Here is a 56,621-nt window from a genome sequence, read left to right as displayed (position 1 = left end):
GAAGAACGACGCGCCTTACATCCTGCCCGGCTTCATCGACCTGCATGTCCATGGCGGTGGCGGTGCCGACGTGATGGAAGGCGGCGACGCGATCGAGACGATCGCCCGCACGCACGCGCAATTCGGCACGACGAGCCTGCTCGCGACGACGATGACCGCGCCGCGAGACGAGCTGATGAAAGTCGTCGGCAACCTCGGCAGCGTCGCGCGCACCCGCACGCCGGGCGGCGCGCGCGTGCTCGGCGTGCACCTCGAAGGCCCGTACATCAACCCCGGCAAGCTCGGCGCGCAGCCCGACGCGGCCGTATCGGCCGTGCTCGACGAAGTGCTGAAGTACCTGTCGATCGCGCCGATCCGCGTCGTCACGCTCGCGCCGGAAATCGCCGGCCACATCGAGATCATCGGCGAGATGGCCGCACGCGGCGTACGCGTGCAGCTCGGCCACTCGCTCGCGACCTATGACGACGCAGTGGCCGCGCTCAAGCACGGCGCGTGCGGCTTCACGCACCTGTTCAACGCGATGTCGCCGCTGCATCACCGCAACCCCGGCCTGGTAGGCGCGGCGCTTGCTCATGCCGAATACGCGGAAATCATTCCCGATCTGCTGCACGTGCACCCGGGCGCGATTCGTGCTGCGCTGCGTGCGATCCCGCGCCTGTACGTCGTGACCGACAGCACGTCCGCAACGGGCATGCCCGACGGCGAATACCGGCTCGGCAGCCAGCACGTGACGAAGTGCCTCGGCGGCGTGCGGCTGGCCGACGGCACGCTCGCCGGCAGCACGCTGACGATGGACCAGGCGCTGCGCAACCTCGTGTCGCTCGGCCTGCCGATCGCCGACGTGTCGAACCGGATGTCGCGCTACGCGGCCGACTACCTCGGCGTCACCGATCGCGGCCGCCTCGAGCGCGGCGCATGGGCCGACCTCGCGGTGTTCGACCGCGACCTGAACCTCACCGCGACCTACGTCGAAGGAGAATCGATTGTCGAATATGCTTAAGGAAGCGCGCGAGTCCGCCCAGGTCGTCGCCGCGCAGATCGCCGACACCGCGCGCGTCGAAGCGCTCGCCGGCCAATTGCTCGATCACCCGCCGGCCGTCGCGCTGACGGTCGCGCGCGGCAGCTCGGATCACGCCGCGAGCTATTTCGCGAGCCTGACGATGAGCCGCCTCGGCGTGCCGGTCGCGTCGCTGCCGATGTCGGTCGCCACGCTGCAGCAGGCGCCGCTGAAGGTGCAGGACCAGCTCGCGATCGCCTTCTCCCAGTCGGGCAAGAGCCCCGACCTCGTCAACACGATGGCCGCGCTGCGCGAAGCCGGCGCGCGCACCGTCGCCGCCGTGAACGTGCTGCCGTCGCCGCTCGCCGATGCATGCGAGCACCAGTTGCCGCTGCTCGCCGGCCCCGAATTGTCGGTCGCCGCGACGAAGAGCTATATCGCGATGCTGTCGCTGTCCGCGCAGATCGTCGCCTACTGGCAGCGCGATGCTGCGCTGATGACCGCGCTGCGCGGCCTGCCCGACGTGCTCGCGCAGGCCGGCCAGCTCGACTGGTCGCAGGCCGTCGCCGCGCTGGCGGGTGTCGAGCGGATGATCGTGATCGGCCGCGGCCTGGGCCTCGCGATCGCACAGGAAGCCGCGCTGAAGCTGAAGGAAACGTCCGGTATCCAGGCCGAGGCGTTCTCGAGCGCCGAAGTCCGTCACGGCCCGATGGAGCTGATCGATCGCGACTATCCGCTGCTCGTGTTCGCCCCGCCGGGGCCCGAGCAGGCCGGCCTGTTGCAGCTCGCCGCAGACATGCGCGCACGCGGTGCCGCCGTGCTGCTCGCGGCGCCTGCCGGCACGCCCGGCCTGACCGGTACGGTGCTGCCGCTCGCGCAGTCCGCCCATTCGGCGCTCGACCCGATCGCCGCCATTCTTTCGTTCTACGTGATGGCGGCGGATCTCGCCGTCGCGCGCGGCCGCAATCCCGACACGCCGCGCCACCTGAACAAAGTCACCGAAACGCACTGATAGCCGAGACAGCCGATGAGACGCGCCGAGGAGTCCCAGTTGAAGAGCCCCACCCATGATCAGATCGTCCTGCTTAGCCCCTTGACCGGACCGATCGTCGCGCTGGCCGACGTGCCCGATCCGGTGTTCTCCGGCGGGATGTTCGGCGACGGCATCGGTATCGACCCGCTCGCGGGCAAGCTCGTCGCGCCGTGCGCGGGCGTCGTGTCGCATCTCGCGCGCACGGGCCATGCGGTGACGATCACGACGCCGCAAGGCGCGGAAGTGCTGCTGCACATCGGCATCGACACCGTTGAGCTGAACGGGCAGGGCTTCATCGCACACATCGAGGCCGGCGCACGTGTCGAGGCGGGCACGCTGCTGATCGAGTTCGACCAGGATGCGGTGGCGCGCAGCGCGCATTCGCTCGTGTCGGTGATCGCGATCGCAAACTCCGACGCGTTCGAGGTCGTCGATCGCGCGAGCGGTTTCGCGACGGCCGGCGAGACGCCGTTGCTCGCGCTGCGCGGCAAGGGCGAAGCGGCTGCGCAGGCGGCACAAACCGGCGCGGCGGCAATGAACGAAGTGCGCCGCGAGATCGTGCTCGCGCAGCCGGGCGGCCTGCATGCGCGGCCGGCCGCGCGTGCGCGTGAAGCCGTGCGCGGGTTCGACGCGAGCGTCGACGTGCTGTTCGACGGCCGCAAGGCGTCGATCGCGAGCGTCGTCGGCCTGCTCGGCCTCGGTGCCGGCGAAGGCGCGACGGTCGAACTGGTCGGTCGCGGTGCGCACGCGCAGCAGGCCGTCGATGCGGTCGAGCACGAGCTGCTGCGCGAAGCGCACGGCGAAGTCGAGGAAAAACCGGCGCGGCTGAGGTCGCCCGCGCCGCCGACGGTCGCGCGCAATGTCGGTGCGCCGATCGACCCCAACACGCTCGCGGGCGTATGCGCGGCGCCCGGCATCGCAGTCGGCACGCTGGTGCGTCTCGACGATGCGGAGATCGTGCCGCCTGAACAGGCGACCGGCACGCCCGCGTCGGAAAGCCGCCAGCTCGACCAGGCGCTGAAGGCAGTCGACGCCGAACTCGACGAAACGGTGCGCAACGCATCGGCGCGCGGGGCGGTTGGCGAAGCGGGCATCTTCGCGGTGCATCGCGTGCTGCTGGAAGACCCGACGCTGATCGACGCGGCGCGCGACCTGATCAGTCTCGGCAAGAGCGCGGGCTTTGCATGGCGCACGACGATCCGCACGCAGATCGACACGCTGTCGAAGCTCGACGACGCGCTGCTCGCCGAACGTGCGGCCGACCTGCGCGACATCGAGAAGCGCGTGCTGCGCGCGCTCGGCCACACGAACGGTGCCGCGCGTGCGCTGCCCGACGAAGCGGTACTCGCGGCCGAGGAATTCACGCCGTCGGACCTGTCGTCGCTCGATCGCCAGCGCGTGACCGCGCTCGTGATGGCGCGCGGCGGCGCGACGTCGCACGCGGCGATCATCGCGCGACAGCTCGGCATTCCGGCGCTGGTGGCGGTCGGCGATGCACTGTACGCGATTCCGGACGGCACGCAGGTCGTTGTCGATGCGAGCGCGGGCCGGCTCGAACATGCACCGACCGCGCTCGACGTCGAACGCGCGCGGCACGAGCGCCAGCGCCTGGACGGCGTGCGCGAGGCGAACCGGCAACTGGCAGGCGTTGCCGCCGAGACGGTCGACGGCCGCGCGATCGAGGTCGCCGCGAACATCGCGACGCTCGACGACGCGAACACCGCGGTCGACAACGGCGCCGACGCGGTCGGCCTGCTGCGTACCGAGCTGATGTTCATCCATCGCCAGGTCGCGCCGACGGTCGTCGAACACCAGCAGAGCTACCAGTCGATCGTCGACGCGCTGCAGGGTCGCACGGCGATCATCCGCACGCTCGACGTCGGCGCCGACAAGGAAGTCGATTACCTGACGCTGCCGCCCGAACCGAACCCGGCGCTCGGCCTGCGCGGCATCCGTCTCGCGCAGGTGCGCCCCGATCTGCTCGACGATCAACTGCAGGGCCTGCTCGCGGTGAAGCCGTTCGGCGCGGTGCGCATCCTGCTGCCGATGGTGACCGACGCGGGCGAACTCGTGCGCCTGAAAAAGCGCATCGACGAATTCGCGCGCGCACAGGGCCGCACCGAGCCGATCGAGGTCGGCGTGATGATCGAGGTGCCGTCGGCCGCGCTGCTGGCCGACCAACTCGCGCAGCACGCGGATTTCCTGTCGATCGGCACCAACGACCTGACGCAGTACACGCTCGCGATGGACCGCTGCCAGGCCGATCTGGCCGCGCAATCCGACGGCCTGCATCCGGCCGTGCTGCGCCTGATCGACATCGCGGTGCGCGGCGCCGCGAAGCACGGCAAGTGGGTCGGCGTGTGCGGCGCGCTCGGCGGCGATCCGCTCGCGGTGCCGATCCTGGTGGGCCTCGGCGTGACCGAGCTGTCGGTCGACCCCGTATCGGTGCCGGGCATCAAGGCGCGTGTGCGCCGTCTCGATTACCAGTTGTGCCGTCAGCGTGCGCAGGATCTGCTCGCGCTCGATTCGGCACAGGCGGTAAGGGCAGCAAGCCGCGAGGTCTGGCCGCTCGACTGAACGTCGGCGGCGGGCGCGTGGCCCGTTTCGGTACAAGAGCGTAATTAGGTCAACGACGATTAACGACGAGACAAGGATTGGAGGACTGAATGAACGGGAATCCGTTTCTGAAAATACAGGGCCTGGGCCGGGCGCTGATGCTGCCGATCGCGGTATTGCCGGTCGCCGGCATCCTGCTGCGACTCGGCCAGCCGGACGTGTTCAACATCAAGATGATCGCCGACGCCGGCGGCGCGATCTTCGACAACCTGCCGCTGCTGTTCGCGATCGGCGTGGCGGTCGGCTTCGCGAAGGACAATAACGGCGTGGCGGCACTCGCGGGCGCGATCGGTTACCTGATCGAAACCGCGATCATGAAGGACATCGATCCCAAGCTGAACATGGGCGTGCTGTCCGGGATCATCGCGGGCGTGGTCGCGGGCTTGCTGTACAACCGCTATAAAGACATCAAGCTGCCGGACTACCTCGCGTTCTTCGGCGGCAAACGGTTCGTGCCGATCATTACAGGCCTGGTCTGCGTGATACTCGGCATCGCGTTCGGGTACGTGTGGCAGCCAGTCCAGCATGCGATCGACGCGGCCGGCCAGTGGCTGACGACGGCGGGCGCGATCGGTGCGTTCGTGTTCGGCTTCCTGAACCGCCTGCTGCTCGTCACGGGCCTGCACCACATCATCAACTCGCTCGCGTGGTTCGTGTTCGGCAACTTCACGCCGCCCGCCGGCGGCGAGATCGTGCACGGCGACCTGCACCGCTTCTTCGCAGGCGACCCGACTGCGGGCACCTTCATGGCCGGCTTCTTCCCGATCATGATGTTCGGCCTGCCGGCCGCGTGTCTCGCGATGCTGCACGAGGCACCGAAGGAGCGCCGCGCGATGGTCGGCGGCCTGCTGTTCTCGATGGCGCTCACGTCGTTCCTGACCGGCGTGACCGAGCCGATCGAATTCAGCTTCATGTTCCTCGCACCGGTGCTGTACGTGATCCACGCGGTGCTGACGGGGCTGTCGCTTGCGATCTGCCAGATCCTCGACGTGAAGCTCGGCTTCACGTTCTCGGCCGGCGCGATCGACTATGTGCTGAACTACGGGCTGTCGACGAAGGGCTGGATCGCGATCCCGCTCGGCATCGCGTACGGCGCCGCGTACTACGGGCTGTTCCGCTTCTTCATCCGCAAGTTCAACATGGCCACGCCGGGCCGTGAGCCGGCATCGGCCGATGCGGCCGCGGAATCGTACGCATCGGGCGGCTTCGTCGCACCGGCCGCGGGTACCGCCGCGACGGCCGCCGCACCGCGCGCGCAGCGCTACATCGCCGCGCTCGGCGGGGCGGGCAACCTGTCGGTCGTCGACGCGTGCACGACGCGCCTGCGCCTGACCGTCGTCGATCCGGAGAAGGTCTCGGAGCCGGAACTGAAGTCGATCGGCGCGCGCGGTGTGCTCAAGCGCGGCGGCAACAGCGTGCAGGTGATCATCGGGCCCGAGGCAGACATCATTGCCGACGAGATGCGTGCCGCGATCGGCAGCGGCGCTACCGGTGCCACGTCGACGGCGACGGCTGCCGCGGTGCAGCCTGTCACGGGCGCGGCCGCTGGCCCGCTCGATCCGGAGCCGACGCGCTGGCTCGCGGTGTTCGGCGGCGCGACCAACGTCGTGTCGCTCGACGCGATCGCGACCACGCGCCTGCGTGTGGTCGTGCGCGATCCGTCGGCGGTCGATCGCGATCGTCTCGGTGCGCTCGACGTCGCGTGGGTGTCGCTCGACACGTTCCACATCGTCTGCGGCAACGCGGCGGCACGCTATGCCGAACAACTCGGCGCGCGCCTGCCGCCGTCGGGCAGCGGGGCGGCCGCGCAACCGGCCTGATGCGATGAAGCCGGCCTGACCTGCGATGCGGGTTCGGGCCGGCCGGCAAAACGAAAACGGCTTGCGACGTGTAGCGTCGCAAGCCGTTTTTCTTTGGTGCGGGCGATGGCGCGATGCATGCGTTTGCATCGCGCGTCGCCCGGGTGTTCAGCCGTTCACGGATTCGTCAGCGTGAAGGTCGGCTTCCGGTAGCCGATGCCGGCCCGGTCGAGCTTCGGCAGTTCGCGTTGCGTGAGCAGCGTCGCGAATCCGGCCCAGTCGCGCTGCAGCGCGGCCGTGTCGACGTGATGCGTGTCGCCGCGCTTGAAGCGCACGCCGGCCGCATACGGCAGCTCCCAGTCGGCCCGGTGCCACGCGCGCTCGGCGAGCGCGAGCAGCCGCGGATAGGCCATGTATTCGAGGAAGGTGTCGTTGCGCATCACCTCGCCCCACGCCTGCCCCTGCATGCCTTCGATGCGCGGCGCGGGGCCCGTTCCCGTGACCTCGAACGGGTTGCCGTCACGGTCGCCCATCACTTCGGCGTTCTGCGGCAGGTTCTCGGGCGCGAGCGAGAACACCTTGTACTCGTCCGTCGCGTGCGAGCCCCAGTAGTAACCGCGTTCGCGCGGGTTGAGCGTGTACGGGAAGTCGAAGTACAGGTAGTCGGGCAGCGCGAGCACCGTCAGGTAGCCCTTGCCGCTCAGGTCGCGTGCGCTGTCCGATGCGCCCCAGAAGATCGTGTCCCACAGCGACACCATCACGTGGCGCGTGCTGAAGTCCTGCGGCCCGTTCGCATGCTTGATGCCGTCCTGCCACGCGGCCATCGTGTCGATCCCGTTCGCGCTGACCGCCGCGCTCACCTGTTGCGCGAAACGCGTCGGCAGCTCGTCGATCGACTTGATCTCGCCGCGCTGGAGCAGCGCCGTGCACGCGGGCGAACGCGCCCACGGCTTGTCCTGCGCGGCGAGATCGATGCGCCCCTTGTTCGGATCGGTGCCGTTCAGCGGCTGGAAGCCCGCGCCGAGGAAGATGTTCTTCGCCTCGTCGCCGCCGTAATGCCAGATGTGCAGCGGCGCCTGTGCATCCGCATGCATTGCCGCGATCTCGCGGATCACCTTCGATGCGAAATTGAGCGCGCCCGGCACGCACGGGTTCAGGTCGCTGCGCCGGTCGTAGAACTGCACCGTCGTCAGGTTCGACGTGTCCTGCGGATCGAGCAGCCGGTATGCGTTCGCTTCCTGCTCGCGGCCGGCCGCATGCAGCCGCCGGTAACGTGCCTCCATCGTCACGACGGCCGCGCGCGCATGCGCGGGCATGTCGATCTCGGGGATGATCTCGACGAAATGCGCGGCCGCGTAGCGCACCAGTGACACGTAGTCGTCGCGGGTCAGGTAGCCGCCGCCGGAGCGGTTGTCCGGGCCGGAGCCGAGCTGCGGCAGCAGGCAGCGCGTCTCGCTCGGGTCGTGGCAGCGGCGCGAGCCGATCCCGGTCAGCTCGGGCAGCCCGGGGATCTCGATGCGCCAGCCCTCGTCGTCGGACAGATGCAGGTGCAGGCGATTGAGCTTGTACGCGCTCATCTGGTCGATCAGGCGGCGCAGCGTCGCCGGGTGCTTGAAGTTGCGTGCGAGGTCGACGTGCATCCCGCGATGCGTGAAGCGCGGTGCATCCTCGACGAGCATCGCCGGGATCGGGCCGCCGCCCACGGGGGCGAGCGAGTAGAGCGTCTGCACGCCGTAGTAGAGGCCGGCGCGATCGTAGCCTTCGATCAGCACGCCGCGCGGCCCGATCGCGAGCCGGTAGCCGCCCGGCGTCGCGATGTCGGCCGGCAGCCGGCGCGGCGCGACGGCGCCCCACACCGGCACGCGCGCGCCGTCGAGCCCGAGTGTCGTTGCGCGTTCGCGTAGCGCCGCGACCTGTGCGTCCGGCAGATCGGGCAGTGCGAGCTCGACACCGCGCAGGTCGAGCGTGCCGGGCAGCGGCTGCTCGCGCTTCACGCTCGGCAGCGCGCGGCTCGCGTCGGGCCGTGCGGCCACGGGCGGCGCATTGCCGGTCGAATTGTTCTGCGCGTCGGCCGGCAGCGATTCGACGTAGCGAAGCTCGTCGTCGGTGTCGTTGTAGCGGAGCACGGCGGGCGGCGCGCCATCGACCACCACGTACGGGCGCGGGATCACGTCGCTGTAGCGCAGCAGCCAGTATTCGGCGACGAACGGCAGTTCGATGCGTTCACCCGGCGCAAGCCGCACCGAGCCGGGTAGCGGTGTCAGTTCGTACAGGTCGCCGGTGAGCCGCCGCAGCGCGAAGCCGGGACGATCGATTCGCAGAAGGCGGCGGATGCTGTGCAGGTAGAGCTTCCAGCCGCCGTCGGCGATCGCCTGGTGGCCGCGGTTCTGCAGGATCAGGCGGCCCGTCGCGCAGGCCGCGCCGTCGGCGCCGAGTGAGGCGCACGGCACGCCGGCCGCGGCCGCGTGATTGTTGTCGACGGCGACACGCAGCGCGAGGCCGTTCGACAGCCGCGCCGCGAGATCGGCTGGCGGCACGGGTGGACGTACGGCACCGGCCGCCGCGACCGCAGCGCTTGGCGCTGGCAGCGCGCCGAGCGCGACCGGCGACAGTGCCGCGATCAGCAGGCCGGCAAACAGGGTAGACAAGGTTCTGTTCATGCGGACTCCTTAAAAAAGGGGGGGCGTAGCGGCGTCACGAAATGACGTCGCTGCGTGCGGGTCTTTCAACGGAGCTGCGGGGACAACAGGGTGCGCGGGCAATGCGGCTGCCTCGCGCGCAGTCGGCACGCGGGCGCGTGCGTTACGGAACGGGGGGCGGGCAGGCGTGCCGGTCGGATCGGCGCGGGCGGGTGCATGTCTTCATCGGCGGCGCACGGCGGCGGCTGCCGCTGATGTTGATGCGGTGGCGATGCGCCCGGCGGCAAAGGCGCACGCGCGACCTGCGCGGACGATGATGGCGCCGCTCGCCGACGAAGCGCAACCGGCCGCCGTGCGGCGACGGCGAGATGGCGCGCACGCGCGCGCCACATACGGGATTCGCATGTCTCCCCCACCCAGATGGATTCGGCCTGTCAGCGGCCGTGTCCAAAGATCTTATGAAACCTTTTATTGGTATTCAAGTGGTATCAATCTGGCGCTAAATTGGCATCGGCGTGTCGGGCCTGCCCGGCCGGCCTGAGCGAAAAAAAACCTCGCACGAGGCGAGGTTCCTTCCGGACGGCGGCCGCTAGTTCGGCCGTACGTGTCAGTCGCGGGGCACGCGTGCTTCCTGCGTCTTCTGCCGAGCTTCGAGCCACATCGCATTGACGATGCCGAACGACAGCGCGACGCCGATACCGAGAATCCAGCTGAAATACCACATGATCCGACTCCTTGCGAAACGGGGCGGCGGGGCGCCTGCGCGCCCCGGCCGGGTTCAATACATCGAATGCTTGTTCTCTTCGAGCACCTCGCGCGTGACCTTGCCGCGCATCACGCGATACACCCAGGCCGTGTAGAGCAGGATGAGCGGCAGGAACACGATCACCGCGAACAGCATCACCTGCAGCGTCATGTGGCTCGACGTCGAATCCCACACGGTCAGGCTGCTCTTCGGGTCGAGCGACGACGGCATGATGAACGGGAACATCGAGAAGCCGGCGGTCAGGATCACGCCGACGATCATCAGGCCCGTGCAGAAGAACGCCGTCTTTTCCTGCTTCGAACCGGCGAGCAGCAGCGCGAGCAGGCCGCCCGCGATCCCGACGACGGGCGCCGCGATCATCCACGGGAATTCGCTGTAGTTCGCGAGCCACAGGCCCGAGCCCGCGGCGACGTCCTTGAGCAGCGGGTTCGCGACCGTATCGGTCGGCGCGGCGTGCGTGATGTGGAAGCCGCCGATGGTCGACGCGATCAGTACGCCGGCCAGCACGAACAGCACGACCGCGAGGAACGACGCCACGCGCAGCGCGACCGACGCGCGGCGTGCGATCACGCCTTCCGTCTTCATCTTGATGAAGGCCGCACCGTGCGCGACGAGCATCGTGAGGCTGACGAGCCCGCAGAGCAGCGCGAACGGGTTCAGCAGCGCCCAGAAGCCGCCGTAGTAGGTCACGCGCAGGTCGCTGTCGAACTTGAACGGCACACCTTGCAGCAGGTTGCCGAACGCGACGCCGAACACGAGCGCCGGCACGAAACCGCCGACGAACAGGCCCCAGTCCCAGCCCGCGCGCCAGCGCGGGTCAGGGCGCTTGCTGCGGTAGTCGAAGCCCACCGGCCGGAAGAACAACGCGAACAGCACGAGCAGCATCGCGAAGTAGAAGCCGGAGAACGACGCCGCGTAGACGAGCGGCCAGGCCGCGAACATCGCGCCGCCCGCCGTGATCAGCCATACCTGGTTGCCTTCCCACGTCGCGCCGACGGTGTTGACGATGATGCGGCGTTCCTCGTCGGTCTTGCCGAGGAACGGCAGCAGCGCGGTCGCGCCCATGTCGAAGCCGTCGGTGACGGCGAAGCCGATCAGCAGCACGCCGACGAGCAGCCACCAGATCAGCTTGAGAGTTGCATAGTCCATAGCGATTCCTTGTTCCGTTTCGGGTGCGTGCTCAGGCCGGGGCGCGCTCGCTGGCGGCCGCGAGTTCGTGGTGATAGCGGCCGGTATGCAGCGACGACGGGCCGAGGCGCGCGTACTTGAACATCAGCTTGATCTCGATGACGAACAGCGCGGTATAGAACAGGATGAAGCCCGCGAGACTCAGGTACAGGTCGCTCGGCTGCAGGCTCGACGCGGACAGGTGCGTCGGCAGCACGCCCGCGATCGTCCACGGCTGGCGGCCGAGCTCGGCGACGATCCAGCCGAATTCGATCGCGATCCACGGCAGCGGGATCGCCCACACCGCATAGCGGAGGAACCAGCGGCGGTTGTCCTGCAGCAGTTCGCGGCGCGCGCAGAACCAGAACGCGGCGATGAACGTGGCAACGAACAGGAAGCCGAGGAACACCATGATCCGGAACGAGAAGAACACGGGCGCGACCGGCGGGATCGTCTTTTTCGCGGCGGCCTTGATCTGCTCCGGCGTCGCATCGACCACGTTCGGCGTGAACTGCTTGAGCATCAGCCCGTAGCCGAGGTACTGCTTGTGCTGGTCGAACAGCGCGCGGGTTGCGTCGCTCGTGTCGCCCTGCTTGATCTTCTGCAGTGCGCCGTACGCGACCATCCCGCTCTGGATGTGCTCCTCGCTGTGCTTCGCGAGATCGCGCAGGCCGATCACCGGTTCGTCGATCGAGCGTGTCGCGATCAGGCCGAGCGCATACGGGATCTTGATCGCGTAGTCGGTGCGCTGTTCTTCCTGGTTCGGAATGCCGATCAGCGTGAACGATGCGGGTGCCGGCTGCGTTTCCCATTCGGATTCGATCGCGGCGAGCTTCATCTTCTGCACTTCGCCGGTCGTATAGCCCGATTCGTCGCCGAGCACGATCACGCAGAGCGTCGCCGCGAGGCCGAAGCCGGCCGCGACCGCGAACGAGCGCAGTGCGAAGTCGACGTCGCGCTTCTTCAGCAGGTACCACGACGACACGCCGAGCACGAACATCGCCGCCGACACGTAGCCGGCCGACACCGTGTGCACGAACTTCACCTGCGCGACCGGGTTGAACAGCACGTCGAACAGGCTCGTCATCTCCATGCGCATCGTCTGGTAGTTGAACTCGGCGCCGACCGGGTTGTTCATCCAGCCGTTCGCGACGAGGATCCACAGCGCGGACAGGTTCGAGCCCAGCGCGACGAGGAACGTGACCATCAGGTGCTTGACCTTCGACAGGCGGTTCCAGCCGAAGAAGAACAGGCCGACGAACGTCGATTCGAGGAAGAACGCCATCAGGCCTTCGACCGCGAGCGGTACGCCGAAGATGTCGCCGACATAGTGCGAGTAGTACGACCAGTTCGTGCCGAACTGGAATTCGAGCGTGATGCCGGTGGTCACGCCCATCGCGAAGTTGATCCCGAACAGCTTGCCCCAGAACTGCGTCATGTCCTTGTAGACCTGTTTGCCGGTCATCACGTAGACGGCTTCCATGATGACGAGCAGCCAGGACAGGCCGAGCGTCAGCGGCACGAACAGGAAGTGGTAGAGCGCCGTGATGCCGAACTGCAGACGCGACAGATCGACGACTTCACTACTTATCATGGTGGTCTCCCTCGGTGGGTACAGGCGCCGGTACCGAGAGCAGCTTCTCGGCGACGGCGGCAGGCGGCAACGACATGTGCTCGGCCTGCGGATGATTGAAAAATGCGTATTTGAGCGACATCAGGAGGATCAGCTTGACGATCAGCACCAGGGTGATGTCGCGGGCGAGGGTTGGTCCGCGTGCCCACGCGGCGATGCGTGCGCGCCAGCCGATCGTACCGGCCGGCCGCGAGGGAGGCGGCGCAGGCTCTTTATTGACCGAGATCAAGGCGATTATCCTGAATCGATTTAGAACGGATTTGGGGCGACTTTACGTCGGATTTATGACGGCCGTGAAGCTGTTTTAATCCTTTTGCGCCTGACATGCCAATTTTAAAAGGACGGCTTTCCGATGCCGAGTGCTGCGCTGCGGCAGACCGTCGCGAAACACGGGCCGAAACTTGAGGCAGATCAAGGTTATGCGGAAGGGGCCCGCAAACTGCCTATTTCCTGACGAATCAGGTCAATTAATCGGCGCAGAAACGAGTGAGGAAAGTAGCGGCGAAGCGAATGAAAATCAGCGGAAAAGACGGACGAAAAAAAACCGCTGCCGGTCGGGCAGCGGTTTTCGATGACGCGCTCTAAATCGCCGGGATTTATGCGTATTCGGCGAGGGCAGTGCGCATCTTTTTCATCGCGCTCGCTTCGATCTGGCGGATGCGTTCCGCCGACACGCCGAACTCGGCGGCGAGATCGTGCAGCGTCGAGCCGCCCGAGCCGTCGTCGTCGACGTGCAGCCAGCGCGCCTCGATGATGCGGCGGCTGCGCGCGTCGAGCGCGTCGAGTGCCTGCGCGATGCCGTCCGTCTGCAGTGTGTCGCGCTGACGCGCGGCGAGCACGGCGGTCGGTTCGTTGTGCGAGTCGGCCAGGTAGGCGATCGGCGCGTACGACTCCTCGCCGTCTTCGACCTGCCCTTCGAGCGCGATATCGCCGCCCGACAGGCGCGTTTCCATTTCGGTCACGTCTTCGCGCTTGACGTTGAGTTCCTTCGCGAGGCCGTCGATTTCCTCGGGCGTCATCGCCTGCAGGCCCTTCTTGTGGCTGCGCAGGTTGAAGAACAGCTTGCGCTGCGCCTTCGTCGTCGCGACCTTCACCGTGCGCCAGTTGCGCAGGATGTACTCGTGAATCTCGGCCTTGATCCAGTGGATCGCGTACGACACGAGACGCACGTTCTGGGCCGGATCGAAGCGCTTCACGGCCTTCATCAGGCCGATGTTGCCTTCCTGGATCAGGTCGCCGTGCGGCAGGCCGTAGCCGAGATAGTTGCGCGCGATCGACACGACGAGCCGCAGGTGCGACAGCACGAGGCGGCGTGCCGAGTCGAGATTGTTGCCTTCACGGAATTCGGTCGCGTACTGGCGTTCCTCTTCGGGCGTCAGCAGCGGAATGCGATTCACGGCCTGGATATACGCGTCGATGTTGCCAAGCTGGCCCGGCAACATCGATTGGGCTGCGAGCGCCAGCGAGCCTGCCGATTCGGCCTTGGCCGGCGTCGGGCTCAGGGTGTTCGGGAGGGTCAGGGCGTTGCTCACTAAAAAACTCCTTTGGAATCAGGGACAAACCCCCGGTCTCGAATGAAATTCCGTGGGCCATCTTAGCACTCCCGCAAGCCGAGTGCTAATTCCTTAGAGCAAGCGTGGGCATCGGAGTTCCCACTTTTTCTATCGAGTTAGTCGAGTCGATAGTCTAATCTGCGACAAAGGAGGCAAGGCGAAGTTCCGTAAGACGTTGTTTCTGATGGTAATTAGTAGACGATTTTAATTTTTGTCGTTTTGGAAGGAAGCCATTTCGCTTTGTGATGCCGATCCGAAAAGTCCTTTACCATACCATTCAGTTCGCTCGAGCCGGCCGAAGCGGCAGGCTCCATTCAACCCACAAAGTTGGAGTGTCAGATGAACAATAAGAAGAATCGCCGGCCCCGCAGCCGGCTTGCGCTGCACGCGATGCTGGCGGCGTCCCTTCTGGGCGGATCGGGTGCGGCATGCGCGGATCGATGGGGGATTCAGGCGGGCGGCGGTTTTTCGGATCGCCACGGGGTCGACAAGGGCGATCTCGGCGTGGTGTGGGATCCGGGCTGGAGCTGGTGGGAAATCGGCGGCTGGCACTTCGCGTTCGTTGTGGAAGGGCACGCCGGCTACTGGCACACGGGCGGCAACGTTCACAGCAGCATCGGCGAATTCGGCGTGACGCCGATGTTCCGCTTCATCAAGAGCGCCGGGGAGATTCGCCCGTTCATCGAGGCCGGCGGCGGCGTCCGGCTGCTGACGCACCCGACGATCTCGGATCGGTTCTCGATGGGGACCGCGTTCCAGTTCGCGCCGACTGCCGGGGTGGGCGTGCAGTTCGGCCAACGGCAACAGTATCAGGTCGGCTACCGTTTTGAACATGTGTCTAACGCGGGTATCAAAGAGCCGAATCCTGGTATAAATTTCCACCAGTTCTACTTGCAGTACAACTTCTGATCCGCACGCCCGCGCACGGCGTGCGCGTTGCCGAGGAGTCAGGCGATGACGAAGGTGGTCGATGCGATCCGCGCGCTCGAGCGCGATCGGTTCCGGGCGATGGTGGACGGGGACGGCGAGGCGCTCGACGCGCTCTTGTCGGACAAGGTGTTCTTCGTGCACACCAACGGCAAACGCGAAACCAAGCAGCAGTTCATCGACGCCATCGTCGCCGGCCGCCGCCGCTATCGCCAGATCGAAATCCAGTCGCAGGACGTGCTGCCCGTCGGCGATGAAACCTGCGTCGTCACCGGGCGCGCGTTGATCGAGATGGAAACGAACAACGGCGGCCTGGTCTTTCCGATTGCGTATACCTCCGTCCATACCCACCAACAGGGCCGCTGGAGCCTGTTCGCGTGGCAGGCGACGCGGTGCGCAACCGAGACATGAGCGCGCGTGGCGCTCCTTTTCATGTCTCGACCGAAGCGGCCTTCTGGGCCGCTTTTTGTCGCCTCGTGCAGCGCGGATCGCGCGGCGCACGGGCGGTCACGCCTCGCTCGCTGACGTTTGAACCCTGAATCGGAACCTGGCCGTCAGGCCGCCGCACGCCGATCCGCGCAGTGCCAGGCCGAGCGGTTGATCGCGCTGACGAGCGCATCGAGCGCGGCGCCCGCCGCATCGGCGTGCACGCCGACACCGTGCCGCAGCGGCGCATCGCCGACCCGGCAGCCCACCGATACCGCGATCCGCCCGTCCGTCGTGCGCGCGTGTTCGCACGACGCGACGTCGATCGCGGCGCCGGCGGTCGCCGCGAATGCCGCGGCCAAACGTCGCACGACATCGTCTGGCGCCGTGTCCGCCGTGGGCGCCGCCGCGATCTCGCGGTTCTGCCAGCGTGCGCCGTTGCCGTGACGCGTGGCCGGCCCGTCGGTGTCGAAGAATTCGCGCGCGAACAGCGCGCAGATCGCGTCGCCCGTCACTTCCTCGCCGGACGCGTCGGCAAGCGTCTGTACCGCATGGCTGAATTCGATCTGCACGCGGCGCGTCGGCGTGAAGCCCATCCCGCGTTCGAGCAGGAATGTCGCGCCGCCCTTGCCGGACTGGCTGTTCACGCGGATCACCGCGTCGTAGCTGCGGCCGAGGTCGGCCGGGTCGATCGGCAGGTAAGGCACTTCCCAGGCCGCGTCGGGGCGCTGCTGCGCGAAGCCCTTGCGGATCGCGTCCTGGTGCGAGCCCGAGAACGCGGTGAACACGAGGTCGCCTGCGTACGGATGGCGCGGATGCACGGGAATCTGGTTGCAGCGTTCGACGACGCGGCGCACGGCGTCGATGTCGGAGAAATCGAGGCCCGGATCGATGCCCTGCGTGTAGAGATTCAGCGCGAGCGTGACGAGATCGACGTTGCCGGTACGCTCGCCGTTGCCGAACAGGCAACCCTCGATGCGATCGGCGCCCGCGAGCAGCGCAAGCTCGGCCGCCGCGACCGCGGTGCCGCGGTCGTTGTGCGGATGCACGGACAGCACGATGCTGTCGCGATACGCGAGGTTGCGGTCCATCCACTCGATCTGGTCGGCGAACACGTTCGGGCTCGCGGCTTCGACGGTGGCCGGCAGGTTGACGATCATCTTGTGGTCGCGGGTCGGGCGCCAGGTTTGCGCGACCGCGTCGCAGATCTCGCGCGCGAACGTCAGCTCGGTCATGCTGAAGGTTTCCGGCGAGTATTGGAAGGTCCACTGCGTGTCGGGGCGCGCGGCGGCGTGTTCCTTGATGATGCGCGTGCCGTCGACCGCGAGCGCCTTCACGTCGGCCTTCGACATCCCGAACACGATGCGGCGGAACGACGGGCAGACCGCGTTGTACAGGTGCACGATCGCGCGCGGCACGCCTTCGAGTGCGTCGAACGTGCGTGCGATCAGGTCTTCGCGCGCCTGCACGAGCACTTCGATCGTCACGTCGTCAGGAATCCGCTTGTCGTCGATCAGCTTGCGGACGAAATCGAAGTCGGTTTGCGACGCCGACGGAAAACCGACTTCGATCTCCTTGAACCCGATCGCGACCAGCATCTCGAAGAACTCGAGCTTCTGCTCGATGCTCATCGGCTCGATCAACGACTGGTTGCCGTCGCGCAGGTCGGTGCTCATCCAGACAGGCGCGCGCTCGATGGTGCGCGACGGCCATTTGCGGCCATTGAGGCGGACGGGCTCGAACGGACGGTACTTGTCTTGCGGATTGCGCTGCATCTTCTGGACCTCGGGTCTCAAGTCGCGAGCGAAGACGGGCGGCATGGGCGACGGTTGGCGCTGCCTCGCACCGCCGCGCGCAATTGCGCCGCGGATGCGGATGATCTTCGCGAATCGGCCGACGGATAGACGGACGAATGCTGACGACTTCGGTTGTAAAAACTACGAGAGGGGTACTGCGAGGAACTGCTGGGAGGGACCGTGCGGACAGCACACGGCGCTACGACAGCCTTAGGCTAGTCGTAGCGATAGCGGCCGCGCTAGGCGGCCGGAGGTAATTCGGAGGGTGTTCGGAAAGGAACGCATGAGAGCAACTCTATGCCAGGATGCGCTCGCGTGTCAAATGCACGGCATGCCGAGGCGGTTCGCGAGCGTGCCGTCAGCGCGCGATGCGGGCGATCTGCACGATCGTCGCGACCTGCCGTGCGACCGTGTCGGGCACCGGCACCTCGCCGCGCAATACGGCGTCCGTCCACGCGGCCGTCGTGGCCGCATCGCGCGATTCGGGCAGGGGGACGGGGGGCGCATCGGTCGACGAACGTTCGGCCTCGATCAGCGTGTCGCACACGCCGTCGTGCAGCCAGTCGACCTGCACCTGACGCCGCGTGTCGGCCACGGCTTCGCCCTCGGTGCCGCGTGCCAGCAGCGCGCCGCCGAGCGCGGCGTCCGGATGGTCGCGGAACAGCTGCGCGAGGCTGTCGCGGTATGGCGGGTGCGTGTAGTTGACGAGCCGCAGGCCGGCCGGCGCGAACGGCTGCAGGATCTTCACGAGCGTGTGCGTCGAATTGCGTACGCCGAGCACGCTGCGCATCGACAGCAGGTGGGCGATGCGCGGCGCCAGCACCTCGATCGACGCGAACGCGACGCGGCGCTCGGCAAGCGTGTCCTCGATCGCGTCGTGGGACGTCGACGGCGCGAGCGACAGCGCCGAGAAGATCTCCGCGCTCGTCACGCGGCCCGGATCCTGCGCGACACCATGCACGAGCACCGGCACGCCTTCGCGTGCGAGCAGCAGTGCGAGCAGCGGCACGAGGTTCGGCTGCTTGCGCGCGCCGTTGTAGCTCGGGATCGATACGGGGCGGAACGCCGCGTCCTGCACGTGCACCGGTTCGAATGACGCCTGCGCGGCGGCGAGCATCGCGGCCAGCTCGTCGGCGGATTCGCCCTTCAGCCGATAGGCGATCAGGATCGCGCCGAGTTCGACGTCCGACACGCGCGCGTCGAGCATCGCGCGATAGAGTTCGAACGTGTCCTCGGCGGACAGCGCGCGCGCGCCGTGCGGGCCACGGCCGATTTCCTTGATGAAGCGGGCGCACGGGAACGGAACGGCGGCGGGATCGTGGGAAGCGGTCATCGGGGCGTGGGGCGGGCGGCCGGCATCGGGCCGCGCTGTGAGCGGTAAGGAATGCCCCGAGTATCGCACGGGCGCGGGCGGCGCAAGCGAGGTCGCGCATCGCGGCGCGCTACACTCTGGTTCCCGGCGGTGCGCGCGCCGGCTGCGCCGCGCCTGTGCCGTTGCCGGCCGAATACGACTACGAGAGACAACCCATGAAGCTCTACAGCTATTTCCGCAGTTCCGCGTCGTACCGCGTGCGGATCGCCCTGAACCTGAAGCAGCTGCCGTTCGACTATGTTCCCGTGCACATGCTGCGCGACGGGGGGGAGCAACTGAAGGACGCGTACCGCGCGCTGAATCCGGACGCGGTCGTGCCGACGCTGATCGACGACGAGGCGACGCTGCAGCAGTCGCTCGCGATCATCGAATATCTCGAGGAAACCCATCCGGAACCGCCGCTGCTGCCGAAGCAGCCGGTCGATCGCGCGTACGTGCGCGCGGTCGCGCTGCAGATCGCGTGCGAAATCCATCCACTCAACAACCTGCGCGTGCTGAAGTACCTGAAGCACACGCTGAAGGTGCCCGAAGAGGCGAAGAACGCGTGGTACCGGCACTGGATCGAGGCGGGCTTCGAATCGCTCGAGACACGTCTCGCGAGCGATCCGCGCACCGGCAAGCTGTGCTTCGGCGACACGCCGACGCTCGCCGACGTGTGCCTCGTGCCGCAAGTGTTCAACGCGAACCGCTTCTCGATCGACACGACACGCTATCCGACGATCCAGCGGATCGTCGACCATGCGGCGACGCTCGATGCGTTCAAGGCCGCCGAGCCCGGCGCGCAGCCCGACGCCGAATGAGCGCGGTGTGCCCGGCATGCATGACCGGGCGCGCATGAAAAAAGGGCGCCCGAAGGCGCCCTGTGCGATGCGTGCCGGCGGTGTTCAGCCGAGCAGCGCGTCCGCGAATTCGACCGCGCTGAACGGCTGCAGGTCCTCGACCTTCTCGCCGACGCCGATGAAGTAGACCGGCACCGGGCGCTGCCGTGCGATCGCAGCGAGAATCCCGCCCTTCGCGGTGCCGTCGAGCTTCGTGACGATGAGGCCGGTGAGGCCGAGCGCGTCGTCGAATGCCTTGACCTGCGTAAGCGCGTTCTGGCCGGTGTTCGCGTCGATCACCAGCAGTACTTCATGCGGCGCGCCGTCGTGCGCCTTCGCGATCACGCGCTTCACCTTCTTCAGCTCTTCCATCAGGTGGAGCTGCGTCGGCAGGCGGCCGGCCGTGTCGGCCATCATCACGTCGATCTTGCGCGCACGCGCGGCGCTGACCGCGTCGAAGATCACCGCGGCCGGATCGCCGCTTTCCTGCTGCACGACCGTCACGTTGTTACGCTCGCCCCAGACCACGAGCTGCTCGCGTGCTGCCGCGCGGAACGTGTCGCCCGCGGCCAGCAGCACCGACTGGTCGAAGCTCTGCAGATGCTTCGCGAGCTTGCCGATGCTGGTCGTCTTGCCCGCGCCGTTCACGCCGGTGATCATCATCACGAGCGGTTGCGCGCGGCCGAGCATCAGCGATTTCTCGAGCGGCATCAGCAGTTCGACGAGCAGGTCGTGCAGCGCGGCCTTCACTTGCTGCGGGTCGGTCAGACGGCCCACGCGCACCTTTTCGCGCAGCGCGCCGAGCAGGTACTCGGTCGCGTCGACGCCCGCGTCGGACATCAGCAGCGCGGTTTCGAGCTCCTCGTACAGATCCTCGTCGATCTTCGTGTTGACGAAGACGCCGGTGATGCTCGTGCCCGTCTTGGCGAGCCCCGTTTTCAGGCGTGCGAGCCACGACTTCTTCGCGGTGGCGTCCTGCAGCGGCGGCGGAACGATTTCAACCGTCTCGACGACTTCGTCGCGGCCGTCGTTGGTCGGCGTGACCGTCATCACGACGGCCGGCGCGGCCGGTTGCGCCGGCGCTTGCGGCACTTCGGCCGCAGGCGGGGCTTCGACCGCGGGCCCATCGGACGGTTCGTCCGTTTGCTGCGCGTCGGCCGATTGCGATTCCGCCGGATCGGGCTCCTGCGTTTTCTTGAATCGTTTGAAGAAGCTGAACATGGTCTGACGTCGGGAAGAGGGCGGGCCGCCACCAGGGGCGGGGCACCGGACGGGCCGTCCTGCGTTCGCGCGGGCGCGGCGCACGGCGGCCGAAACCGTGCATTTTATCAGTGCGGCGAGGCGCTCGCGTCAGTGTGCGCCGCCGCTGTGGTAACGTGCGCCTGTTTAGCGGTGCGCCCCTGCGCGCGCCCGGTCCCTCCGTCGTCGATATTCCGTATGTCCCGTTCCTCTCCCGGCCGCCCGGCGGCCCCTTCCGGCCGCGGCAAGCCGCACACGATCCGCATCATCGGCGGTGACTGGAAACGCACGCCGCTCGCGGTGCTCGATCTCGACGGCCTGCGGCCGACGCCCGATCGTGTGCGCGAGACGCTGTTCAACTGGCTCGGCCAGGATCTCGAAGGCTGGCGTTGCCTCGACCTGTTCGCGGGCACCGGCGCGCTCGGTTTCGAGGCCGCGTCGCGCGGCGCGGCGAGCGTCGTGATGGTCGAGCGCCATCCGCGCGCGGCGCAGCAGCTGCGTGCGATCAAGGACAAGCTCGGCGCCCGCTCGGTCGAGGTTGCCGAAGCCGATGCGCTGCGGCTCGCGGGCGGGCTCACGCCGGGTGCGTTCGACGTCGTGTTTCTCGATCCGCCGTTCGGCGATTCCGCTGCGCTCGAGCGCGCGATCGCGCTGTCGGCGCCGCTCGTCGCGGAGAACGGTGCGCTGTACGTCGAGACGGGGGCGGAACTCGATCCGGCCGCACACGACGCGCTCGCGGGCTGGCAGGTCGTGAAGCACGGCAAGGCCGGTGCGGTTCACTATCATTTGCTGCGGCGCGAAAATGATGAATAATGCGCGTTCGATACGAGGCGGCGCGCCGCAAAGGCGACGCATGCCCATCTCGGCAGTGGCGTGCGCATCGCACGGCTGCCATCCCGTTTGCGTGATGACAGGAGGAGCGACATGGTAGTCGCCGTGTATCCCGGTACGTTCGATCCGCTGACGCGCGGGCACGAAGACCTCGTGCGGCGTGCGTCGAGCATTTTTGATACGCTGGTGGTCGGTGTGGCCGACAGCCGCGCGAAAAAGCCGTTTTTCTCGCTGGAAGAACGTCTGACGATTGCGAACGAGGTGCTCGGCCATTATCCGAACGTGAAGGTGATGAGTTTCACCGGCCTCCTGAAGGACTTCGTCCGCACCAACAACGCACGCGTGATCGTGCGCGGCCTGCGCGCCGTGTCCGATTTCGAGTATGAGTTCCAGATGGCGGGGATGAACCGTTACCTGTTGCCCGACGTCGAGACGATGTTCATGACGCCGTCCGATCAGTACCAGTTCATCTCGGGGACGATCGTGCGCGAAATCGCGCAGTTGGGCGGCGATGTCAGCAAGTTCGTGTTCCCGTCCGTCGAGAAGTGGCTGACCGAGAAAGTGACGGCGATGGGAGGCCCTGCCGCATGATGCGGCGCCGGCCGGTTTCGTTGCGAAGCCGGCCGCCGGCCTGAAGAAGTGAGATCAGTATGGCTTTGATGATTACCGACGAGTGCATCAATTGCGACGTGTGCGAGCCCGAGTGCCCGAACGGCGCGATTTCGATGGGCACGGACATCTACGTGATCGATCCGAACAAGTGCACCGAGTGCGTCGGCCATTTCGACGAACCGCAGTGCCAGCAGGTGTGTCCGGTCGAATGCATTCCGCGCGATCCGCAACATGACGAATCGCACGCGCAATTGATGGAGAAGTATCACGCGTTGATCGCCGTGAAGGGCGACGACGCGTCGTGACCCGTGCTGACGCGCGCGCTTGAGTTCTTCGGCGCGCACGTCACGCATCCGGATCGGCGCCGCCTGGCGCCGGTTCATTCGTGTCAGGCCAGCAGCTCGCGCAACGCTGCGACGAGCGCATCGCATTCGGCATCGGTGCCGACGGTGATGCGCAGGTGCTGGTCGATCCGCGGCAGCGCGAAGTGCCGCACGAAAATTTCCCGTTCCTTCAGTTTCGCCGCGATCGTGCCCGCATCGTGCGCGGGATGGCGTGCGAACACGAAATTCGCGGCCGACGGCACGATGTCGAAGCCGAGCGCGCCGAGCGCATGCGTGAGCCGCGTCCGGCTGTCGATCACGCGCCGGCAGGTCGCGTCGAAATAGTCGGTGTCTTCATAGGCTGCCTGCGCGGCGACCTGCGCGAGCCGGTCGAGCGGGTACGAATTGAAGCTGTCCTTCACGCGGTTCAGCGCGTCGATCAGCGCTGCATCGCCGAATGCGAAGCCGACGCGCATGCCCGCAAGCGAGCGCGCCTTCGACGTCGTGTGCACGACGAGCAGGTTCGGGTAGCGGTCGATCAGCGCAATCGCGGACTGCGCGCCGAAGTCGACATAGGCTTCGTCGATCACGACGACCGACGACGGATTCGCGGCCGCGATCCGTTCGACGTCCGCGAGCGGCAGTGCGCGCCCGGTCGGCGCGTTCGGGTTCGGAAACAGCACGCCGCCGGCATCGTCGAGATAGTCGTCGACACGGATCGAGAAGTCGTCCGCGAGCGGCACGATCGTCGTCTCGACGCCGTACAGGCGCGCATAGGTCGGATAGAAGCTGTACGTGATGTCAGGGAAGCGCAGCGGCCGGTCGTGCTTGAGCAGCGCCTGGAATGCATGCGCGAGCACTTCGTCGGAGCCGTTGCCGACAAACACCTGTTCGCGCTTGATACGGTGATGGGCCGCGACCGTCTCGCGCAGCGCGCGGGCAACCGGGTCGGGATAGCGGCGCAGCGTGTCGCCGGTCGCGCCGAGTTCGCGCGCGATCGCCGCGACGACGCGCGGTGACGGCGGATAGGGATTCTCGTTGGTGTTCAGCTTGACGGGGTGTGCGAGCGCGGGCTGCTCGCCCGGCACGTAAGGCACGAGTTGCTGAACGACGTCGCTCCAGTAACGGCTCACCGCTTGGCTCCTGTCGGGCAAAGCGACCAGATTACCGCATGTGCGCGCAGGGTGGGGCGGGCGGGGGCGCCCGGCGACGCCGGACGGCGCGATGCACCGTAGCGGTGCGCTGCGGTCAGTTGCGATGCAGCTGCATCGTCGCGCGGTCGAGTTCGCCCTTGACGACCATCGGCATCACGGCGAGCGCGCGTTCGATCGACGCGTCGATCACATCCTGCTCTTCGCGGCGCGGCGGCTTCAACACGAAGTTCGCGACATCGGGCTTCGCGCCGGCGCGGGCGCTTTCCGGAATCAGGTCGCGTGGATGGCCGATGCCGATCCGCAGCCGCCAGTACTGCTGCGACGACAGGTGCGCGGAGATGTCCTTTAGGCCATTGTGGCCGCCGCTGCCGCCGCCGAGCTTCAGCTTGACGGTGCCGGGCGGCAGGTCGAGCTCGTCGTGCGCGACGAGGATCTGGTCGGGCAGGATCTTGAAGAATTGCGCGAGCGCGACGACCGACTGGCCGGAGCGGTTCATGTAGGTTTGCGGCTCGAGCAGGTGGACTTCCTCGCCGTGCAGGCGCGCTTTCGCGTAGAAGCCATGGAAGCGGCGTTCGTCGCGCAGCGTCGTGCCTGCTTCGCGGGCGAGCTGGTCGATCAGCCAGAAGCCGGCATTGTGGCGCGTCGCGGTGTATTCCGCCCCGGGATTGCCGAGGCCGACGATCAGTTTGATCATGACGTTTCGAAGGCGGCAACGGCCGCCTGGGCGCAGAAAAAGAAAAACCCGCCGGGCAAGCCGCGGCGGGTTGCGTCGACCGTTTCGTGAAACGGATCGATGGGGCGCGTAGGCGGCCGCTTAGGCAGCCGGCGTTTCGCCGCCTGCGTCCGACACGGCACCAGCCGGGATCGTCGCCGATGCGACAACCGGGTTTTCTGCTTCGACGTGTGCAACCAGCGCGACGCCCTTCGGCAGCGTGATGTCCTTCGCGTGCAGCGATTGACCGGCTTCGATCTTCGACAGGTCGACTTCGAGGAACTCCGGCAGGTCAGCCGGCAGGCACTCGATTTCGATTTCCGTCGCGACGTGCGAAACGATCGCGCTCGACAGCTTCACGGCCGGGCTGACTTCTGCGTTCAGGAAGTGCAGCGGTGCCTTCGTGTGCAGCTTCTTCTTCGCATCAACGCGCTGGAAGTCCACGTGCAGCACCAGTTGCTTGAACGGGTGGTATTGCACGTCGCGCAGCAGAACCTGTTGCGACGCGCCAGCCACTTCGAGGTCGAGGATCGACGAGTGGAAAGCTTCCTTCTTCAGGGCGTGCCACAGGGCGTTGTGATCGAGTTCGATCTTTTGCGGGGCTGCTTCGCCACCGTAAACGATACCCGTGGTCTTGCCAGCGTTGCGCAGGCGGCGGCTCGCACCCGTACCTTGCTCTTGGCGCTCGAAAGCGACGACTTTCATGTAATTCTCCAATAGCTGCCCGCGACCAGGCAGTAAAACGGGGCCGTCAAACGGCGGCCCCTGATGAAACGGCCGGGGTTTCGTCTATCCCGTCCGATTGTGCAAAAAGCGAAGCGTTGCCGCTTCGCTTTCTGCGCATGCTTTGTTCAGTCGATTCGCGATCAGGATTCCGCGAACAGCGACATCACCGAATCGCCGCGGCGGATCCGCGAGAACGTCTCGGCCAGCAGGCTCGCGCTCGTCAGCGCACGGATCTTCGAGCAGCCGAGTGATTCGGCGGACAGCGGGATCGTGTCGGTGACAACCAGCTCGTCGAGTGCCGACGCGGCGATGCGATCACCTGCGCCACCCGACAGCACCGGGTGCGTCGCGTATGCGAATACCTGCTTCGCGCCGCGCTCCTTCAGCACTTGCGCGGCCTTGCAGAGCGTGCCTGCCGTATCGACCATGTCGTCCATGATCACGCAGGTGCGGCCTTCGACTTCACCGATGATGTTCATCACTTCGGAGACGTTCGCCTTCGGGCGACGCTTGTCGATGATCGCGAGATCGCAGTTGAGCTGCTTCGCGAGTGCCCGGGCACGCACCACGCCGCCGACGTCCGGCGACACGACGAGCAGATCCGAGTAGTTCTGCTTGCGCAGGTCACCCAGCAGGATCGGCGTTGCGTAGATGTTGTCGACCGGGATGTCGAAGAAGCCCTGAATCTGGTCGGCGTGCAGATCCATCGTGATGATCCGCTCGACGCCGGCGATTTCCAGCATGTTCGCGACGACCTTCGCCGAGATCGCGACGCGCGCCGAACGCGGGCGGCGATCCTGACGGGCGTAGCCGAAGTAGGGGATGGCTGCAGTGATCCGGCCGGCGGATGCGCGCTTGAGCGCATCGACCATGATCATCAGTTCCATCAGGTTGTCGTTCGTCGGTGCGCACGTGGATTGCAGGACGAAGACGTCCTTGCCACGCACGTTTTCCTGGATCTCGACCTGGATCTCGCCGTCGGAGAAACGGCTGACCATTGCTTTGCCGAGGGGGATTCCAAGAATATTGACGACTTCCTGGGCGAGCGCGGGATTCGCGTTGCCAGTAAAAACCATCAGGCCGTCATGGCTGCTCATCGTGCACCTGCTTCGGGCTTAGGCGGGAAATGCGGGAAAATTTTTGGCAGGGGAGGAAGGACTCGAACCCTCGCATGCCGGAATCAAAATCCGGTGCCTTGACCAACTTGGCGACTCCCCTACACTTAACTGATAACTTCACCGGACTCGTGTAGGCCATCCGGCAAAGTAAAACTTCATGACGCGAAAGCGAAGAGCGGATGCTCGTTCAGGCTCTCGGCAACTGCACCGTTCCAACCGGTGGGCAGCTTGGCTTGCGCCGCTTCTGCCTCATGTTTGCTGCGAAACGCTGCAAACACGCTTGCTCCGGAGCCGGTCATCCTCGCGGGGGTCACATCATACAACCATTTGACCACCTGCGCAACTTCCGCGTACTTACTTGTCACAACTTGCTGCATATCGTTCCGACCGAAGCTATCTGGCCATCCCGCGTCGCTGCTTTGCTGTGCAAGAAAGTCCGTAATTGTGACGCGCTTCGAATCTCTTGTCAACAACTCATCTGAAAATATTTCAGCGGTCGGGACATGAACGCGTGGCGTCACAACCAAGAACCAGCGAGTCGGCAATTGTACCTCAGCTAATTCCTCTCCGATACCCTCTGCGAACGCATTTTTTCCAAAAATAAAAAACGGAACGTCTGCGCCGAGTTTTACCGCGAGCGACTGAAGCTCGGCGCGCGGCAGGCCGAGTTGCCACAGGCGGTTCAGCGCGAGCAGTGTCGTCGCCGCGTCGGAGCTGCCGCCGCCGAGGCCTGCCCCCATCGGCAGGCACTTGTCGATCTCGATGTCGACGCCGTGTGCGGTGCCCGTATGCGCTTTCAGCAGGTTGGCCGCACGCACGACGAGGTCGCTTTCCTCGGGCACGCCGGGCACGTCAGTGACGCGCGCAACGCGACCGTCGTCGCGCAGCGTGAAGTGCAACGTGTCACCCCAGTTCAGCAACTGGAACACACTCTGCAGATCGTGATAGCCGTTCGGACGGCGGCCGGTGATGTGCAGGAACAGGTTGAGTTTCGCGGGCGCGAGGCAATTGCGCAGCGAGCGGGTCGAATCGGTCATGCGTATGTCTGGGCTGGGCCGGTGCTCACTGATCGAGCACGAGCTTGATGTCGAGCGGCGGTGTCGCGCGCACGAGGTTGACGCGTTTGACGCCCGTGGCCGGGGCATCCGCGTAGGCGAGGTAGTCGATCGTCCAGCCGTCCTGGCGGATCTGCTTGACGCGCGTGCCGTCGGCCGGATCGCGCACCGTCTCCGCGGGCGTCGCGGGTGCGGGCGTAGGCTGCAGCCAGTAGCGCAGGCCCGCGAGAGGCAGTTCGAAGCCGAGCGTTTTCTGCATCAGGTCGCCGACGTCCGGCGCATATTGCGTCGGACGGTTCGGCAATTCGAGCGATGCCGCCTGCGGCGTCGATTTCACGACCGCGAGCGTCTGGCCGAGCGGGCTGCGCAGCTCGAGCGACACGTCGTCGCCGTGCTCCTGCCAGTCGAAGTTGCCGTACACGTTCTGCTGCTTGCCGAGACGATCGTCGTACTGGACTGCGAAGCGGCCGTGGTAGGCGTGCGTTGCGGCGGTCTGCAGTGCCGCACCCGTCGGCGCGCTTGCTGACGGCGGCGTGCTCGCGCAGCCAGCGAGCGCGAGCGCCGCGCCGGCTGCGGCCAGCGTGCGCTGCGCGCGGGAGGACAGGGAAAACGTCGGGAACATCTGCATCAGAGACCGTTGACCTGCAGGCGTTTCAGCGTCTGCACGAGCGTGTCGTTGTCCGGCTCGAGCTTCTGCGCGGCACGCCACGCGGAACGTGCGTCGTCCTGCGCGCCGCTCTTCCACAGCACTTCGCCGAGATGCGCGCCGATCTCGGCGTTCGGCTGCAGTTCGTACGCACGCCGCAGCACCGTCGCCGCGCCGGCCGTATCGCCCATCCGGTACTTCACCCAGCCGAGGCTGTCCATGATGTAGGCGTCGTTCGGCGCGAGCGTCATCGCCTTGTCGATCAGCTTGCTGGCTTCGGGCAGCCGCTGGTTACGGTCGGCGAGCGAATAGCCGAGCGCGTTGTACGCCTGCGGATTGTCGGGTTGCGTGCGGATCAACTCGCGCAACTGCTTTTCCATCGTCGTGTAGTGGCCGGTTTTTTCGGCCGCCATCGCGTAGTCGTAGCGCAGGTCGGGATCGTCCGGGAAGTCCTGGACCGCCTGCCCGAGCCGCGCCTCGGCTTCGGGATAGCGCTTCGCGGTGAACAGGATCGACGCGTCGGTGCGTGCGACCACGGCCGCATCGCGCGGATCCGTGATCGGCAGGTCGTCGAGCACCTTGCGCGCCTCGTCGGTCTTGCCCTGTTTCTGCAGCAGTTGCGCGCGCGTGATCTGCGCGGGGAGGTAGTGCTGGCTCGTCTGGTCGACCTTGTCGAGCCATTGCGACGCCTGCGCGTCGTTGTCCTGGTCGATCGCGATCTGCGCGAGGTAGATGTAACCCTGGCCGACGTCGAGGTTCGGCTGCTTGTCGCCGAGCTGTACGTACTGCTTCAGGTAGGCGGTCGCTTCGTCGAGCTTCTTCTGCTGGATCTTGATCAGCGCGAGCGCCATCAGCGGCGTCGGATCCTTCGAGTCGAGCTTGCGCATCGTCTCGAACTGCTTCTGCGCGTCGTCGAGGCGATCGTCGGCGAGATAGAGCTGCGACAGCGCGAGCCGCGCATCGCGCGACTTCGGATTCTGCTGAACATACTTCTCGAACGACGCGATGCCCGCCGCGCGTTCCGCAGGCCCCATCTGCGACAGCATCAGCGCCGCCGGCAGGTAGTCGGGGCGCAGCGCCAGCGCCTGCTTCAGCGACTGCGCGGCGCCGTCCTTGTCGTCGACCGCAAGCTGCTGGCGCGCGATCGCGAGCTGTGCCTCGGGCCGGTTCAGATCGCTCTTCAGCATGTCCTTCAGCACCGCGAGGCCGCCGACGCGGTCGGGGCCGCGCACGAGCAGTGCCTGCAGCGCGAGGATCGCCGGGCCGCGCGTCTCGCCGGTTGCCCGGGCCAGCTCGCGCGCGAGCATCGGCTGTGCGTCAGCCGGCTTGCCGGCGAGCACCAGCAGCGCGGCGTCGACCTGCGACGCCCGGTTCGAATCGGGTGCGTACTGGCGCCACAGGTTCGCGGCGGACAGTGCGTCGGCGGGGCTTTGCGCGCCGAGCGCGATCTCGGTCGCGCGCTGCGCCATGCGCGGATCGCGCGTGTCGCGGGCGAGCGCGAGGTAGGTCTGGTAGGCCGGCGCCGGTTGGTTGCGCTGGAGCGCGACCTCGGCGGCGAGCACCTGGTAGACGATCTGGCTCGTCAGCGGCACACCGGGGAGATTCTTCTGCTCGTCCGGTATCACATGCTCGAACGCGCCCTGCGGCTCCGCGTCGTCCGATGCCGGATCCTGCGCATGGGCCGGGAAGGCGGTGAGGGTCCAGGCGGCAAACAACGCGGCGCCGAGTGCACGGCGGACCGGGAAGGCGCGCGCGCCGCGCACGGCGGCGGGGCGCTTCTGAAGCAGCTTCGAGGGCAGGGTCATGGAAATCCGTTCGATGTTTCAACCGATTGTAACGCGCTCGCTACAATACACGCACGATCGTGAATCCAGTCTCAGACCCGCAAACAATGCCAGAGTTGCCAGAAGTCGAAGTCACGCGCCGGGGCATCGAGCCCTTTGTCGCGGGCCGCCGTGTCGAGCGTGTCGACGTCCGTACCGCGATGTTGCGCTGGCCCGTGCCGGCAGGGCTCGCCGAGCAGTTGCGCGCGCGCGAGGTGCTCGCCGTCGAGCGTCGCGGCAAGTACCTGCTGTTCGAGGTCGATGCGGGCTGGTTCATCGTCCATCTGGGCATGACGGGCACGCTGCGCGTGCTGCCCGCCGATGGCGTACCGGTCGCCGCGAAGCATGACCACATCGACTGGATCTTCGACGAATTCGTGCTGCGGTTCCGCGATCCACGCCGCTTCGGCGCGGTGCTGTGGCACCCGCGCGAAGCGGGCGACGTGCATGCGCATCCGCTCCTCGCGAGCCTCGGCGTCGAGCCGTTCTCGCCGGCGTTTACCGGCGCGCTGCTGCACGCGCGCACGCGCGGCCGCACCGTGTCGGTCAAGCAGGCGCTGCTTGCGGGCGACATGGTCGTCGGCGTCGGCAACATCTATGCGTCGGAGAGCCTGTTTCGCGCCGGCATCCGGCCGACGACGGCCGCCGGCAAGGTCTCGCTGCCGCGCTACGAGCGGCTGGCCGATGCGGTGCGCGCGACGCTCGCCGACGCGATCGAGCGTGGTGGCAGCACGTTGCGCGATTTTGTCGGCAGCAACGGCGAAAGCGGCTATTTCCAGCTCGACTGCTTTGTCTACGACCGTGCGGGCCAGCCATGCCGCGTATGCGGCACGCCGATTCGCCAGATCGTGCAGGGCCAACGGTCGACTTATTTCTGCCCGACCTGCCAGCGTTGAAACCTTTTTCCAAGATCAGATAACTTGAAGCCGCCCCGCATCGCCCCCGCTCCGTTCCCCGTCACGCCGCTGCACCGCACGTTCGCCACACGCCTGGTCGCGTGGCAGCGCGAGCATGGCCGCCACGATCTGCCGTGGCAGAACACTCGCGATCCGTACCGGATCTGGCTGTCGGAAATCATGCTGCAGCAGACGCAGGTATCGACCGTCATCCCGTACTACACGCGCTTTCTCGAACGCTACCCGGACGTCGCCGCACTCGCGGCCGCGCCGACCGACGACGTGATGGCGCTGTGGGCGGGGCTCGGTTACTACTCGCGCGCGCGCAACCTGCACCGCTGCGCGCAGGTCGTCGTCGCCGAGCATGGCGGCGCATTTCCTGCAACGCCCGACGCATTGGCCGAACTGCCGGGCATCGGCCGCTCGACGGCCGCCGCGATCGCGTCGTTCGCCTACGGCGCGCGCGCGACGATCCTCGACGGCAACGTGAAGCGCGTGCTTGCGCGCGTGTTCGGCGTCGAAGGGTTTCCGGGCGAGAAGCGGGTCGAGAACGACATGTGGGCGCTCGCCGAATCGCTGTTGCCCGACGCCGCGAATGCGGCCGACGTGAGCGCGTATACGCAGGGGCTGATGGATCTCGGCGCGACGCTGTGCATGCGCGGCAAGCCCGATTGTGTGCGTTGCCCGTTCGCGGGCGACTGCGTCGCGCAATCGACGGGCCGCCAGCGCGAACTGCCGGCCGCGCGGCCGAAGAAGGCCGTGCCGACGCGCAAGACCTGGATGCTCGTGCTGCGCGACGGTGACGCCGTGCTGCTCGAGCGGCGGCCGCCGACCGGCATCTGGGGCGGGCTGTGGAGCCTGCCGCAAGCGGACGGCGACGCCGCGCTCGCGGAACTCGCGCGGGGCTTCGGCGGCGGCGGCACGGTGCCGCTCGCGCCGCTCACGCACACGTTTACGCATTTCCGGCTCGAGATCGAGCCGCGGCTGAGCGACATGGCCGATGGTGATGGCCTGCCGTCGGGTGCGCGGGATGCGGACACTGCCTGGGTTCCGCTGAGCCGGCTCGACGCGTACGGCGTGCCGGCGCCCGTGCGCAAGCTGCTCGATGCGCTGAGCGGGCCGCTGCTGTAACGAAGGGGGAGGGGCGCGCTTTCAAGGAAACGCGGGGCCGCCCGATGTTTTCCGCGCCGAAGGAAGTCCGTTCGGAGGCCTGGCACGACGTGGCGGTCTTGGGGGCGCTCAAGACAACGCCGGCCACCGTCGGTTTTCCATCCCGAAGGAAGTCCCTTGAGGGACGTCCCCCGAAGTTTCGTGCGAAGCGACAGGTCCGGGGCGCGCTATAGCCAGCCGTGCCGGTCGAGCACGTGGTGCACGGCATCGATGCGCGCGCCGACGTCCGGAAACTCCATCAGCTTCTGCCGCGCGCGCAGGTCGAGCGGCAGCAGCTCCGCGAGGCGGTTCGACACCCAGCTTGGATCGTCGAGGCGGAACGGTTCGCCGAACGGCATTTTCTCCGGATCGGACTTCTTCAGCGCGTTGATGATGCGCTCGAGCACTTCGGCGCACGAGCCGAATTGAGCGAGCGTCTGCTCGCCTTCGAGCGGGATGTCGTCAGGCAGCGGCTCCGCGATGCCGACCAGCAGCCCGTTGCCTTCGACGCGATACGACAGCAGCTCGAAACGCTGCGTGCCGATTGCCTGCAGATAGAGCATGCCGAATTCGCCGGTATCGCACTCGGTGATGCGCGCCATGCAGCCGATGGTCTCGGGCACGGACACCGCACCGTCCTGCGCGACTTCGGGCCCGCTCTTCAGCAGGCACACGCCGAACGGCGCGTCGTCGCGCAGGCACGCGCGGGACATGTCGAGATAGCGCGCCTCGAACACCTTGAGCGGGAGCAGGCCCCCCGGAAACAGCACCGTGTGCAGCGGAAACAGCGGCAGGTCGATCAGGGTGGTCGATAGGGAGGACATGGCGCGCGGGCGTTGGGGCGTGCGTCTCTAGGGTCGGTCGACCTCGGAGACGAGCCGCGACGACGCGTCGACATCCACTGGCGCGTCACGATGCCGCACGATCACGTTCGCCTCGCGCGCAAGGCGCGCGGCGAGCGTTTCCGCGATGAACACCGAACGATGCTGCCCGCCCGTGCAGCCGATGGCGACGGTCAGGTAGCTGCGGTTGTCATCGCGGAAGTGCGGCAGCCATTTCATCAGGAACGCATGGATGTCGTCGATCATCTGGTGGACGATCGGCAGTGCGTCGAGAAAGGCGATGACCGGTTGGTCGAGCCCGGTGAGCGGGCGCAACTCGTGGTCGTAGTACGGATTCGGCAGCGCGCGCACGTCGAACATCAGGTCGGCGTCGAGCGGCACGCCGCGCTTGAAGCCGAACGATTCGAACATCACCATCAGGTCGTTGTTCTTCTGCTCGATGAAGCGCTTGACCCACGTACGCAGCGCGTTCGCGCGCAGCGTGCTCGTGTCGATCTGGTGGCCGAATTCGGCAAGCGGCGCGACGAGGTCGCGTTCGCGCTCGATCGCTTCCTCGAGCGACGACAGCAGGCCGACGTCCGCATCGTGCGACAGCGAGCCGGACAGCGGATGGCGGCGGCGCGTTTCGGAGAAGCGCTGGATCAGCGACTGGGTGCTCGCGTTGAGGAACAGCACGCGCACGTCGTGCTCGCGCGACAGCTCGCGGATCAGGCCGGGCATTTCGTCGAGCGAGGCGCTCGAGCGCGCGTCGATCGCGACCGCGAGCCGGTGCTGGCCATCCTCGGCGAGGTAGCGGGCAAGTTCGGGGAGCACGTGCGGCGGCAGGTTGTCGACGCAGTAATAGCCTGCGTCTTCGAGCGCGTTCAGCGCGACGGACTTGCCTGAGCCGGAGATGCCGGTGATGAGGACGATGCGCATGGGAAGCAGAGAATCCTGACGTTTCATCATAGCACCGGCTCGACGCGTCGGCGTTGCGTGGCCGGCGCGTGCGGGTTACACGAGTTTGCCGGGGAATTGACTGTCGGGGTCTTGCATCGCGAGTCGTTGCCGATCCATGAAATCGCGCAACGTGTCGATTCCGCGCAACTGCAGGATCGTGTTCCGGACGGCCGCCTCGACGAGTACCGCGAGGTTGCGGCCGGCCGCAACCTGGATCGTGACCTTGCTGATCGGCAAACCGAGCACGTCGACGGTCTGGCTTTCGAGCGGCAGGCGCTGGAATTCGCCGTCGGGGCGCCGCACGAGCTGGACGATCAGCTTCAGCTTCATTTTTCGCCGCACGGCGGTTTCGCCGAAGATGGTCTTGATGTCGAGCAGGCCGAGTCCGCGCACTTCGAGCAGGTTCTGCAGCAGCGGCGGGCAGCGCCCTTCGACGAAATCGGGGCCAAGTCGGACGAAATCGACCGCGTCGTCGGCGACGAGGCCGTGGCCGCGGCTGATCAGCTCGAGGCCGAGTTCGCTCTTGCCGAGGCCCGAATCGCCGGTCAGCAGCACGCCCATCCCGAGGATGTCGATGAACACGCCGTGCAGCGTCGCGCGCGGCGCGAGGATCCGCGACATGTAGAGCCGCAGGCTGTCGATCACCGCGGCGGCCGACATCGGCGTCGTGAACAGCGGGGTCGACGAGCGCGTGCAGCGCAGCACGAGTTCGGGCGGGGCGGCAGCGCCGCCGGCGACGACGAGGAACGGCGGTTCGAGGGCGATCAGCTCGGCCATGTGGCGCGAGCGGTCTTCGTCGGTCTGGCGCTGGTAGTAGTCGATTTCGGCTTCGCCGAGCACCTGGATCCGGTTCGGGTGGATCAGGTTCAGGTGGCCGACGAGGTCGGCGCTCGAGGTTGCATTGCCGACGGTGTCGGCCGAAAAGCCGCGTTCCCAGCCTTCATGCCCCGTCAGCCAGCTCAGTTTCAGCGTGGCCGCGTTGTCGTCGAAGATGCTCTGGGCGTTGATGCTGGACGTATCCATGACTACTCCGTCACTCCAATGGGCCGGTGCATGCGCGCGGCGACGGACGTCGCCATGCCGGGCCGGCGCCGGGCGGCCCTGGACGGCGGCGTGCGCCGCCTCGTAAGGGAAAATAATCCGCCCGGATCAACTCAAGGTTGCCACTGAGTGAGCAGGCGATGCAACTCGGCGATATCCGTTTCGTTGTGCAGACGCTCGCGCGCGTCGCGATCGGACAGCAGTTGCGCGATTTCCGACAGGATCTCGAGGTGCTGCTGGGTGGCTTGCTCGGGCACGAGCAGGAAAATCAGGAGGCCGACCGGCTGGCCGTCGGGGGCTTCGAACGGGATTGCATCGGCGAGCCGGACGAACGCGGCGAGCGGGTGCTTGAGACCCTTGATGCGCCCGTGCGGAATCGCGACACCTTCGCCGAGCCCGGTCGAGCCGAGGCGCTCGCGCGCGAACAGGTTGTCCGTGACGGTGCTGCGGGCGATGCCGTTCTGATTCTCGAACATCAGCCCGGCTTGTTCGAACACGCGTTTCTTGCTGGTTACTGAGAGGTCGATGACGACGTTCTCTATGGGCAGGATTTTGGCTAGGCGATTCATGTTGGCAGGCGATTGGGCGGCCTGGGGTCTCCTTGCGGCGGCAGACTGATTATCCATGTTCCGCGATATCAAGGCGTTCGGCATCGGCAACCTGCAAGGCAGCTACCGCATCCAGCGCCCCCCCCGGCGATAACCGGAACATTATAGAGCACAGCCGCGTGCGTGGCGCAGTGCGGACGGACCGGTTGCACCACGGGCGCGGAGTCGCAAAAAAAACGCCCGGCGAACCGGGCGACGTGTGTGTTGCGGTGAAGGTTACTGCGGCGGCAGTTCGATCTGGTCGATCGACGGTTGAAGCTTGATCGGGTCGTGCGCGTGCGTTTGCAGGCGCTCCATGTGCTTGACGACCTGGCGATCCAGCTTGTCGATCAGCAAATCGATCGCGGCGTACAGGTTGCCGTTCGCGCTTTCGACGAAGATGTCCTTGCCCTTCAGGTGCAGGTTGATTTCCGCGCGCTGCTGCTTGTCCTTTTCCTTGTGATTGTCGACCGAGAGGATCACAGTGCCATCGATCACCTGATCGCTATGCCGTAGCACCCGGTCCAGCTTGGTGATCACGTATTCGCGAATTGCAGGCGTGACTTCGAGATGATGTCCACTGATCTTCAGGTTCATAGTGCTTCTCCAAGCGAGTGACCACCCGGCCGCATCGAGGCGGCGCTCCGGTCGACTTGCCCGTGCCGCACGTGGCGGCGTATCGCTGACAAGTCGCCCGGCCTGTTCCCCGTGTGCGCGGTGGCCGGAACACGCCTGCCGCCGGGCAGGCAGCAGGCCTAAAGAGACTTTCGCAGATTGACTGCCGGGATCTTGAGGGCTTCGCGATATTTCGCAACCGTGCGGCGCGCGACCACGAACCCCTGTTCTGCCAGCAGCTCGGCAATGCGGCTATCCGAAAGTGGCGATTTTGGGTCTTCAGCTCCTATCAGTTGCTTGATCAGGGCTCGGATGGCGGTCGACGAGGCGGCGCCACCGGTGTCGGTCGAGACGTGAGATCCGAAGAAGTACTTAAATTCAAGCGTCCCGAACGGGGTCAGCATGTACTTCCCGGTTGTCACACGGCTGACAGTCGACTCGTGTAGGCCCAGCGTATCAGCTATTTCCCGCAAAACCAAGGGGCGCATGGCAATTTCACCGTGCGCAAAGAAGTTCTTTTGACGCTCGACAATAGCCTGCGCGACACGCAGGATCGTGTCGAATCGCTGCTGGATGTTTTTGATCAGCCAGCGTGCTTCCTGGAGCTGCTGCTTGAGCGAACCGGCCGACGGATCGCCGCGGCTGTTGCGCAGGATGTTCGCGTAGAGGTTGTTGATCCGCAGGCGCGGCACGACCTCCGGATTGAGTTCCGCGAGCCATCCCTGGCCGGCCTTCTTCACCATGATGTCGGGCACGACGTAGTCGGCCTCGGCCCTGCCGTATGCGGCGCCGGGGAACGGCTCCAGCGAGCGGATCAGCGTGTGTGCGTCGCGCAGCGCGTCGTCGCTCGCCTTCAGGTGCTTGCGCAACCGCGTGAAGTCGCGGGCGGCGAGCAGTTCGAGATGCTGCGACACGATCTCGAGCGCGAGCGTGCGCGTCGGGGACGGATCGAGGCGCAGCAACTGCAGCTTCAGGCATTCGGATGCGGAGCGGGCGCCGACCCCGGCCGGGTCGAAGCTGTGCAGCAGCGCGAGCGCCGCGTTCAGTTCGTCGCAGTCGATCTCCAGCTCGGGCGGCAGGTCGGCGAGCACTTCGTCGAGCGTGGCGGTCAGATAGCCGTCGTCGTCGAGCGATTCGATCAGGAACATCACGAGCGCGCGATCGCGCGGGCCGGCCTGCGTGACGCGCAACTGCGCGGACAGGTGGTCGCGCAGCGACGTCGCCGCTTCCTGCACCTGCAGCGGCGGGAGATCGTCGTCGTCGGACGCGCCGCTCGAGCGGCCGAATTCGTCGAGGTTCCACTGCGGGCCGTCGTTGCCGTCGCCGGATGCATAACCGTCGTATTCGTCCGCGCCGGCCGGCTCGTCACGTTCGGCGCGATCGCTCGACGAACTGCTGCTTGTCGAAGTGGGCTCGGTGTTCTGGGCGGGAGGCGTCTGCGCGATCAACGATCCGTCCGCTGCGACACGCAGCGGGCTCGCGATCCATTCGTCGTCGTTCTCGAGCAGCGGGTTCTGCGCGACGGCCATCGCGACTTCCTGCTGCAATTCGAGCGTCGACAACTGCAGGAGCCGGATCGACTGCTGTAGCTGGGGTGTCAGCGCCAGATGTTGCGACAGGCGGAGTTGAAGGCTGGCTTTCATGGCGAGGAGGGAGTCATACCGGCAGTTTGCCACGACCCAGGCGCGTTGAGCCATCCGCGATTACGCGCGGCGCGCCGCCCGGCCGCGGGCATGGCCGCGAAGCAGGGCGCGGCCCCGCGCGGCGACGCCGGGCGGGGTGCAGCCAGCCACGAGGAGGGAGTTACATCCGGAAGTGCTCGCCGAGGTACACGCGGCGCACGCTTTCGTTTTCGATGATTTCGCTCGGCGCACCGGCGGCGAGCACCGAGCCGTCGCTGATGATGTAGGCGTGATCGCAGATGCCGAGCGTTTCGCGGACGTTGTGATCGGTAATCAGCACGCCGATGTTGCGCTGCTTCAGGAACTTGACGATCTTCTGGATCTCGAGCACCGCGATCGGGTCGACGCCGGCGAACGGTTCGTCGAGCAGGATGAAGTTCGGGTTGGTCGCGAGCGCGCGCGCGATTTCGACCCGACGCCGCTCGCCGCCCGACAGCGACAGCGCGGGGTTCTCGCGCAGGTGGCCGATCTGCAACTCGTCGAGCAGCGCTTCGGTGCGCGACGAGATCGCGTCCTTCGACAGCCGCTTGCCGTCTTCGCCGTGCTGCAGCTCGAGCACCGCGCGGATGTTTTCCTCGACGGTCAGCTTGCGGAACACGGACGCTTCCTGCGGCAGGTACGACAGGCCGAGCGACGCGCGCTTGTGGATCGGCAGCAGGCTGATCGAGCTGCCGTTCAGCGAGATCTCGCCCGCGTCGAGCGGCACGAGGCCGACGATCATGTAGAACGACGTGGTCTTGCCGGCGCCGTTCGGGCCGAGCAGGCCGACGACTTCGCCGCTCTTCACGTCGAGCGACACGTCCTTGACGACCGTGCGCGTGCCGTAGCGCTTCTTCAGGTTGCGGACCACGAGCGAGCTCGTGGTGCCGGCCGGCTGACGGTTCGGTAGCGCGTTCATTGGCCCGGCGCTCCCTGGATCGTGGTCGACGGCGACAGCTTCGCCGGCGCGCCGTTCAGCGGCGCGGGGCCGCCGTTCTTCGGCGACAGCATCGCGCGCACGCGGCCGTTCGGGTTGCCCGGTGCGGCGACATCCTTGCCGCCCTTCGCGGTGTAGAAGTCGCGCTGGCCGTCGTACGTGATCACGCTGCCGTGCACGGTATCGGCGATAGTCGACGTGCCCTGCAGGCGGCGCACGGTCGCGGCGGTGGTCAGGGTGGTGAGATCCTGCTTGCCGTCGTAGTCGATGCGCTCGGCGTCGCCGTCGATGTATTCGTCGAGGCCTTCGCGCTTCTGGCGGAACGTCGCGTGCTTCTTGCCGCTGCCGAACGAAGTGGCGTACTGATAGCCTTCCGGATCCTGGCGCACTTCGACGCGATCGCCCTTGATGATGATCGTGCCCTTCGTGATCACGACGTTGCCGGTCGCGACCGTGACCTGCTTCAGGTCGTCATAGGTCAGGTTGTCTGCCTCGACGTTGATCGGCTTGCTCTGGTCGGCCTTCTCGGCATGGGCGAGCGGCGCCAGCCCGACCAGCGGGAGCGCCACGAGCGTCGCGGCGAGCGCGGCGCGGACGGCGCGCGCAGCGCCGCCGGAAATCTGTCGAGGGAACGGTTCGTTCATGCAGTCACGTGAGGGATGCGTCACTTGGGTTGACCTTTCGAGCCGCCGGACGTGTCCGCGGCGGCGATCGTGCCGCGCACGTTGCCGTAAAGCTCGATGACCCGGGTGACGTTGTTGTACTTCATGCCGTCGGTCGCATTGACGAGCGACAGGCCGCGCTGAAGTTTAACCGGCTTTTCGGTCTGGATCACATCGTCATTGACGAAGATCCGGAAATGCTGGGAATCGGCCTGCATCTGCGGATCGCCGCCGCCGGCCGCACGGAGGATGCGCGCATTGTCGTACAAATCGACGATCGACACGTCGCCGTTGACGGTGCCGCGCTTCGCGGTGGTCGTCACGACGGGCTTGCCGGGCTGGAACGCGCGCATGGCCGGATCGGTCAGGTCGCTGTCTTCAGTGTCTTCGTAATGGATCAGCTTCGCGGCCGTCAGCCGATACTGGGTCGAGCCGGACTGGTCGAGCTCGGTGACCGAGAAGTTGTCCGCGAAATAGTCGGGCGTGTGGCGCTTCGGCTGCACGGTGCCTTCGCCGGGCGGCGGCAGCGTGGCCTGCAGCAGCCACCACGTGATGCCCGCGAGCGCGGCGACCGCGACGAGCGGCAGCAGCTGGGTCCAGCGGAAATGCGTGTTCATCCGTCAGGCTCCGCAGGCGGCCGCGAGCAGCGCGTCGTAGCGGCGCTGCGCGCGCAGGATCGCGTCGCAGACTTCGCGCACGGCGCCCTGGCCGCCACGGGCCTCGGCCACCCAGTGCGCGCGGGCGATCACCTCGGGGTGCGCATTCGCGGGGGCCGTCGCGAAGCCGCAGCGCAGCATCACGGGCAGGTCGGGCCAGTCGTCGCCCATGTAGCCGCACTGGTCGGCGGTAAGGCCGAGCGATGCGATCAGGTCGGTGAATACGGTGAGCTTGTTCTCGACGCCCTGGAACAGGTGCGCGATCTTCATTTCCTTCGCGCGTGCCGCGACGATTTCCGAGCGGCGGCCCGTGATGATCGCGGTTGCGATGCCGGCTTCGCCGAGCAGCTTCACGCCGTGGCCGTCGAGCGAATTGAACGACTTCATCGTGTCGCCGGCCGCTGTAAACAGCAGGCCGCCGTCGGTCAGCACGCCGTCGACGTCGAAAATCATCAGCTTCACGCGGCTCGCGCGTTCGGCCGCAGTCAGCGCTGCGCTCATCAGATCACCTTCTTCGAAAACAGGTCGTGCATGTTCAGCGCGCCGATCAGCGCGCCGTCGGCATCGACCACCAGCATCTGGTTGATCCGATAGCGCTCCATCAGTTCCACGGCCTCGACTGCCAGGTGATCCGGTGCGATCGTGCGCGGGTCGCGCGTCATCACGTCGGTGATCGACAACGTGCGGAAGTCGTCGTCGCGCGCGAGCACGCGGCGCAGGTCGCCGTCCGTGAAGATACCGACGACCTTGCCGCCGGCGTCGACCACGGCGGTCATGCCGAGGCGCTTCGCGGTGATCTGGAACAGCGCATCCGACAGCGTTGCGTCGAGCCCGACGGACGGGACGTCGTCGCCCGAGCGCATCACGTCGCGCACGTAGGTGAGCAGGCGCCGGCCGAGTGCGCCGCCCGGGTGCGAGCGCGCGAAATCTTCCGAACCGAAGCCGCGTGCATCGAGCACGGCAACGGCGAGCGCGTCGCCGAGCGCGAGCGCGGCGGTCGTGCTCGCGGTGGGCGCAAGGTTCAGCGGGCAGGCCTCTTTCGAGACCGCAGCGTTCAGGTTCACGTCGGCGAGCGTGCCGAGGCTCGACTCCGCGCGGCCCGTGATCGCGATCAGCTTCGCGCCGATCCGCTTCACGAGCGGCAGGATCGCGACGAGTTCTTCGGATTCGCCGGAATAGGAGATGCCGATGAAGACGTCGTCGGAGGTGACCATCCCGAGGTCGCCGTGGCTGGCCTCGGCAGGGTGGACGAAGAAGGCCGGCGTGCCGGTGCTCGCCAGCGTTGCTGCGATCTTGCGGGCGATATGCCCCGATTTGCCGATTCCGGAAACCACCACGCGGCCGCGGCAGCCGAGCAGCAGCGCGACGGCCTGGACGAAGTCGCCGTCGAGCTGGTCGCGCAGCGCGCGCACGGCGTCGGCCTCGATGTCGAGCACGTCGCGGGCGAGCGCGAGCGCGCGGTTGTCATTGATTTTCGCTATCATGCGCGGAGTATAGCAAAGGCGTTTGTTCGCCGCGCCGGGCCTTCGGACTCGTCCGAAGTTGCCTATCCCACGCTACGCCACCGTGCCCGCTTTGCGGTGGCCCCGACGAACGAGGACGCTTTGCCCGTGATTTCCCCGCTCGAAATGACGCTCATGCTGCTGCTGGCTTCAGTGGTGGGCGTCGTCGTGTTCCGTTCGCTGAACCTCCCGCCGATGCTCGGCTACCTGACCGTTGGCATCCTGGTCGGCCCGCATGCGCTCGGCATCGCGGCGGATCTCGAACGCGCCGAGCACCTCGCGGAATTCGGCGTCGTGTTCCTGATGTTCTCGATCGGCCTCGAATTCTCCCTTGCGAAGCTGAGGTCGATGCAGCGGCTCGTGTTCGGGCTCGGGTTGCTGCAGGTCGTCGCGACGCTGGTGCTCGCGCTCGTGCTCGGCATGCTGTTCGAGCACTGGGTGCACATCACGTGGCAGGGCAGTATCGCGCTCGGCGGCGCGCTCGCGATGTCGTCGACGGCGATCGTGTCGAAGATGCTCGCCGAGCGGCTCGAAATCGAGACCGAGCATGGCCGCAACATCTTCGGGGTACTGCTGTTCCAGGATCTCGCGGTGGTGCCGCTCTTGATCGTGATCGCTGCGTTCGGCGCCGAATCGTCGAAGGACCTCGCGATCACGCTCGGCTTCGCGGCCGTGAAGATCGTGATCGCGCTCACGCTGCTGCTGGTCATCGGGCAGCGCTTCATGACGCGCTGGCTCAACGTCGTCGCGCGGCGCCGCTCGCAGGAGCTGTTCGTGCTGAACCTGCTGCTCGTCACGCTCGGCGCCGCGTTCATCACCGACAAGTTCGGCCTGTCGCTCGCGCTCGGCGCGTTCATCGCGGGGATGCTGATCTCCGAGACGCCGTTCCGCCACCAGGTGGAGGAGGACATCAAGCCGTTTCGCGACGTGCTGCTCGGCCTGTTCTTCGTGACGACCGGGATGCTGCTCGATCCGCGCGTGATCTGGGAGCATCCGTTGCTCGTGCTCGGCTTCTTCGTCGGCCAGGTGCTGTTCAAGGCCACGATGATCACCGGGCTCGCGCGGCTGTTCGGCGCGACGCCGGGCGTCGCGATGCGCACCGGCATCGGCCTTGCGCAGGCCGGCGAATTCGGTTTCGTGCTGCTGAACCTGATCCTCGACCGGCATCTCGTCGATTCGACGCTGCTGCAGGCGATCCTCGCGTCGATGCTGTTGTCGATGCTCGCCGCGCCGTTCCTGATCCAGAACGCCGACCGGATCGTGATGCGGCTGTCCTCGACCGAATGGATGCAGCAGTCGCTGCAGATGACGCGGATCGCGACGCAGAGCCTCAAGCAGCGTGGCCACGTGATCATCTGCGGCTACGGCCGCGCGGGCCAGAACCTGGCACGAATGCTCGAACAGGAAGGCATTTCGTATGTCGCGCTCGACCTCGACCCCGATCGCGTGAGCGCGGCCGCGACCGCCGGCGAATCGGTCGTGTTCGGCGACGCGGCGCGCCGCGAGTCGCTGCTCGCGGCCGGTATCCACCGTGCGGCGGCCGTCGCGATCACCTATGCGAACACGCCGTCCGCGCTGCGCGTGCTGCATCACGTACACGAACTCGAGCCGACGCTGCCCGCGATCGTACGCACCGTCGACGATGCCGATCTCGAGAAGCTGCTCGCGGCCGGCGCGACCGAGGTGATCCCGGAGATCGTCGAGGGCAGCCTGATGCTTGCGTCGCACACGCTGGTGCTGGTGGGCGTGCCGATGCGCAAGGTCGTGCGGCGCGTCGAGGAAATGCGCGACGCGCGCTACAGCTTGCTGCGCGGCTATTTCCGCGGCGCGGACGACACGGACGACGACGACCACGAGCAGGTGCGGCTACAATCGGTGCCGGTCGATGCGCGCGCGGACGCGGTCGGGCGTTCGCTGGAAGAACTCGGGCTGTATGCGCTCGGGCTCGAAGTCACGGCGATCCGCCGGCACGGCATCCGCGGCGTCGAACCCGATCCGCAGACCAAGCTGCGCGCGAGCGACATCGTCGTGCTGCGCGGGCTGCCTGAGGCGCTCGCGCTCGCGGAGGAGCGGCTGTCGCGCCATCGGCGCGATCCGCCTGCCGCGGCTGCCTGAGCCGGGCTTGGATTGATAACCTGACCCGTATTTATTCGAAACGGTGCCCGATCTTCGCGCACCGTTTTTTTCGGAGAGTTTCATGCCGCATTCGTCGTCGGGCGCACCGCTCGATCCGGTCGCCTTCATCCACAGCCAGATCCGCACGGTGCCCGACTGGCCGCAGCCGGGCGTGATGTTCCGCGACATTACGACGCTGCTGCAGAGCCCGAAGGCGCTGCGCATCCTCGTCGACCTGTTCGTCGAGCGCTATGTCGATGCGAAGCTCGACTATGTCGCGGGCCTCGACGCGCGCGGCTTCATCATCGCGCCGATCGTCGCGTACGAGCTGAGCGTCGGCTTCGTGCCGATCCGCAAGGTGGGCAAGCTGCCGTACAAGACGCGCTCGGAATCGTACGACCTCGAATACGGCAGCGCGACGGTCGAGATCCATGAAGATGCGTGCCGCCCCGGCGACCGCGTGATCATCATGGACGACCTGATCGCGACCGGCGGCACGATGATGGCGGGGCGCAACCTGCTGCAGCGGCTCGGCGCGGAGGTCGTCGAAGGTGCGGCGATCATCGACCTGCCCGATCTCGGCGGCTCGGCGCTGCTGCGCAATGCGGGATTGCCGGTCTACACCGTCACCGAATTCGCCGGCCACTGAACGCCGGCCCGCCTGAATCCACGTTACACAGCGAGGTCACGATGCCCAACTTCATGCTGTTTCTCGCCACGTCGATCGCGATCACGTTCGCGCCGGGTCCCGACAACCTGCAGGTGCTCGCTCGCGGCATCTCGCAGGGCCGCGCGGCCGGTTTCGTCGCCGCGCTCGGCTTCACCGCCGGGATCCTGTTCCACACGACGCTCGCGGCGCTCGGCGTCGCGGCCGTGCTGCGTTCGTCGCCGGTCGCGTTCGAGATCCTGAAGCTCGCGGGCGCCGCGTACCTCGTGTGGATCGGCATCAAGGCGCTGCGCAGCCAGGGCCTCGCGAATGCGCATGAGCGTCCGCCGCAGCCGCTCGGCACGATCTTCCGGCAGAGCGTGGTCGGCAACCTGATGAACCCGAAGGTCACGCTGTTCTTCGTCGTGTTCCTGCCGCAGTTCGTCGATCCGCACGGCGGCCAGAGCGTGACGCTGCAGATGTTCGAACTCGGCGCGCTGTTCATGTTGCAGACGGCCGCGGTCTTTTCGCTGTTCGGCGTCGGCGCGGGCATGATCGGCGCGTGGCTCAAGCGCCGCCCGAAGGCCGGCGTGTGGCTCGACCGGATCGCCGGTGTGACGTTCATCGCGATCGGCATCCGCGTGGCGCTGAAGGACTGATGGCGATGACGTTTCCGTGCATTGCGGCCGCGCGCCGTTTCGATCCGGCCGCGCACCTGCGTTTCGAGATTGCCGGCCAGGCGGTCGGCTGGGTGCGCCGCCAGGACGTCGCGATGCTCGCCCGCTGGCCCGACGTGTTCGAGCTGACCGATGAGCGCGTCGTGCTGTCGGCGCGCTACGACTCGGTCGACGCGCGCAGCATGGCACTGGCGAGCGCGATCGGCGCGCTCGCGGCCGAAGGCGCGATTCCCGGCTGGCGCGACGAGATCTACGCGATCCGCAACCGCTTCGACGATCCGCCGCTCGCGTACATCGAGCGCGCCGCGTCGCGCTTCTTTGGCACGCAGACTTACGCGGTGCATCTGAACGGCATCGTAGAATATGCGGTTGCGCCGGGCGAGCCGCCCGCCGCGGCCGCCCCGCAGATGTGGCTCGGCCGCCGCAGCGAGACCAAGGCAACCGACCCCGGCATGCTCGACAACGTCGTCGCGGGCGGGATCGGCTGGGGCCTGGGCGTTCACGAGACGCTCGCGAAGGAATGCTGGGAAGAAGCCGGCATTCCCGCCGAACTGGCCGCGCGCGCGATCGCGGGCCGCGCGGTGCAGGTACTGTGCTCGCTGCCGGAAGGCACGCAGTCCGAACTGATCTTCGTGTACGACCTGCCGCTGCCGCGCGACTTCGCGCCGCGCAACCAGGACGGCGAAGTGGCCGAGCACCTGCTGGCCGGCGTGCCCGAGGTGATCGGCTGGCTGCGCGCCGGCCGCGCGACGATGGATGCGAGCCTCGCGACACTCGATACGCTGCTGCGCCACCGCTGGATCCCGGCGGCCGACGCGGCCGGCATCGACGCACTGTTCGCACCGGCCGCGTGACGCGTGCCGCGCATGCAGTCCGGCGGCGCGAACGGGCAATTTGACGAATACGGAAACAAAGGGAGTAGCGGTCATGCCGACCGATCACAGCTTTATCTTGAAACTGTCGTGCCCCGACCGGCACGGCATCGTCCATGCGGTCTCGGGCTTCCTGTTCGAGCGCAGCAACAACATCCTCGATTCGGCGCAGTTCGGCGACAGCCGCACCAGCGAGTTCTTCATGCGCGTGCACTTCGAGCAGGACGGTGGCGGTGCGGATGCCGCGACGGCGCTCGACACGCTTCGCAAGGAATTCGCTCCGCTCGCCGAGCAGTTTTCGATGCGCTGGGAACTGCATGACGCGGCCGTGAAGCCGCGCGTCGTGATCATGGTGTCGAAGATCGGCCACTGCCTGAACGACCTGCTGTTCCGCTATCGCACCGGCCAGCTGCCGATCGAGATCCCGGCGATCGTGTCGAACCACAAGGAGTTCTACCAGCTCGCCGCGAGCTACAACATCCCGTTCCATCACTTCCCGCTGATCGGCGGTTCGACCGATGCCGCGAAGGCCGCGCAGGAAGCGCGCGTGCTGGAAGTGATCGACGAGCACCAGGCCGATCTCGTCGTGCTCGCGCGCTACATGCAGATCCTGTCGCCGAACATGTGCGAGCAGCTCACCGGGCGCGCGATCAACATCCACCATTCGTTCCTGCCGAGCTTCAAGGGCGCGAAGCCCTACTACCAGGCGTTCGACCGCGGCGTGAAGCTGATCGGTGCGACCGCGCACTATGTGACGACCGATCTCGACGAAGGCCCGATCATCGAGCAGGAAGTCGAGCGCGTCGATCACAGCATGACGCCCGACCAACTGACCGCGATCGGCCGCGACGTCGAATGCGTGACGCTTGCGCGTGCGGTGAAGTGGCACGTCGAGCACCGGATCGTGCTGAACGGGACGAAGACGGTCGTGTTCCGCTGATTCGTCCGCGGGGCACCGCGATCCGGCCGCCGGATCGCCGGCCCCCACAAACAAAAACGCCGCGCCCTTCACGGGACGCGGCGTTTTTTTCGCTTTCGACGCGCGGACTGCTTCAGATCAGCCGCAGCAGGTACAACTCGCGCTTCAGGTACGCATAGAAGATCGGCGCGGCGATTACGCCCGGCAGCCCGAACGCGGCTTCCATGATCAGCATCGCGAGCAGCAGTTCCCACGCGCGCGACTCGATCTGGCCGCCGATGATCTTCGCGTTCAGGAAGTATTCGAGCTTGTGGATGATCACGAGGAACGCAAGCGACGCGATCGCGGTGCCCATGCTGACCGACAGCGACACGGCGACGATCAGCGTGTTCGAAATCAGGTTGCCGATCACGGGCAGCAGGCCGACGATGAACGTGACGAGCACGAGCGTTTTCGACAACGGCAGCCGCTGGTGGAAGATCGGCAGTGCGACGAGCAGGTAGATGCCCGTGAACACCGCGTTGATTGCCGAGATCTTGATCTGCGCGAACACGATCCGGCGGAATGAGTCGGCGAAGCGCGACACGCGCGTGACGAGCGCGGTCGACAGCGGCCGGCGCACCTTGCCGTGCTCGACGCCGATCGCGATCATCGCGCCGATGATCATCCCGAACAGCACGTGGCCGAAGCCGCGCGCGACGCTCTTGCCGCTTTGCTGGAGCTGGTCCATGTGCGAGTGCATCAGCACGGCGGCCTTCGTCTTCATCTGCTCGACGTCGACGGGCAGCAGGTTCGCGATCCAGGCCGGCGTGCGTGCGCGGGTCTGCTCGACGATCTGCATCAGCTGGTCGAGCAGGCTTTGCAGGTTCGGTACCGTGCGCTCGAAGTGTTCGATGATGCCGATCGTCAGGCCCGTCAGCGCGCCGACGATCACGATGGCCAGCAGCACGACGGCGACCCAGCGCGCGCGCATGCTCGTGGTGTGACGTTCGATCACGGGGGCGATCGTGTGGATCAGCTGGTAGACGAGCAGGCCGGCCAGCAGCCCGCCGAGCAGCTTGAGCTCGATCACGAGCCACATGGCGACGATCGCAAACACATAGCTGCCGATCTCGAGTGCCGACAGCTTCGGCAGGCTGAAGTCGCTCGTCAGCCGCACGCTGCGCAGGTGCGGTTCGCGATTCTGCGCATCGCGAGACGAGTCTGGTTGCTTCTCCATCGTGGATTCCTGTCGTTCGTGTGTCATGCCGCGGAATGCGCGGCAGAGCCGTGTTCGCCCGACGCCGCACCGGATTGGTGCGTACGGCGAACCTTACGACCGTAAAGTATAGCCGCCATTATGGTCCGCAACGGGGCCGTTTGGCGCATGGTGTAAACGCAGAAGGGAAAACGAGAAGAGGCCGGTTGCGCGGTGCAAAGGGACGCGCGCGGCCGGGCGGCCGCGCGCGGGAGGGGAGGGACGGCGGAAGCGTCAGCCCGCCGCGACCTTGCGGGTCGCGCGCTTGAGCAGCGGCGCGAGGTACTTGCCGGTAAAGCTCGCCTTCGTCTTCGCGACCTGCTCGGGCGTGCCCTGCGCGATGATCTGGCCGCCGCCGGCGCCGCCTTCGGGGCCGAGGTCGATCACCCAGTCGGCCGTCTTGATCACGTCGAGGTTGTGCTCGATGATCACGACGGTGTTGCCCTGGTCGCGCAGCCGGTGGATCACTTCCAGCAGCAGCGCGATATCGTGGAAGTGCAGGCCGGTGGTCGGCTCGTCGAGGATGTACAGCGTACGGCCGGTGTCGCGCTTGGAGAGTTCGAGCGACAGCTTCACGCGCTGTGCCTCGCCGCCCGACAGCGTCGTGGCCGACTGGCCGAGGCGGATGTAGCCGAGGCCGACGTCGAGCAGCGTCTTCAGCTTGCGCGCAATGACCGGCACCGCGCTGAAGAACGCGTACGCGTGCTCGACGGTCATGTCGAGCACTTCGCTGATGTTCTTGCCCTTGTACTGCACTTCGAGCGTTTCGCGGTTGTAGCGCTTGCCGTGGCACACGTCGCACGGCACGTAGACGTCCGGCAGGAAGTGCATCTCGACCTTCAGCACGCCGTCGCCCTGGCACGATTCGCAGCGGCCGCCCTTCACGTTGAACGAGAAGCGGCCCGGATCGTAGCCGCGCTCCTTCGACGTCGGCACGCCCGAGAACAGCTCGCGGATCGGCGTGAACAGGCCCGTGTAGGTGGCCGGGTTCGAGCGCGGCGTGCGACCGATCGGCGACTGGTCGACGTTGATCACCTTGTCGAAGTGCTCGAGGCCCTCGATCGCCTCGTGCGGCGCCGGCTCGGCCGACGAGCCGTACAGGTGGCGCGCGACCGCGTGATACAGCGTGTCGTTGATCAGCGTCGACTTGCCGGAGCCCGACACGCCGGTGATGCAGGTCAGGAGGCCGACCGGCAGTTCGAGATCGACGTGCTTCAGGTTGTTGCCGTACGCGTCGACGATGCGCAGCATCCGCTCGGGATCGGGCGCGAGCCGTTCGTCCGGATACTCGATCGTGCGCTTGCCGAGCAGGTACTGGCCGGTGAGCGACTGCGGGTTCGACTGCACCTGCTTGGGCGTGCCTTCGGCCACCACCACGCCGCCGTGCTCGCCGGCGCCCGGGCCCATGTCGACGACGTAGTCGGCCGTGCGGATCATGTCCTCGTCGTGCTCGACGACGATCACCGAATTGCCGAGGTCGCGCAGGTGCTTGAGCGTCGAGATCAGGCGGTCGTTGTCGCGCTGGTGCAGGCCGATCGACGGCTCGTCGAGCACGTACATCACGCCCGTGAGGCCCGAGCCGATCTGCGACGCGAGCCGGATGCGCTGCGCCTCGCCGCCCGACAAGGTTTCCGCGCTGCGCTCGAGCGACAGGTAGTCGAGGCCGACGTTGTTCAGGAAGGTCAGGCGCGCGACGATTTCCTTGATCACCTTGTCGGCGATCTCGCGCTTCGCGCCTTCGAGCGACAGGCCGTCGAAATAGCCGAGCGCGTCGCGCAGCGGCCAGCCGCTGATTTCATAGATGCCGCGCGCGTAATCGCCCGTGCCGATGCGCACGTGGCGCGCCTCGCGGCGCAGGCGCGTGCCTTCGCACGACGGGCACGGCTGGTTGTTCTGGTACTTCGACAGCTCTTCGCGCACCGCGACCGAATCGGTCTCGCGGTAGCGGCGCTCGAGGTTCGGGATGATCCCCTCGAACACGTGCTCGCGGATCGTCGTGCGGCCGCGCTCGTTGATGTACGAGAACGGGATCGTCTGCTTGCCCGAGCCGAACAGCAGCACCTTGCGGATCTTTTCCGGCAGGTCCTCGAATGCGGCGTCGATGTCGAATTCGTAGAACGCCGCGAGACTCTGCAGCATCTGGAAGTAGAACTGGTTGCGGCGGTCCCAGCCTTTCACGGCGCCAGCGGCGAGCGACAGCGACGGGTGCGCGACGACCCGCTTCGGGTCGAAGAACGTGATCTGGCCGAGGCCGTCGCATTCCGGGCACGCGCCCATCGGGTTGTTGAACGAGAACAGGCGCGGCTCGAGTTCCTGCAGCGAGTACGAGCAGATCGGGCACGCGAACTTCGAGCTGAACAGGTGCTCGTGGTCGGTATCCATCTCGAGCGCGATCGCGCGGCCGTCGGCGAGGCGCAGCGCCGTCTCGAACGATTCGGCGAGGCGCTGCTTCATGTCCGGGCGCACCTTCAGGCGGTCGACGACGACGTCGATCGTGTGCTTGTCGTTCTTCTTCAGCTTCGGCAGCGACTCGACCTCGTAGATCTTCGCGACGCCTTCGTTCGCGGTGCCGCCGCCCGAGCGCACGCGAAAGCGCACGAAACCCTGCGCCTGCATGTCCTCGAACAGCTCGGCGTGTTCGCCCTTGCGGTTCGCGACGACGGGCGCGAGGATCATCAGCTTGGTTTCCTCGGGCAGCGCGAGCGCCGCGTCGACCATCTGCGACACGCTCTGTGCTTCCAGCGGGATGTCGTGGTCGGGGCAGTACGGCGTGCCGACACGTGCGTACAAAAGTCGCAGGTAGTCGTGGATTTCCGTGACCGTGCCGACGGTCGAACGCGGGTTGTGGGACGTCGCCTTCTGCTCGATCGAGATCGCGGGCGACAGACCCTCAATCAGGTCGACGTCGGGTTTCTCCATCAACTGCAGGAACTGGCGGGCATATGCGGACAGGCTTTCGACGTAGCGGCGCTGACCCTCGGCATAAAGGGTATCGAACGCGAGCGACGACTTGCCCGACCCGGACAACCCGGTAATCACGACCAGCTTGTGGCGCGGCAGGTCGAGATTGACGTTTTTCAGGTTGTGGGTGCGTGCCCCACGGATACGGATCTGTTCCATGAACCTGGCGAAAATGGAGGGAACCAAACCTGCTACTATAACGGCTTTTCGAGGCCGTCGTTTGGGGCCCCCAGCCTTAGCAGCAGGTGGCAGCAGGGCGGCGCCTGCGCCGGGAATGCGGCCGCGCCGCGCGGTTCCGGGTGGCCTGCGGGCTGCCTGAATCCTGCCCCGACGTGTCGCCCGCCAAGCCTCCCGGGCCGCTGGTCCTGATCTTCCGCCGCCCGGTGTCGGGCGGACATTCCGATCATTCGAAATTCATTCCCGATGTCCAATCCGTCTGCCACGTCTTCCCGCATGACCGCGCCCGAATTGCGCGCGACCACGTCGCTCGCGGCGATCTTCGCGCTGCGCATGCTCGGCCTGTTCATGATCATGCCGGTGTTCTCGGTCTACGCGAAAACCATCCCGGGCGGCGACAACGTGCTGCTCGTCGGTCTCGCGCTCGGGGCCTACGGCGTCACGCAGTCGCTGTTCTACATCTTCTACGGCTGGGCGTCCGACAAGTTCGGCCGCAAGCCGGTGATTGCCACGGGCCTCGTGATCTTCGCGATCGGCAGCTTCGTCGCCGCGTCCGCGCACGACATCACGTGGATCATCGTCGGTCGCGTGATCCAGGGGATGGGCGCGGTGTCGTCCGCGGTGCTGGCGTTCATCGCCGACCTGACCTCCGAGCAGAACCGCACGAAGGCGATGGCGATGGTCGGCGGCTCGATCGGCGTGTCGTTCGCGGTCGCGATCGTCGGTGCGCCGATCGTGTTCCACTGGGTCGGGATGAGCGGGCTGTTCGCGATCGTCGGCGTGCTGTCGATCCTCGCGATCGGCGTCGTGCTGTGGATCGTGCCCGACGCGGCGAAGCCTGTGCACGTGCCCGCGCCGTTCGCCGAGGTGCTGCACAACGTCGAGCTGCTGCGCCTGAACTTCGGCGTGCTGGTGCTGCACGCGACGCAGACGGCGCTGTTCCTCGTCGTGCCGCGCCTGCTCGTCGACGGCGGCCTGCCGGTCGCCGCGCACTGGAAGGTCTACCTGCCGGTGATGGGGCTCGCGTTCGTGATGATGGTCCCGGCGATCATCGTCGCGGAAAAACGGGGCAAGATGAAGCCGGTGCTGCTCGGCGGCATTCTGGCTATCCTGATCGGCCAATTGCTGCTGGGCAGCGCGCCGCATACCATCCTGATTGTGGCGGCGGTTCTTTTCGTCTACTTCCTCGGTTTCAACATCCTGGAAGCGTCGCAGCCGTCGCTCGTGTCGAAGCTCGCGCCCGGTTCGCGCAAGGGCGCGGCCACGGGTGTCTACAACACCACGCAGTCGATCGGGCTTGCACTCGGCGGCATCGTGGGCGGCTGGCTGCTGAAGCACGGGGGCGCCAACACGGTGTTCTACACGTGCTCGGGGCTCGTTGCCGCGTGGCTTATAATCGCGGCCAGCATGAAAGCGCCGCCGCGCAAGGCCTGAACTCACTTCGGGCAGGCACCGGCGGCGTTCGCCGGCTTGCCCGGCGGGCCGTCCCGGCAATATGCGCCGGCGGCCCGGCATCGAATTTACTGGAGAAACACATGGCATCCGTCAACAAGGTCATCCTCGTCGGCAATCTCGGCGCCGATCCTGAAGTCCGTTACCTGCCGAGCGGCGACGCGGTTGCGAACATTCGTCTCGCGACGACCGACCGCTACAAGGACAAGGCAAGCGGCGATTTCAAGGAAATGACCGAGTGGCACCGCGTCGCGTTCTTCGGCCGTCTGGCCGAAATCGTCAGCGAATACCTGAAGAAGGGTTCGTCGGTCTATATCGAAGGCCGCATCCGCACGCGCAAGTGGCAAGGCCAGGACGGCCAGGATCGTTACTCGACCGAAATCGTCGCCGACCAGATGCAGATGCTCGGCGGTCGCGGTGCGGGCGGCGGCGGTGGTGGTGGCGGTGACGAAGGCGGTTACGGCGGCGGCTATGGTGGTGGCGGCGGTGGTCGCGGCGAGCAGATGGAACGCGGCGGTGGCGGCGGTGGCCGTGCCGGCGGCGCGGCGCGTGGCGGTGCAGGCGGCGGCGCGCAGAGCCGTCCGAGCGCACCGGCAGGCGGCGGCTTCGACGAGATGGACGACGATATCCCGTTCTGATCGGCAAATCGGTACCCTGCATCGCGATGGGCCCGAATGTCCGAGTCAAGCCGGTTGCTTGGCCCGGGTCTTCGGGCCTTCTTTCGTTTACGTCGATGTTCCTTGCGCGCCAGGCAAAACGTGGCTGACGAACTTCCCGACCTCATCACAGAACATCTCGACGTGCTGTTCTGCGGGATCAACCCCGGCCTGACCGCGGCGGCGACCGGGCACCACTTCGCCGGGAGAAACAACCGCTTCTGGCGCGTGATCCACCTCGCGGGCTTCACGCCGACGGAAATTTCCCCGCAGGACGATCGCGCGATACTCCGCCATGGCTGCGGCCTGACGGCGGTGGTGAAGCGGCCGACCGCGAGTGCCGATCAGCTTTCGCGCGCGGAATTCATTGCCGCGGCCGCGGAGTTCGACCAAAAGGTGGCGCGTTATGGGCCACGCTTCGTCGCTTTTCTCGGCAAGGCGGCGTACTCGGCGCTTTCCGGTCAGCGGGAAGTCCGGTGGGGGTTGCAACCGGCCCGCATGCAGGGGGCGAGCGTCTGGGTGCTGCCCAATCCCAGCGGGAGAAATCTCGCGTTCGGCCTCGACGATCTGGTCGACGCGTACCGTCAGCTGCGCCTGCACGCGAAGGCCGTTTCCGGTCTTCAACCGGAGAGGCGGGATGCGGCGCAGTAAAACCGCGCCTCCGTGGCCCGGCACCGTGCTGCCCCGCGCGTTCTTCGACCGCTTGGCCACCGACGTCGCGCCGCAACTGCTCAACAAGATCCTCGCGACCGCGGATGGCCGGGCAGGGCGGATCGTCGAAGTGGAAGCCTATGCCGGTGCGATCGACCCGGCCGCGCATACCTATCGCGGCAAGACGCCGCGCAATGCGACGATGTTCGGGCCGCCGGGGCACCTGTACGTCTATTTCACCTACGGCATGCACTGGTGCTGCAACTGCGTGTGTGGCCCGGATGGCACGGGAACGGGGGTGCTGATCCGTGCGCTCGAACCGCTGCACGGGCTCGAACGGATGCGCGCGGTACGACCGCCGCAGACGCGCGATCGCGACCTGTGCCGGGGGCCGGCGCGGCTGACCCAGGCGATGGGGATCGGCGGGGCGCAGGATGGCGTCGACCTGATCGGCGCGCACGAAGGATTCGCGATCGTCGACGACGGCGTCGCGCCGCCCGCCGGTCTGGCGGGCGGGCCGCGCATCGGCATTCGCGTCGCTACGGATCTGCCGTGGCGGTGGAGCGTGCCGGGCAACCGGTATGTATCGGGGCCGGTGTCGCGCCGCTGATATGCGCCGTGCCCGGTCGCACACAATTCGACCTGCGTCACGCGGCCGCCACAATTGACCGGCTAAGCTGCTCCTTTCGACGTTTTCGATCGAGGAGACACCATGCGGCGGGTCGTATTCAACCAGAAGGGCGGCGTGGGCAAATCGACGATCGTCTGCAACCTGGCGGCGATCAGCGCAAGCGAAGGGCTGCGCACGCTCGTCATCGACCTCGATGCGCAGGCGAACTCCACGCGCTACCTGCTTGGCGACGCCGCGGCCGACGCGCAGCCGGGTGTCGCCGATTTCTTCGAAACCGCCCTGACGTTCAACTTCCGTCCGGTCGACGTCGCGTCGTTCATCCATCCGACCCCGTTCGAAGGGCTCGACGTGATGCCCGCGCATCCGGATCTCGACACGCTGCACGGCAAGCTCGAGTCGCGTTACAAGATCTACAAGCTGCGCGACGCACTGAACGAGCTCGACGCGTACGACGCCGTGTACATCGACACGCCGCCCGCGCTGAATTTCTATACGCGCTCGGCGCTGATCGCGGTCGAGCGCTGCCTGATCCCGTTCGACTGCGACGATTTCTCGCGCCGCGCGCTGTACACGCTGCTCGAGAACGTGAAGGAAATCCAGCAGGACCACAACGCGGCGCTCGAGGTGGAAGGGATCGTGATCAACCAGTTCCAGCCGCGAGCGAGCCTGCCGCAGCGGCTGGTCGACGAACTCGTCGAAGAAGGGTTGCCGGTGCTCGCGTCGCGGCTGTCGGCATCGGTGAAGATCCGCGAGTCGCATCAGCAGTCCAAGCCGGTGATCCATCTGGAACCCGGGCACAAGCTCGCGCTGGAGTTCCTCGCACTGCATCGCGAACTGGCCGGTTGATCCCGCGCCTGCCCGACGAAGCGGCCGCATCATGCGGCCATTTTTTATTTCGACCCGCAATTCATCCGATCATTGATTCCATCATTAATAATCCCGGAAACGATTTCATAATAAATCCAGAAAAAACGATTACATGGATGACCGCTCCATTTTCAATGTGCCCCGGTTTTCTAATAAACGGAATAATGGATTGGTAAATGTTGCGTGAGGTCATCATCCGCTATCCTGTAAAAAGGTAAAAATACATTGCGGGACAGAGCGACATGCGGCCTCGTCTGCGATGTCGGCGCAACAAGGGCTCCAGCGGTTGTCATGGATCAATATAAGGGTTTACACCTACTATTAATGCCATTTAATTGACAATTAATCGATCTAGAATGGGCTCCTTCATCTTCCCGTTCTCAAATAAGTAGCGGGTTGTCAATAAGGAAGTCTGCTGTCGTTCCGGCTTCCAATTTTCCTTACGTCGTCTCTCGCATTGCTAACAGGAGCGTGCCCGATGTCCGTATTTGCCCCCGAAAAACTCAACGCCGATTATCAGTCCGGTATCGCCGCGTGGTTTGCGATCGCCCGTCCGGCGATCCAAGGTTTCGAGGCTGTCGTCGAACTCAACCTGCAAGCGGCCCGGACGGCGCTCGAGGAATACGAAGACAAGCTGAAGAACGCGTTCAACAGCAGCAACCCGGCCGCGGGTTTCGCGCAGCAGGTCGCCGCGCCGCAGGAAGCGGCCGGCAAGGCCGTCTCGTACGGCCGTCATCTGTTCGACATCGCCGTGTCGACGCAGTCCGAATGGGCGAAGGTCGCGCAAGCGCAATACGAACAGAACGACAAGCGCCTGAAAGACGTGCTGGGCGAACTGTCGAAGCACGCACCGGCCGGCTCGGCGCCGGTGGTGGCCGCGCTGAACTCGGCGCTGTCCGCGGCGACCGCCGCGGCCGACTCCGTGCGCGCAGCGACGGGGCAGGCGATCGAAGCCGCACAGAGCGGTTTCGATGCGGTCAGCGAAACGGCAACGCGTGGTGCGAAGCAAACGGCTGCCGCCGCGCGCAAGGACACCGCGGCCGCACGCGAATCGGCTGCGTAACCCGCGTAGCCGCGCAAGCACGTGTCGCGCACCGGCGCGACACGATTGATCGGCGCCGGATGGCGCCGGACGCCGCGTGTGCCGCGCGGTGTCCGGCGCACGTCCGGTTTGCCGCAAGGCGCCGGTGACCCGGCGAGCCGTACTGGTGCGCCGCCCGTGCGAACGGGTGCTGCCCGCCGTACGCAGGCATGCGACCGCTATCGCGCCGGATGGCCCGAGGAGCGCGATCGCCAGCCGAGACCGGCTCGCGCCGGCGTCAGAACGACGAACTGATTTCGATGCAGGAACTGGACATGACGGATGTAGTGATCGTATCGGCCGCGCGTACCGCGGTCGGCAAATTCGGCGGTTCGCTTGCGAAGATTGCGGCGCCGGAGCTGGGCGCGACGGTGATCCGCGCGGTGCTGGAGCGTGCGGGCGTGAAGCCCG

The 56,621-nt window shown here is 66.5% G+C and carries 52 protein-coding genes, 1 tRNA gene and 1 pseudogene (1 of these 54 running past the window's edge); 24 read left to right on the top strand and 30 right to left on the bottom strand.

All coding sequences use genetic code 11. The features are described from left to right. The 4 genes from nagA to nagE form a co-directional block, all read left to right on the top strand. Positions 1 to 1,000: the 3' portion of an N-acetylglucosamine-6-phosphate deacetylase gene (gene nagA / locus HAV18_RS35265; RefSeq protein WP_041492962.1), read on the top strand. The gene continues 104 nt to the left of window position 1, outside the view; the window shows 1,000 of its 1,104 coding nt (coding positions 105–1,104); its start codon lies off the left edge, out of view; it ends in the stop codon at positions 998 to 1,000. Then, positions 993 to 2,009 carry an SIS domain-containing protein gene (locus HAV18_RS35260; protein ID WP_166965225.1) on the top strand — a complete coding sequence of 339 codons (1,017 nt, stop codon included), beginning with the start codon at positions 993 to 995 and terminating at the stop codon, positions 2,007 to 2,009. The genes nagA and HAV18_RS35260 overlap by 8 nt, the downstream gene beginning before the upstream one ends. 15 nt (positions 2,010 to 2,024) lie before the next feature. After that, the gene (gene ptsP, locus HAV18_RS35255; RefSeq protein ID WP_166965092.1) at positions 2,025 to 4,607 is read left to right on the top strand and encodes a phosphoenolpyruvate--protein phosphotransferase; all 2,583 of its coding nucleotides are present in this window, start codon (positions 2,025 to 2,027) and stop codon (positions 4,605 to 4,607) included. Between the two features lie 89 nt (positions 4,608 to 4,696). Further along, positions 4,697 to 6,466 carry an N-acetylglucosamine-specific PTS transporter subunit IIBC gene (gene nagE / locus HAV18_RS35250; RefSeq protein ID WP_166965090.1) on the top strand — a complete coding sequence of 590 codons (1,770 nt, stop codon included), beginning with the start codon at positions 4,697 to 4,699 and terminating at the stop codon, positions 6,464 to 6,466. A 155-nt stretch (positions 6,467 to 6,621) separates the two neighbouring features. Here the strand turns inward: nagE and HAV18_RS35245 are convergent, their stop codons facing one another. From HAV18_RS35245 to rpoH, 6 genes are all read right to left on the bottom strand, one after another. After that, entirely contained in the window at positions 6,622 to 9,105 is a 2,484-nt protein-coding gene (locus HAV18_RS35245; protein ID WP_166965088.1) for a family 20 glycosylhydrolase, read from the bottom strand. A 586-nt stretch (positions 9,106 to 9,691) separates the two neighbouring features. Then, on the bottom strand, positions 9,692 to 9,808 hold the full coding sequence (cydX, locus tag HAV18_RS35240; protein ID WP_166965086.1) for a cytochrome bd-I oxidase subunit CydX: 117 nt from the start codon (positions 9,806 to 9,808) through the stop codon (positions 9,692 to 9,694). Between the two features lie 54 nt (positions 9,809 to 9,862). After that, positions 9,863 to 10,999: a cytochrome d ubiquinol oxidase subunit II gene (cydB, locus tag HAV18_RS35235; protein WP_166965084.1), complete on the bottom strand. Its 1,137-nt coding sequence runs from the start codon at positions 10,997 to 10,999 to the stop codon at positions 9,863 to 9,865. A gap of 31 nt (positions 11,000 to 11,030) precedes the next feature. Further along, positions 11,031 to 12,611, bottom strand: a complete 1,581-nt coding sequence (locus HAV18_RS35230) for a cytochrome ubiquinol oxidase subunit I (protein ID WP_166965082.1) — start codon at positions 12,609 to 12,611, stop codon at positions 11,031 to 11,033. After that, entirely contained in the window at positions 12,601 to 12,879 is a 279-nt protein-coding gene (gene cydP, locus HAV18_RS35225) for a cytochrome oxidase putative small subunit CydP (RefSeq protein WP_166965080.1), read from the bottom strand. The genes HAV18_RS35230 and cydP overlap by 11 nt, the downstream gene beginning before the upstream one ends. Before the next feature lie 367 nt (positions 12,880 to 13,246). Beyond that, on the bottom strand, positions 13,247 to 14,182 hold the full coding sequence (gene rpoH / locus HAV18_RS35220) for an RNA polymerase sigma factor RpoH (protein WP_166965078.1): 936 nt from the start codon (positions 14,180 to 14,182) through the stop codon (positions 13,247 to 13,249). Positions 14,183 to 14,542: 360 nt separating this feature from the next. Between rpoH and HAV18_RS35215 the strand changes: the two genes are divergently transcribed. Both HAV18_RS35215 and HAV18_RS35210 read left to right on the top strand, forming a co-directional pair. Beyond that, a complete protein-coding gene (locus tag HAV18_RS35215) occupies positions 14,543 to 15,112 on the top strand; it encodes an acyloxyacyl hydrolase (RefSeq protein ID WP_166965076.1) in 570 nt (189 codons plus the stop codon). 45 nt (positions 15,113 to 15,157) lie between these two features. Continuing rightward, complete coding sequence (locus tag HAV18_RS35210; RefSeq protein WP_166965074.1) at positions 15,158 to 15,541, top strand: nuclear transport factor 2 family protein; 384 nt, start codon at positions 15,158 to 15,160, stop codon at positions 15,539 to 15,541. A 143-nt stretch (positions 15,542 to 15,684) separates the two neighbouring features. Here HAV18_RS35210 and leuA read toward each other — a convergent pair whose 3' ends face one another. Both leuA and ybiB read right to left on the bottom strand, forming a co-directional pair. Continuing rightward, a complete protein-coding gene (leuA, locus tag HAV18_RS35205; protein WP_166965072.1) occupies positions 15,685 to 17,331 on the bottom strand; it encodes a 2-isopropylmalate synthase in 1,647 nt (548 codons plus the stop codon). A 379-nt stretch (positions 17,332 to 17,710) separates the two neighbouring features. Further along, positions 17,711 to 18,685 carry a DNA-binding protein YbiB gene (ybiB, locus tag HAV18_RS35200; RefSeq protein WP_166965070.1) on the bottom strand — a complete coding sequence of 325 codons (975 nt, stop codon included), beginning with the start codon at positions 18,683 to 18,685 and terminating at the stop codon, positions 17,711 to 17,713. 194 nt (positions 18,686 to 18,879) lie between these two features. Here ybiB and maiA point away from each other — a divergent pair, with 194 nt between their 5' ends. Beyond that, positions 18,880 to 19,524 (top strand): maleylacetoacetate isomerase, encoded by a 645-nt coding sequence (maiA, locus tag HAV18_RS35195; RefSeq protein WP_166965068.1) that lies wholly within the window; start codon positions 18,880 to 18,882, stop codon positions 19,522 to 19,524. An 84-nt stretch (positions 19,525 to 19,608) separates the two neighbouring features. Here the strand turns inward: maiA and ftsY are convergent, their stop codons facing one another. Beyond that, on the bottom strand, positions 19,609 to 20,763 hold the full coding sequence (gene ftsY / locus HAV18_RS35190; RefSeq protein ID WP_166965065.1) for a signal recognition particle-docking protein FtsY: 1,155 nt from the start codon (positions 20,761 to 20,763) through the stop codon (positions 19,609 to 19,611). Between the two features lie 216 nt (positions 20,764 to 20,979). On the opposite strand from ftsY, the gene rsmD reads away from it, so the two are divergent. From rsmD to HAV18_RS35175, 3 genes are all read left to right on the top strand, one after another. Further along, a complete protein-coding gene (gene rsmD, locus HAV18_RS35185) occupies positions 20,980 to 21,594 on the top strand; it encodes a 16S rRNA (guanine(966)-N(2))-methyltransferase RsmD (protein WP_166965064.1) in 615 nt (204 codons plus the stop codon). A gap of 111 nt (positions 21,595 to 21,705) precedes the next feature. Continuing rightward, positions 21,706 to 22,203, top strand: coding sequence for a pantetheine-phosphate adenylyltransferase (coaD, locus tag HAV18_RS35180; RefSeq protein WP_021163047.1), 498 nt, complete (start codon positions 21,706 to 21,708; stop codon positions 22,201 to 22,203). A 59-nt stretch (positions 22,204 to 22,262) separates the two neighbouring features. After that, a complete protein-coding gene (locus HAV18_RS35175; RefSeq protein ID WP_166965062.1) occupies positions 22,263 to 22,529 on the top strand; it encodes a YfhL family 4Fe-4S dicluster ferredoxin in 267 nt (88 codons plus the stop codon). Between the two features lie 83 nt (positions 22,530 to 22,612). Here the strand turns inward: HAV18_RS35175 and hisC are convergent, their stop codons facing one another. From hisC to HAV18_RS35135, 8 genes are all read right to left on the bottom strand, one after another. After that, entirely contained in the window at positions 22,613 to 23,680 is a 1,068-nt protein-coding gene (gene hisC / locus HAV18_RS35170; RefSeq protein WP_166965060.1) for a histidinol-phosphate transaminase, read from the bottom strand. A gap of 115 nt (positions 23,681 to 23,795) precedes the next feature. Further along, positions 23,796 to 24,395: an aminoacyl-tRNA hydrolase gene (pth, locus tag HAV18_RS35165; RefSeq protein ID WP_048246979.1), complete on the bottom strand. Its 600-nt coding sequence runs from the start codon at positions 24,393 to 24,395 to the stop codon at positions 23,796 to 23,798. 120 nt (positions 24,396 to 24,515) lie between these two features. Further along, positions 24,516 to 25,118, bottom strand: coding sequence for a 50S ribosomal protein L25/general stress protein Ctc (locus HAV18_RS35160; protein ID WP_166965058.1), 603 nt, complete (start codon positions 25,116 to 25,118; stop codon positions 24,516 to 24,518). 161 nt (positions 25,119 to 25,279) lie between these two features. Further along, positions 25,280 to 26,236 (bottom strand): ribose-phosphate pyrophosphokinase, encoded by a 957-nt coding sequence (locus tag HAV18_RS35155; RefSeq protein ID WP_166965056.1) that lies wholly within the window; start codon positions 26,234 to 26,236, stop codon positions 25,280 to 25,282. A gap of 44 nt (positions 26,237 to 26,280) precedes the next feature. After that, a tRNA-Gln gene (locus HAV18_RS35150) sits at positions 26,281 to 26,357 on the bottom strand. Positions 26,358 to 26,412: 55 nt separating this feature from the next. After that, positions 26,413 to 27,294, bottom strand: coding sequence for a 4-(cytidine 5'-diphospho)-2-C-methyl-D-erythritol kinase (gene ispE / locus HAV18_RS35145; protein ID WP_166965054.1), 882 nt, complete (start codon positions 27,292 to 27,294; stop codon positions 26,413 to 26,415). Positions 27,295 to 27,319: 25 nt separating this feature from the next. Next, a complete protein-coding gene (gene lolB / locus HAV18_RS35140) occupies positions 27,320 to 27,940 on the bottom strand; it encodes a lipoprotein insertase outer membrane protein LolB (RefSeq protein WP_166965052.1) in 621 nt (206 codons plus the stop codon). Then, complete coding sequence (locus tag HAV18_RS35135; RefSeq protein ID WP_166965050.1) at positions 27,940 to 29,763, bottom strand: tetratricopeptide repeat protein; 1,824 nt, start codon at positions 29,761 to 29,763, stop codon at positions 27,940 to 27,942. The genes lolB and HAV18_RS35135 overlap by 1 nt, the downstream gene beginning before the upstream one ends. 86 nt (positions 29,764 to 29,849) lie before the next feature. On the opposite strand from HAV18_RS35135, the gene mutM reads away from it, so the two are divergent. Further along, positions 29,850 to 30,677 carry a bifunctional DNA-formamidopyrimidine glycosylase/DNA-(apurinic or apyrimidinic site) lyase gene (mutM, locus tag HAV18_RS35130; protein WP_166965048.1) on the top strand — a complete coding sequence of 276 codons (828 nt, stop codon included), beginning with the start codon at positions 29,850 to 29,852 and terminating at the stop codon, positions 30,675 to 30,677. Positions 30,678 to 30,701: 24 nt separating this feature from the next. After that, positions 30,702 to 31,808, top strand: a complete 1,107-nt coding sequence (mutY, locus tag HAV18_RS35125) for an A/G-specific adenine glycosylase (protein WP_166965046.1) — start codon at positions 30,702 to 30,704, stop codon at positions 31,806 to 31,808. A 206-nt stretch (positions 31,809 to 32,014) separates the two neighbouring features. Here mutY and HAV18_RS35120 read toward each other — a convergent pair whose 3' ends face one another. From HAV18_RS35120 to kdsD, 11 genes are all read right to left on the bottom strand, one after another. Next, entirely contained in the window at positions 32,015 to 32,650 is a 636-nt protein-coding gene (locus tag HAV18_RS35120) for an LON peptidase substrate-binding domain-containing protein (RefSeq protein ID WP_166965044.1), read from the bottom strand. A gap of 27 nt (positions 32,651 to 32,677) precedes the next feature. Next, on the bottom strand, positions 32,678 to 33,586 hold the full coding sequence (rapZ, locus tag HAV18_RS35115) for an RNase adapter RapZ (RefSeq protein WP_166965042.1): 909 nt from the start codon (positions 33,584 to 33,586) through the stop codon (positions 32,678 to 32,680). Between the two features lie 75 nt (positions 33,587 to 33,661). After that, positions 33,662 to 34,630, bottom strand: a complete 969-nt coding sequence (gene hprK / locus HAV18_RS35110) for an HPr(Ser) kinase/phosphatase (protein ID WP_011353227.1) — start codon at positions 34,628 to 34,630, stop codon at positions 33,662 to 33,664. Between the two features lie 131 nt (positions 34,631 to 34,761). Then, the gene (locus HAV18_RS35105) at positions 34,762 to 35,301 is read right to left on the bottom strand and encodes a PTS sugar transporter subunit IIA (protein ID WP_166965040.1); all 540 of its coding nucleotides are present in this window, start codon (positions 35,299 to 35,301) and stop codon (positions 34,762 to 34,764) included. A 171-nt stretch (positions 35,302 to 35,472) separates the two neighbouring features. Beyond that, complete coding sequence (gene hpf, locus HAV18_RS35100) at positions 35,473 to 35,832, bottom strand: ribosome hibernation-promoting factor, HPF/YfiA family (RefSeq protein WP_006477786.1); 360 nt, start codon at positions 35,830 to 35,832, stop codon at positions 35,473 to 35,475. A gap of 158 nt (positions 35,833 to 35,990) precedes the next feature. Then, positions 35,991 to 37,493 (bottom strand): RNA polymerase factor sigma-54, encoded by a 1,503-nt coding sequence (locus HAV18_RS35095; RefSeq protein ID WP_166965038.1) that lies wholly within the window; start codon positions 37,491 to 37,493, stop codon positions 35,991 to 35,993. 160 nt (positions 37,494 to 37,653) lie between these two features. Next, complete coding sequence (gene lptB / locus HAV18_RS35090; RefSeq protein ID WP_166965036.1) at positions 37,654 to 38,430, bottom strand: LPS export ABC transporter ATP-binding protein; 777 nt, start codon at positions 38,428 to 38,430, stop codon at positions 37,654 to 37,656. Continuing rightward, positions 38,427 to 39,092 (bottom strand): lipopolysaccharide transport periplasmic protein LptA, encoded by a 666-nt coding sequence (lptA, locus tag HAV18_RS35085; RefSeq protein ID WP_166965034.1) that lies wholly within the window; start codon positions 39,090 to 39,092, stop codon positions 38,427 to 38,429. The genes lptB and lptA overlap by 4 nt, the downstream gene beginning before the upstream one ends. 20 nt (positions 39,093 to 39,112) lie before the next feature. Beyond that, the gene (gene lptC, locus HAV18_RS35080; RefSeq protein ID WP_166965032.1) at positions 39,113 to 39,727 is read right to left on the bottom strand and encodes an LPS export ABC transporter periplasmic protein LptC; all 615 of its coding nucleotides are present in this window, start codon (positions 39,725 to 39,727) and stop codon (positions 39,113 to 39,115) included. Positions 39,728 to 39,730: 3 nt separating this feature from the next. Continuing rightward, entirely contained in the window at positions 39,731 to 40,267 is a 537-nt protein-coding gene (locus HAV18_RS35075; protein WP_011353221.1) for an HAD family hydrolase, read from the bottom strand. After that, positions 40,267 to 41,250, bottom strand: a complete 984-nt coding sequence (gene kdsD / locus HAV18_RS35070; RefSeq protein ID WP_166965030.1) for an arabinose 5-phosphate isomerase KdsD — start codon at positions 41,248 to 41,250, stop codon at positions 40,267 to 40,269. The genes HAV18_RS35075 and kdsD overlap by 1 nt, the downstream gene beginning before the upstream one ends. Positions 41,251 to 41,376: 126 nt before the next feature. Here kdsD and HAV18_RS35065 point away from each other — a divergent pair, with 126 nt between their 5' ends. From HAV18_RS35065 to purU, 5 genes are all read left to right on the top strand, one after another. Further along, positions 41,377 to 43,383 (top strand): monovalent cation:proton antiporter family protein, encoded by a 2,007-nt coding sequence (locus HAV18_RS35065; RefSeq protein WP_166965028.1) that lies wholly within the window; start codon positions 41,377 to 41,379, stop codon positions 43,381 to 43,383. Positions 43,384 to 43,465: 82 nt separating this feature from the next. Continuing rightward, positions 43,466 to 44,032, top strand: a complete 567-nt coding sequence (locus HAV18_RS35060; RefSeq protein ID WP_011353218.1) for an adenine phosphoribosyltransferase — start codon at positions 43,466 to 43,468, stop codon at positions 44,030 to 44,032. A 41-nt stretch (positions 44,033 to 44,073) separates the two neighbouring features. Beyond that, positions 44,074 to 44,688, top strand: a complete 615-nt coding sequence (locus tag HAV18_RS35055) for a LysE family translocator (RefSeq protein WP_166965026.1) — start codon at positions 44,074 to 44,076, stop codon at positions 44,686 to 44,688. 5 nt (positions 44,689 to 44,693) lie between these two features. Then, entirely contained in the window at positions 44,694 to 45,560 is an 867-nt protein-coding gene (locus HAV18_RS35050) for an NUDIX hydrolase family protein (RefSeq protein WP_166965024.1), read from the top strand. Positions 45,561 to 45,633: 73 nt separating this feature from the next. Next, positions 45,634 to 46,518 (top strand): formyltetrahydrofolate deformylase, encoded by an 885-nt coding sequence (purU, locus tag HAV18_RS35045; protein WP_166965022.1) that lies wholly within the window; start codon positions 45,634 to 45,636, stop codon positions 46,516 to 46,518. A 112-nt stretch (positions 46,519 to 46,630) separates the two neighbouring features. Here the strand turns inward: purU and HAV18_RS35040 are convergent, their stop codons facing one another. After that, positions 46,631 to 47,716, bottom strand: a complete 1,086-nt coding sequence (locus HAV18_RS35040) for an AI-2E family transporter (protein WP_166965020.1) — start codon at positions 47,714 to 47,716, stop codon at positions 46,631 to 46,633. Positions 47,717 to 47,968: 252 nt separating this feature from the next. Next, positions 47,969 to 50,854, bottom strand: coding sequence for an excinuclease ABC subunit UvrA (gene uvrA, locus HAV18_RS35035; RefSeq protein WP_166965018.1), 2,886 nt, complete (start codon positions 50,852 to 50,854; stop codon positions 47,969 to 47,971). Positions 50,855 to 51,118: 264 nt separating this feature from the next. On the opposite strand from uvrA, the gene HAV18_RS35030 reads away from it, so the two are divergent. The 7 genes and pseudogenes from HAV18_RS35030 to HAV18_RS35000 form a co-directional block, all read left to right on the top strand. Next, a complete protein-coding gene (locus HAV18_RS35030) occupies positions 51,119 to 52,306 on the top strand; it encodes an MFS transporter (protein WP_166965016.1) in 1,188 nt (395 codons plus the stop codon). 101 nt (positions 52,307 to 52,407) lie between these two features. Then, entirely contained in the window at positions 52,408 to 52,962 is a 555-nt protein-coding gene (locus HAV18_RS35025) for a single-stranded DNA-binding protein (protein ID WP_166965014.1), read from the top strand. Between the two features lie 120 nt (positions 52,963 to 53,082). Beyond that, positions 53,083 to 53,631, top strand: a complete 549-nt coding sequence (gene mug / locus HAV18_RS35020; RefSeq protein WP_166965012.1) for a G/U mismatch-specific DNA glycosylase — start codon at positions 53,083 to 53,085, stop codon at positions 53,629 to 53,631. Next, positions 53,618 to 54,241, top strand: a complete 624-nt coding sequence (locus tag HAV18_RS35015; RefSeq protein WP_166965010.1) for a DNA-3-methyladenine glycosylase — start codon at positions 53,618 to 53,620, stop codon at positions 54,239 to 54,241. Before mug ends, HAV18_RS35015 begins: the two co-directional genes overlap by 14 nt. A gap of 102 nt (positions 54,242 to 54,343) precedes the next feature. Then, the gene (locus HAV18_RS35010) at positions 54,344 to 55,108 is read left to right on the top strand and encodes a ParA family protein (RefSeq protein ID WP_166965008.1); all 765 of its coding nucleotides are present in this window, start codon (positions 54,344 to 54,346) and stop codon (positions 55,106 to 55,108) included. 499 nt (positions 55,109 to 55,607) lie between these two features. Further along, the gene (gene phaP / locus HAV18_RS35005) at positions 55,608 to 56,192 is read left to right on the top strand and encodes a TIGR01841 family phasin (protein ID WP_166965006.1); all 585 of its coding nucleotides are present in this window, start codon (positions 55,608 to 55,610) and stop codon (positions 56,190 to 56,192) included. 293 nt (positions 56,193 to 56,485) lie between these two features. Continuing rightward, positions 56,486 to 56,621: pseudogene (locus HAV18_RS35000) on the top strand (acetyl-CoA C-acetyltransferase); the annotation flags it as partial.

The sequence above is a fragment of the Burkholderia sp. D-99 genome (genome assembly GCF_011605345.1).
Lineage (GTDB): Bacteria > Pseudomonadota > Gammaproteobacteria > Burkholderiales > Burkholderiaceae > Burkholderia.
The sequence above is the reverse complement of the archived record's forward strand: the minus strand, read 5'-3'. Positions and strand labels throughout refer to the sequence as shown.

Coding starts and splice junctions, on each gene's coding strand:
- ybiB (WP_166965070.1), bottom strand. CDS start 18,685: ATGACCGCTTCCCACGATCCCGCCGCCGTTCCGTTCCCGTGCGCCCGC.
- HAV18_RS35030 (WP_166965016.1), top strand. CDS start 51,119: ATGTCCAATCCGTCTGCCACGTCTTCCCGCATGACCGCGCCCGAATTG.
- HAV18_RS35230 (WP_166965082.1), bottom strand. CDS start 12,611: ATGATAAGTAGTGAAGTCGTCGATCTGTCGCGTCTGCAGTTCGGCATC.
- lolB (WP_166965052.1), bottom strand. CDS start 27,940: ATGCAGATGTTCCCGACGTTTTCCCTGTCCTCCCGCGCGCAGCGCACG.
- HAV18_RS35245 (WP_166965088.1), bottom strand. CDS start 9,105: ATGAACAGAACCTTGTCTACCCTGTTTGCCGGCCTGCTGATCGCGGCA.
- HAV18_RS35120 (WP_166965044.1), bottom strand. CDS start 32,650: ATGTCCTCCCTATCGACCACCCTGATCGACCTGCCGCTGTTTCCGCTG.
- HAV18_RS35010 (WP_166965008.1), top strand. CDS start 54,344: ATGCGGCGGGTCGTATTCAACCAGAAGGGCGGCGTGGGCAAATCGACG.
- phaP (WP_166965006.1), top strand. CDS start 55,608: ATGTCCGTATTTGCCCCCGAAAAACTCAACGCCGATTATCAGTCCGGT.
- lptA (WP_166965034.1), bottom strand. CDS start 39,092: ATGAACGAACCGTTCCCTCGACAGATTTCCGGCGGCGCTGCGCGCGCC.
- maiA (WP_166965068.1), top strand. CDS start 18,880: ATGAAGCTCTACAGCTATTTCCGCAGTTCCGCGTCGTACCGCGTGCGG.
- HAV18_RS35015 (WP_166965010.1), top strand. CDS start 53,618: ATGCGGCGCAGTAAAACCGCGCCTCCGTGGCCCGGCACCGTGCTGCCC.
- HAV18_RS35050 (WP_166965024.1), top strand. CDS start 44,694: ATGACGTTTCCGTGCATTGCGGCCGCGCGCCGTTTCGATCCGGCCGCG.
- HAV18_RS35210 (WP_166965074.1), top strand. CDS start 15,158: ATGACGAAGGTGGTCGATGCGATCCGCGCGCTCGAGCGCGATCGGTTC.
- cydB (WP_166965084.1), bottom strand. CDS start 10,999: ATGGACTATGCAACTCTCAAGCTGATCTGGTGGCTGCTCGTCGGCGTG.
- pth (WP_048246979.1), bottom strand. CDS start 24,395: ATGATCAAACTGATCGTCGGCCTCGGCAATCCCGGGGCGGAATACACC.
- HAV18_RS35105 (WP_166965040.1), bottom strand. CDS start 35,301: ATGCCGAACGCCTTGATATCGCGGAACATGGATAATCAGTCTGCCGCC.
- leuA (WP_166965072.1), bottom strand. CDS start 17,331: ATGCAGCGCAATCCGCAAGACAAGTACCGTCCGTTCGAGCCCGTCCGC.
- lptC (WP_166965032.1), bottom strand. CDS start 39,727: ATGAACACGCATTTCCGCTGGACCCAGCTGCTGCCGCTCGTCGCGGTC.
- HAV18_RS35135 (WP_166965050.1), bottom strand. CDS start 29,763: ATGACCCTGCCCTCGAAGCTGCTTCAGAAGCGCCCCGCCGCCGTGCGC.
- HAV18_RS35040 (WP_166965020.1), bottom strand. CDS start 47,716: ATGGAGAAGCAACCAGACTCGTCTCGCGATGCGCAGAATCGCGAACCG.
- HAV18_RS35075 (WP_011353221.1), bottom strand. CDS start 40,267: ATGAGCGCAGCGCTGACTGCGGCCGAACGCGCGAGCCGCGTGAAGCTG.
- HAV18_RS35055 (WP_166965026.1), top strand. CDS start 44,074: ATGCCCAACTTCATGCTGTTTCTCGCCACGTCGATCGCGATCACGTTC.
- HAV18_RS35175 (WP_166965062.1), top strand. CDS start 22,263: ATGGCTTTGATGATTACCGACGAGTGCATCAATTGCGACGTGTGCGAG.
- kdsD (WP_166965030.1), bottom strand. CDS start 41,250: ATGATAGCGAAAATCAATGACAACCGCGCGCTCGCGCTCGCCCGCGAC.
- lptB (WP_166965036.1), bottom strand. CDS start 38,430: ATGAACGCGCTACCGAACCGTCAGCCGGCCGGCACCACGAGCTCGCTC.
- cydX (WP_166965086.1), bottom strand. CDS start 9,808: ATGTGGTATTTCAGCTGGATTCTCGGTATCGGCGTCGCGCTGTCGTTC.
- ptsP (WP_166965092.1), top strand. CDS start 2,025: ATGAGACGCGCCGAGGAGTCCCAGTTGAAGAGCCCCACCCATGATCAG.
- HAV18_RS35155 (WP_166965056.1), bottom strand. CDS start 26,236: ATGAGCAGCCATGACGGCCTGATGGTTTTTACTGGCAACGCGAATCCC.
- ftsY (WP_166965065.1), bottom strand. CDS start 20,763: ATGTTCAGCTTCTTCAAACGATTCAAGAAAACGCAGGAGCCCGATCCG.
- nagE (WP_166965090.1), top strand. CDS start 4,697: ATGAACGGGAATCCGTTTCTGAAAATACAGGGCCTGGGCCGGGCGCTG.
- coaD (WP_021163047.1), top strand. CDS start 21,706: ATGGTAGTCGCCGTGTATCCCGGTACGTTCGATCCGCTGACGCGCGGG.
- HAV18_RS35160 (WP_166965058.1), bottom strand. CDS start 25,118: ATGAAAGTCGTCGCTTTCGAGCGCCAAGAGCAAGGTACGGGTGCGAGC.
- HAV18_RS35260 (WP_166965225.1), top strand. CDS start 993: ATGCTTAAGGAAGCGCGCGAGTCCGCCCAGGTCGTCGCCGCGCAGATC.
- HAV18_RS35095 (WP_166965038.1), bottom strand. CDS start 37,493: ATGAAAGCCAGCCTTCAACTCCGCCTGTCGCAACATCTGGCGCTGACA.
- rsmD (WP_166965064.1), top strand. CDS start 20,980: ATGTCCCGTTCCTCTCCCGGCCGCCCGGCGGCCCCTTCCGGCCGCGGC.
- hprK (WP_011353227.1), bottom strand. CDS start 34,630: ATGGATACGTCCAGCATCAACGCCCAGAGCATCTTCGACGACAACGCG.
- purU (WP_166965022.1), top strand. CDS start 45,634: ATGCCGACCGATCACAGCTTTATCTTGAAACTGTCGTGCCCCGACCGG.
- mutM (WP_166965048.1), top strand. CDS start 29,850: ATGCCAGAGTTGCCAGAAGTCGAAGTCACGCGCCGGGGCATCGAGCCC.
- HAV18_RS35215 (WP_166965076.1), top strand. CDS start 14,543: ATGAACAATAAGAAGAATCGCCGGCCCCGCAGCCGGCTTGCGCTGCAC.
- hpf (WP_006477786.1), bottom strand. CDS start 35,832: ATGAACCTGAAGATCAGTGGACATCATCTCGAAGTCACGCCTGCAATT.
- ispE (WP_166965054.1), bottom strand. CDS start 27,294: ATGACCGATTCGACCCGCTCGCTGCGCAATTGCCTCGCGCCCGCGAAA.
- HAV18_RS35060 (WP_011353218.1), top strand. CDS start 43,466: ATGCCGCATTCGTCGTCGGGCGCACCGCTCGATCCGGTCGCCTTCATC.
- uvrA (WP_166965018.1), bottom strand. CDS start 50,854: ATGGAACAGATCCGTATCCGTGGGGCACGCACCCACAACCTGAAAAAC.
- HAV18_RS35025 (WP_166965014.1), top strand. CDS start 52,408: ATGGCATCCGTCAACAAGGTCATCCTCGTCGGCAATCTCGGCGCCGAT.
- rapZ (WP_166965042.1), bottom strand. CDS start 33,586: ATGCGCATCGTCCTCATCACCGGCATCTCCGGCTCAGGCAAGTCCGTC.